This is a genomic window from Devosia sp. GW821-FHT12F11, assembly GCF_058806655.1.
The window spans coordinates 224,920-278,817 of the sequence record NZ_JBXAPX010000008.1; the positions used below are offsets into that span (position 1 = coordinate 224,920).

At 66.5% G+C, this 53,898-nt stretch carries 59 protein-coding genes and 1 pseudogene (1 of these 60 only partly in view); 24 read left to right on the top strand and 36 right to left on the bottom strand.

Features of this window, described 5'->3' with window-relative positions; genetic code table 11:
* Positions 1-117: 117 nt before the first annotated feature.
* The 3 genes from AC1ROK_RS22520 to AC1ROK_RS22530 all read right to left on the bottom strand — a co-directional run bounded on the left by AC1ROK_RS22520 (position 118) and on the right by AC1ROK_RS22530 (position 3,110).
* A complete protein-coding gene (locus tag AC1ROK_RS22520; protein WP_492851081.1) occupies positions 118-1,683 on the bottom strand; it encodes a Do family serine endopeptidase in 1,566 nt (521 codons plus the stop codon).
* 116 nt (positions 1,684-1,799) lie between these two features.
* Positions 1,800-2,585 carry a sulfite exporter TauE/SafE family protein gene (locus tag AC1ROK_RS22525; RefSeq protein WP_492851083.1) on the bottom strand — a complete coding sequence of 262 codons (786 nt, stop codon included), beginning with the start codon at positions 2,583-2,585 and terminating at the stop codon, positions 1,800-1,802.
* A 72-nt stretch (positions 2,586-2,657) separates the two neighbouring features.
* Positions 2,658-3,110, bottom strand: coding sequence for an Lrp/AsnC family transcriptional regulator (locus tag AC1ROK_RS22530; RefSeq protein ID WP_492851085.1), 453 nt, complete (start codon positions 3,108-3,110; stop codon positions 2,658-2,660).
* Between the two features lie 74 nt (positions 3,111-3,184).
* On the opposite strand from AC1ROK_RS22530, the gene AC1ROK_RS22535 reads away from it, so the two are divergent.
* A complete protein-coding gene (locus AC1ROK_RS22535; RefSeq protein WP_492851087.1) occupies positions 3,185-3,790 on the top strand; it encodes a LysE family translocator in 606 nt (201 codons plus the stop codon).
* 3 nt (positions 3,791-3,793) lie between these two features.
* On the opposite strand, the gene AC1ROK_RS22540 is transcribed toward AC1ROK_RS22535, so the two are convergent.
* From AC1ROK_RS22540 to ccmI, 4 genes are all read right to left on the bottom strand, one after another.
* Positions 3,794-4,240: a cytochrome c-type biogenesis protein gene (locus AC1ROK_RS22540; RefSeq protein ID WP_492851089.1), complete on the bottom strand. Its 447-nt coding sequence runs from the start codon at positions 4,238-4,240 to the stop codon at positions 3,794-3,796.
* The gene (locus AC1ROK_RS22545; protein WP_492851091.1) at positions 4,237-6,204 is read right to left on the bottom strand and encodes a heme lyase CcmF/NrfE family subunit; all 1,968 of its coding nucleotides are present in this window, start codon (positions 6,202-6,204) and stop codon (positions 4,237-4,239) included. Before AC1ROK_RS22545 ends, AC1ROK_RS22540 begins: the two co-directional genes overlap by 4 nt.
* A gap of 154 nt (positions 6,205-6,358) precedes the next feature.
* Complete coding sequence (gene ccmE, locus AC1ROK_RS22550; RefSeq protein WP_492851093.1) at positions 6,359-6,802, bottom strand: cytochrome c maturation protein CcmE; 444 nt, start codon at positions 6,800-6,802, stop codon at positions 6,359-6,361.
* Positions 6,799-7,866 (bottom strand): c-type cytochrome biogenesis protein CcmI, encoded by a 1,068-nt coding sequence (gene ccmI / locus AC1ROK_RS22555; RefSeq protein ID WP_492851095.1) that lies wholly within the window; start codon positions 7,864-7,866, stop codon positions 6,799-6,801. Before ccmI ends, ccmE begins: the two co-directional genes overlap by 4 nt.
* Positions 7,867-8,000: 134 nt before the next feature.
* On the opposite strand from ccmI, the gene AC1ROK_RS22560 reads away from it, so the two are divergent.
* Both AC1ROK_RS22560 and AC1ROK_RS22565 read left to right on the top strand, forming a co-directional pair.
* Complete coding sequence (locus tag AC1ROK_RS22560) at positions 8,001-9,095, top strand: hypothetical protein (protein ID WP_492851097.1); 1,095 nt, start codon at positions 8,001-8,003, stop codon at positions 9,093-9,095.
* Positions 9,092-11,098 carry an FAD-dependent oxidoreductase gene (locus tag AC1ROK_RS22565; RefSeq protein ID WP_492851099.1) on the top strand — a complete coding sequence of 669 codons (2,007 nt, stop codon included), beginning with the start codon at positions 9,092-9,094 and terminating at the stop codon, positions 11,096-11,098. The genes AC1ROK_RS22560 and AC1ROK_RS22565 overlap by 4 nt, the downstream gene beginning before the upstream one ends.
* A 34-nt stretch (positions 11,099-11,132) precedes the next feature.
* Here AC1ROK_RS22565 and AC1ROK_RS22570 read toward each other — a convergent pair whose 3' ends face one another.
* The 5 genes from AC1ROK_RS22570 to AC1ROK_RS22590 all read right to left on the bottom strand — a co-directional run bounded on the left by AC1ROK_RS22570 (position 11,133) and on the right by AC1ROK_RS22590 (position 15,671).
* Positions 11,133-12,269: a hypothetical protein gene (locus AC1ROK_RS22570; RefSeq protein ID WP_492851101.1), complete on the bottom strand. Its 1,137-nt coding sequence runs from the start codon at positions 12,267-12,269 to the stop codon at positions 11,133-11,135.
* A 192-nt stretch (positions 12,270-12,461) separates the two neighbouring features.
* On the bottom strand, positions 12,462-12,950 hold the full coding sequence (locus tag AC1ROK_RS22575) for an RT0821/Lpp0805 family surface protein (protein ID WP_492851103.1): 489 nt from the start codon (positions 12,948-12,950) through the stop codon (positions 12,462-12,464).
* A gap of 26 nt (positions 12,951-12,976) precedes the next feature.
* The gene (locus AC1ROK_RS22580; RefSeq protein ID WP_492851105.1) at positions 12,977-14,395 is read right to left on the bottom strand and encodes a sensor histidine kinase; all 1,419 of its coding nucleotides are present in this window, start codon (positions 14,393-14,395) and stop codon (positions 12,977-12,979) included.
* 230 nt (positions 14,396-14,625) lie between these two features.
* On the bottom strand, positions 14,626-15,285 hold the full coding sequence (locus AC1ROK_RS22585) for a response regulator transcription factor (RefSeq protein WP_055885382.1): 660 nt from the start codon (positions 15,283-15,285) through the stop codon (positions 14,626-14,628).
* A 95-nt stretch (positions 15,286-15,380) separates the two neighbouring features.
* On the bottom strand, positions 15,381-15,671 hold the full coding sequence (locus AC1ROK_RS22590; RefSeq protein WP_492851107.1) for a hypothetical protein: 291 nt from the start codon (positions 15,669-15,671) through the stop codon (positions 15,381-15,383).
* Between the two features lie 218 nt (positions 15,672-15,889).
* Here AC1ROK_RS22590 and AC1ROK_RS22595 point away from each other — a divergent pair, with 218 nt between their 5' ends.
* A complete protein-coding gene (locus AC1ROK_RS22595; RefSeq protein ID WP_055885373.1) occupies positions 15,890-16,120 on the top strand; it encodes a DUF2442 domain-containing protein in 231 nt (76 codons plus the stop codon).
* Between the two features lie 63 nt (positions 16,121-16,183).
* Entirely contained in the window at positions 16,184-16,432 is a 249-nt protein-coding gene (locus AC1ROK_RS22600; RefSeq protein ID WP_492851109.1) for a KTSC domain-containing protein, read from the top strand.
* Positions 16,433-16,453: 21 nt separating this feature from the next.
* Here AC1ROK_RS22600 and AC1ROK_RS22605 read toward each other — a convergent pair whose 3' ends face one another.
* From AC1ROK_RS22605 to AC1ROK_RS22615, 3 genes are read right to left on the bottom strand one after another with little or no spacing between them, the layout of a single operon-like run.
* On the bottom strand, positions 16,454-16,864 hold the full coding sequence (locus AC1ROK_RS22605; protein WP_492851111.1) for a GNAT family N-acetyltransferase: 411 nt from the start codon (positions 16,862-16,864) through the stop codon (positions 16,454-16,456).
* A gap of 3 nt (positions 16,865-16,867) precedes the next feature.
* A complete protein-coding gene (locus AC1ROK_RS22610) occupies positions 16,868-17,260 on the bottom strand; it encodes a VOC family protein (protein ID WP_492851113.1) in 393 nt (130 codons plus the stop codon).
* A gap of 26 nt (positions 17,261-17,286) precedes the next feature.
* Entirely contained in the window at positions 17,287-18,246 is a 960-nt protein-coding gene (locus tag AC1ROK_RS22615; RefSeq protein WP_492851115.1) for a LysR family transcriptional regulator, read from the bottom strand.
* A 127-nt stretch (positions 18,247-18,373) separates the two neighbouring features.
* Here AC1ROK_RS22615 and AC1ROK_RS22620 point away from each other — a divergent pair, with 127 nt between their 5' ends.
* Positions 18,374-19,777, top strand: coding sequence for an MFS transporter (locus tag AC1ROK_RS22620; RefSeq protein ID WP_492851117.1), 1,404 nt, complete (start codon positions 18,374-18,376; stop codon positions 19,775-19,777).
* Positions 19,778-20,014: 237 nt separating this feature from the next.
* Here the strand turns inward: AC1ROK_RS22620 and AC1ROK_RS22625 are convergent, their stop codons facing one another.
* Positions 20,015-21,517, bottom strand: a complete 1,503-nt coding sequence (locus AC1ROK_RS22625) for a methyl-accepting chemotaxis protein (protein WP_492851119.1) — start codon at positions 21,515-21,517, stop codon at positions 20,015-20,017.
* A gap of 210 nt (positions 21,518-21,727) precedes the next feature.
* On the opposite strand from AC1ROK_RS22625, the gene AC1ROK_RS22630 reads away from it, so the two are divergent.
* Positions 21,728-22,024, top strand: coding sequence for a PRC-barrel domain-containing protein (locus AC1ROK_RS22630; protein WP_492851121.1), 297 nt, complete (start codon positions 21,728-21,730; stop codon positions 22,022-22,024).
* A gap of 40 nt (positions 22,025-22,064) precedes the next feature.
* Here AC1ROK_RS22630 and AC1ROK_RS22635 read toward each other — a convergent pair whose 3' ends face one another.
* Positions 22,065-22,622: a GNAT family N-acetyltransferase gene (locus tag AC1ROK_RS22635; RefSeq protein ID WP_492851123.1), complete on the bottom strand. Its 558-nt coding sequence runs from the start codon at positions 22,620-22,622 to the stop codon at positions 22,065-22,067.
* A 326-nt stretch (positions 22,623-22,948) separates the two neighbouring features.
* Between AC1ROK_RS22635 and AC1ROK_RS22640 the strand changes: the two genes are divergently transcribed.
* Together AC1ROK_RS22640 and AC1ROK_RS22645 are read left to right on the top strand one after the other, a co-directional pair.
* Positions 22,949-25,783 carry an autotransporter family protein gene (locus AC1ROK_RS22640; protein ID WP_492851125.1) on the top strand — a complete coding sequence of 945 codons (2,835 nt, stop codon included), beginning with the start codon at positions 22,949-22,951 and terminating at the stop codon, positions 25,781-25,783.
* Between the two features lie 117 nt (positions 25,784-25,900).
* Positions 25,901-26,281 carry a RidA family protein gene (locus AC1ROK_RS22645; RefSeq protein WP_492851127.1) on the top strand — a complete coding sequence of 127 codons (381 nt, stop codon included), beginning with the start codon at positions 25,901-25,903 and terminating at the stop codon, positions 26,279-26,281.
* 75 nt (positions 26,282-26,356) lie between these two features.
* Here AC1ROK_RS22645 and AC1ROK_RS22650 read toward each other — a convergent pair whose 3' ends face one another.
* Both AC1ROK_RS22650 and AC1ROK_RS22655 read right to left on the bottom strand, forming a co-directional pair.
* Complete coding sequence (locus AC1ROK_RS22650) at positions 26,357-26,740, bottom strand: DUF2147 domain-containing protein (protein WP_492851129.1); 384 nt, start codon at positions 26,738-26,740, stop codon at positions 26,357-26,359.
* Between the two features lie 224 nt (positions 26,741-26,964).
* Positions 26,965-27,693: a PIG-L deacetylase family protein gene (locus tag AC1ROK_RS22655; protein ID WP_492851131.1), complete on the bottom strand. Its 729-nt coding sequence runs from the start codon at positions 27,691-27,693 to the stop codon at positions 26,965-26,967.
* 71 nt (positions 27,694-27,764) lie between these two features.
* Here AC1ROK_RS22655 and AC1ROK_RS22660 point away from each other — a divergent pair, with 71 nt between their 5' ends.
* The gene (locus AC1ROK_RS22660) at positions 27,765-28,589 is read left to right on the top strand and encodes a hypothetical protein (protein ID WP_492851133.1); all 825 of its coding nucleotides are present in this window, start codon (positions 27,765-27,767) and stop codon (positions 28,587-28,589) included.
* Here AC1ROK_RS22660 and AC1ROK_RS22665 read toward each other — a convergent pair.
* Positions 28,586-29,569: a YeiH family protein gene (locus AC1ROK_RS22665; RefSeq protein WP_492851135.1), complete on the bottom strand. Its 984-nt coding sequence runs from the start codon at positions 29,567-29,569 to the stop codon at positions 28,586-28,588. The genes AC1ROK_RS22660 and AC1ROK_RS22665 overlap by 4 nt on opposite strands.
* Positions 29,570-29,684: 115 nt before the next feature.
* Here AC1ROK_RS22665 and AC1ROK_RS22670 point away from each other — a divergent pair, with 115 nt between their 5' ends.
* Positions 29,685-30,539 (top strand): LysR family transcriptional regulator, encoded by an 855-nt coding sequence (locus AC1ROK_RS22670; protein ID WP_492851137.1) that lies wholly within the window; start codon positions 29,685-29,687, stop codon positions 30,537-30,539.
* A gap of 170 nt (positions 30,540-30,709) precedes the next feature.
* Here AC1ROK_RS22670 and AC1ROK_RS22675 read toward each other — a convergent pair whose 3' ends face one another.
* Positions 30,710-31,165, bottom strand: coding sequence for a YcgN family cysteine cluster protein (locus AC1ROK_RS22675; protein WP_492851139.1), 456 nt, complete (start codon positions 31,163-31,165; stop codon positions 30,710-30,712).
* Positions 31,166-31,356: 191 nt separating this feature from the next.
* On the opposite strand from AC1ROK_RS22675, the gene AC1ROK_RS22680 reads away from it, so the two are divergent.
* From AC1ROK_RS22680 to AC1ROK_RS22690, 3 genes are read left to right on the top strand one after another with little or no spacing between them, the layout of a single operon-like run.
* A complete protein-coding gene (locus AC1ROK_RS22680) occupies positions 31,357-33,519 on the top strand; it encodes a transglycosylase domain-containing protein (protein WP_492851141.1) in 2,163 nt (720 codons plus the stop codon).
* Positions 33,520-33,522: 3 nt separating this feature from the next.
* Positions 33,523-34,101 (top strand): DUF1214 domain-containing protein, encoded by a 579-nt coding sequence (locus AC1ROK_RS22685; RefSeq protein ID WP_492851143.1) that lies wholly within the window; start codon positions 33,523-33,525, stop codon positions 34,099-34,101.
* Positions 34,098-34,646 (top strand): DUF1254 domain-containing protein, encoded by a 549-nt coding sequence (locus tag AC1ROK_RS22690; RefSeq protein WP_492851145.1) that lies wholly within the window; start codon positions 34,098-34,100, stop codon positions 34,644-34,646. Before AC1ROK_RS22685 ends, AC1ROK_RS22690 begins: the two co-directional genes overlap by 4 nt.
* A gap of 1 nt (position 34,647) precedes the next feature.
* On the opposite strand, the gene AC1ROK_RS22695 is transcribed toward AC1ROK_RS22690, so the two are convergent.
* Complete coding sequence (locus AC1ROK_RS22695; RefSeq protein ID WP_492851147.1) at positions 34,648-35,445, bottom strand: hypothetical protein; 798 nt, start codon at positions 35,443-35,445, stop codon at positions 34,648-34,650.
* A gap of 491 nt (positions 35,446-35,936) precedes the next feature.
* Here AC1ROK_RS22695 and AC1ROK_RS22700 point away from each other — a divergent pair, with 491 nt between their 5' ends.
* Positions 35,937-36,950 carry a DUF2336 domain-containing protein gene (locus AC1ROK_RS22700; protein ID WP_492851149.1) on the top strand — a complete coding sequence of 338 codons (1,014 nt, stop codon included), beginning with the start codon at positions 35,937-35,939 and terminating at the stop codon, positions 36,948-36,950.
* Positions 36,951-37,097: 147 nt separating this feature from the next.
* Here AC1ROK_RS22700 and AC1ROK_RS22705 read toward each other — a convergent pair whose 3' ends face one another.
* From AC1ROK_RS22705 to AC1ROK_RS22720, 4 genes are all read right to left on the bottom strand, one after another.
* Positions 37,098-37,433 (bottom strand): DUF1491 family protein, encoded by a 336-nt coding sequence (locus tag AC1ROK_RS22705; RefSeq protein WP_492851151.1) that lies wholly within the window; start codon positions 37,431-37,433, stop codon positions 37,098-37,100.
* Between the two features lie 32 nt (positions 37,434-37,465).
* A complete protein-coding gene (locus AC1ROK_RS22710; RefSeq protein ID WP_492851153.1) occupies positions 37,466-37,984 on the bottom strand; it encodes a shikimate kinase in 519 nt (172 codons plus the stop codon).
* A 101-nt stretch (positions 37,985-38,085) separates the two neighbouring features.
* A complete protein-coding gene (locus AC1ROK_RS22715; protein ID WP_492851155.1) occupies positions 38,086-39,444 on the bottom strand; it encodes a peptidoglycan-binding domain-containing protein in 1,359 nt (452 codons plus the stop codon).
* Positions 39,441-41,237: a sensor histidine kinase gene (locus AC1ROK_RS22720; RefSeq protein WP_492851157.1), complete on the bottom strand. Its 1,797-nt coding sequence runs from the start codon at positions 41,235-41,237 to the stop codon at positions 39,441-39,443. Before AC1ROK_RS22720 ends, AC1ROK_RS22715 begins: the two co-directional genes overlap by 4 nt.
* Positions 41,238-41,637: 400 nt before the next feature.
* Between AC1ROK_RS22720 and AC1ROK_RS22725 the strand changes: the two genes are divergently transcribed.
* The 4 genes from AC1ROK_RS22725 (at position 41,638) to AC1ROK_RS22740 (ending at position 43,390) form a co-directional block, all read left to right on the top strand.
* Positions 41,638-41,934, top strand: a complete 297-nt coding sequence (locus AC1ROK_RS22725; RefSeq protein ID WP_492851159.1) for a hypothetical protein — start codon at positions 41,638-41,640, stop codon at positions 41,932-41,934.
* 285 nt (positions 41,935-42,219) lie between these two features.
* Positions 42,220-42,639 carry a SufE family protein gene (locus AC1ROK_RS22730; RefSeq protein ID WP_492851161.1) on the top strand — a complete coding sequence of 140 codons (420 nt, stop codon included), beginning with the start codon at positions 42,220-42,222 and terminating at the stop codon, positions 42,637-42,639.
* A gap of 11 nt (positions 42,640-42,650) precedes the next feature.
* A complete protein-coding gene (locus AC1ROK_RS22735) occupies positions 42,651-42,989 on the top strand; it encodes a glycerophosphodiester phosphodiesterase (protein WP_492851163.1) in 339 nt (112 codons plus the stop codon).
* A gap of 2 nt (positions 42,990-42,991) precedes the next feature.
* Positions 42,992-43,390 (top strand): hypothetical protein, encoded by a 399-nt coding sequence (locus AC1ROK_RS22740; RefSeq protein WP_492851165.1) that lies wholly within the window; start codon positions 42,992-42,994, stop codon positions 43,388-43,390.
* Positions 43,391-43,435: 45 nt separating this feature from the next.
* Here AC1ROK_RS22740 and AC1ROK_RS22745 read toward each other — a convergent pair whose 3' ends face one another.
* Positions 43,436-43,885: an Rrf2 family transcriptional regulator gene (locus AC1ROK_RS22745; RefSeq protein ID WP_492851167.1), complete on the bottom strand. Its 450-nt coding sequence runs from the start codon at positions 43,883-43,885 to the stop codon at positions 43,436-43,438.
* Between the two features lie 93 nt (positions 43,886-43,978).
* Between AC1ROK_RS22745 and AC1ROK_RS22750 the strand changes: the two genes are divergently transcribed.
* From AC1ROK_RS22750 to AC1ROK_RS22760, 3 genes are all read left to right on the top strand, one after another.
* On the top strand, positions 43,979-44,689 hold the full coding sequence (locus AC1ROK_RS22750; RefSeq protein ID WP_492851169.1) for a class I SAM-dependent methyltransferase: 711 nt from the start codon (positions 43,979-43,981) through the stop codon (positions 44,687-44,689).
* 135 nt (positions 44,690-44,824) lie between these two features.
* Positions 44,825-45,481 carry a glutathione S-transferase family protein gene (locus AC1ROK_RS22755; protein ID WP_492851171.1) on the top strand — a complete coding sequence of 219 codons (657 nt, stop codon included), beginning with the start codon at positions 44,825-44,827 and terminating at the stop codon, positions 45,479-45,481.
* A 97-nt stretch (positions 45,482-45,578) separates the two neighbouring features.
* Positions 45,579-46,073, top strand: a complete 495-nt coding sequence (locus tag AC1ROK_RS22760; RefSeq protein WP_492851173.1) for a hypothetical protein — start codon at positions 45,579-45,581, stop codon at positions 46,071-46,073.
* A gap of 22 nt (positions 46,074-46,095) precedes the next feature.
* Here AC1ROK_RS22760 and AC1ROK_RS22765 read toward each other — a convergent pair.
* The 9 genes and pseudogenes from AC1ROK_RS22765 to mbhE form a co-directional block, all read right to left on the bottom strand.
* Positions 46,096-46,215 (bottom strand): annotated as a pseudogene (locus AC1ROK_RS22765) (EamA family transporter); the annotation flags it as partial.
* Positions 46,216-46,358: 143 nt separating this feature from the next.
* Positions 46,359-46,781, bottom strand: a complete 423-nt coding sequence (locus tag AC1ROK_RS22770; protein ID WP_492851175.1) for a Ros/MucR family transcriptional regulator — start codon at positions 46,779-46,781, stop codon at positions 46,359-46,361.
* Positions 46,782-46,935: 154 nt separating this feature from the next.
* Complete coding sequence (gene mnhG, locus AC1ROK_RS22775) at positions 46,936-47,259, bottom strand: monovalent cation/H(+) antiporter subunit G (protein WP_492851177.1); 324 nt, start codon at positions 47,257-47,259, stop codon at positions 46,936-46,938.
* The gene (locus AC1ROK_RS22780) at positions 47,256-47,552 is read right to left on the bottom strand and encodes a monovalent cation/H+ antiporter complex subunit F (RefSeq protein ID WP_492851179.1); all 297 of its coding nucleotides are present in this window, start codon (positions 47,550-47,552) and stop codon (positions 47,256-47,258) included. Before AC1ROK_RS22780 ends, mnhG begins: the two co-directional genes overlap by 4 nt.
* Positions 47,549-48,028, bottom strand: coding sequence for a Na+/H+ antiporter subunit E (locus tag AC1ROK_RS22785; protein ID WP_492851181.1), 480 nt, complete (start codon positions 48,026-48,028; stop codon positions 47,549-47,551). The genes AC1ROK_RS22780 and AC1ROK_RS22785 overlap by 4 nt, the downstream gene beginning before the upstream one ends.
* Positions 48,025-49,602, bottom strand: a complete 1,578-nt coding sequence (locus AC1ROK_RS22790; RefSeq protein WP_492851183.1) for a proton-conducting transporter transmembrane domain-containing protein — start codon at positions 49,600-49,602, stop codon at positions 48,025-48,027. Before AC1ROK_RS22790 ends, AC1ROK_RS22785 begins: the two co-directional genes overlap by 4 nt.
* The gene (locus AC1ROK_RS22795) at positions 49,602-49,979 is read right to left on the bottom strand and encodes a Na+/H+ antiporter subunit C (RefSeq protein WP_492851185.1); all 378 of its coding nucleotides are present in this window, start codon (positions 49,977-49,979) and stop codon (positions 49,602-49,604) included. The genes AC1ROK_RS22790 and AC1ROK_RS22795 overlap by 1 nt, the downstream gene beginning before the upstream one ends.
* Positions 49,979-50,401, bottom strand: a complete 423-nt coding sequence (locus tag AC1ROK_RS22800) for a Na+/H+ antiporter subunit B (protein WP_492851187.1) — start codon at positions 50,399-50,401, stop codon at positions 49,979-49,981. Before AC1ROK_RS22800 ends, AC1ROK_RS22795 begins: the two co-directional genes overlap by 1 nt.
* Positions 50,398-52,776, bottom strand: coding sequence for a hydrogen gas-evolving membrane-bound hydrogenase subunit E (mbhE, locus tag AC1ROK_RS22805; protein WP_492851189.1), 2,379 nt, complete (start codon positions 52,774-52,776; stop codon positions 50,398-50,400). The genes AC1ROK_RS22800 and mbhE overlap by 4 nt, the downstream gene beginning before the upstream one ends.
* A 169-nt stretch (positions 52,777-52,945) precedes the next feature.
* On the opposite strand from mbhE, the gene msrB reads away from it, so the two are divergent.
* Positions 52,946-53,347, top strand: a complete 402-nt coding sequence (gene msrB, locus AC1ROK_RS22810; protein ID WP_492851191.1) for a peptide-methionine (R)-S-oxide reductase MsrB — start codon at positions 52,946-52,948, stop codon at positions 53,345-53,347.
* 94 nt (positions 53,348-53,441) lie between these two features.
* Positions 53,442-53,898, top strand: partial view of a S9 family peptidase gene (locus tag AC1ROK_RS22815; protein WP_492851193.1) — the start only. The gene runs 1,616 nt beyond the window's last position; the window shows 457 of its 2,073 coding nt (coding positions 1-457); the start codon lies at positions 53,442-53,444; its stop codon lies beyond the right edge, outside the window.

A 53,898-nucleotide genomic window follows, 5' to 3' on the forward strand; every position in this document is an offset into this window, starting at 1 on the left:
GCCCCACGCTATTCTGCGTCATTCCGGCAAAGACCGGAACCCTTGCGGATCCCGGTCTTGGCGAGGACGACGTAAGGGAACGGGCCCCGGAGCAGATGCCCCGGAGCCCAGCAGTGATTACGACTTGGCTTCGGTGATCGGCAGGCCGATGAAGCGCGTGTTGCCGTCACGCTGCGCCTTGACCAGCGCGGTGCTGCGGCCTGCGTCCTTGACGCCCTGCACGGCCTTCTCGAAGTCGGCGACCGACGACACGGCCTGGTTGTTGACCTCAAGGATGGTGTCACCCACGGCGAAGCCCTTCTCGGCGGCAGCCGAGTTCGGATCGACGTCCTGGATCAAGAGGCCTTCACCACCCGAGTTCGGCACGAGGGTCAGGCCGACGCTGGTCGGAGCCGGAGCGGCCGGTTCCTCGGCAGGAGCCTGCTGCTGCTCTTCGGACGGCTTGGCCGTCTCTTCGAGCTTGCCCAGGGTGACCGAGATCTTCTGCTCCTTGCCGTCGCGCCACACCGACAGTTCCACAGCGGTGCCGGGGTTCTTGCCGGCAATGGTGCGGCTCAGGTCGAGCGCGTTGCTGACGGCCTGGCCATCGACCGCGGTGATCACATCGCCCGACTTGACGCCGGCCTTATCGGCCGGGCTGTCCTTGGTGGGTTCGGTGACCAGTGCGCCAGCCGCATCCTTCAGGCCGACGCTGTCGGCGATGTCGCGGTTGACGTCCTGGATGCCGACGCCGAGGAAGCCGCGGGTCACGGTGCCGCTCTGGATCAGCTGGCCGGTCACCTGCTTGACGACGCTGGCCGGGATGGCGAAGGCGATACCGACATTGCCGCCATTGGGGGAGAAGATGGCGGTGTTCACGCCGACCACTTCACCCTGGAGGTTAAAGTCCGGACCACCGGAGTTGCCGGTGTTCACCGCCGCGTCGATCTGCAGGAAATCGCCATAAGCCGAACCGGCGATGTCGCGGCCGCGGGCCGAGACGATACCGGCGGTCACGGTGCCGCCAAGGCCGAACGGGTTGCCCACGGCCACCACCCACTCGCCGACGCGTACTTCGTTATCGGCCAGCTTGACGAATGGCAGGTCGGTGACGCCATCGACCTTGACCACCGCGAGATCGGTCTTCTCGTCGGTGCCGATCACCTTGGCGGTCATCTCCTTGCCGTCGTCGAACACCACGGTCACCTTGTCGGCGTTGTCGACGACGTGGTTGTTGGTGACGATGTAGCCGTCAGCCGAGATGGCGAAGCCCGAACCGGCCGCCATGAACTTGCGCGGCGCCTGCGGACGCGCCGGGCCATCGCCGGGGCCGCCACGGCCGCCCTGGCCGAATTGCTCACCAAACTGCTCGAAGAAGTCGCGGAACGGATGATCGTTCGGCAGATCCGGGAAATCGAACTTGAACTGCGGGCCACCGCGCTGCAGGTCGCGGGCATCTGCCTTCTCGCCACCCTCGACGATGATCGAGACCACGGCCGGCTTCACCGCCTCGACGAGGTCGGCAAAGTTCGGGGCGTTGGTCACGGCCGGCGCGGTGATCTGCGCGGCGGGAACCAGGGTAGCAGTCTGTGCGGTGGAGGGGGCGGTTGCCGCAACGAAGGCGGTACCACCACCGATGCCGGCGAGGATCGCCAGAGCCGAAGCCCCGAGCCAGCGGCGAGCGTTGAACTTAGTCGAGGGCATGATGATCTCCTTCAGTCAGGCACTCTTGATGGGCCAGAGATATGGAGCCCGTCGCCTTTCTGCACGGTGACCCGGGCGTTAATTATCGGTAATGTTCCCGAACGTTTGCCAAGCGTTCAAAACAGCGCCTCGCGCAGCAGATCGAGCGCCACCAGCGTCAGCACGAGCTTGAAGCCCCAGCGAAATGCCGCCTCGGGCACCTTCACCAACAGCCGGCTGCCGATCGCGGTGCCGACGAAGCCCGAAGCGACCATCGCGGCGATCAACGGCAGGTAGGCGGCGAAGGCAAAGCCGATAGCCACAAACATCGCCACCTTGAAGCTGTTCTGCAGCGTCATCAGCATGGCGTGGGTGGCAACCAGTTGCCGTCGGTCGGCCAGCCCCTTGATGAACACCGCGACCAGTGGCCCGGTGGCTCCGACCACCATCGACACCGCGGCTATCACCCCGCCGCCGATCACCTGCGCCAGTCGCGAGCGGCCGACGATCTTGGGTTGCGGCAGCCAAGTGGTGAGCAGCACGAAAGCGCCGATGGCAATCTGCAGCGCGGTCGCAGGCAAGAGACTGGCGAACTGCCCGCCGACAACGGTGCCGATCGCCCCACCAAGCGACAGCCACAGCACCAGCGGCCACTGGATATGCGCACGCTGCACCAATGCCCGCCCACTGTTCGAGCCGAGCTGGATAGCGCCATGCAGCGGCACCACGACCAGCGGCGGGAACACCAGCGCCAGCACCGCCACCATCAGCGTGCCGCCGCCCAGCGAGAACGTGGCGGTGATCAGCGAGGTGACGAAGCTCAGCAGGATGAGCGCCAGCGCCAGCGTGAGTTCGAGATCGGCGGGGAGCAGGTCGGGGAGGGACACGAGGAATGCGTAGCGCTGCGCGCCGAGTCGCGACAAGCGTCGGACCCATCGGTCTTCATCTCCCCCTTGGCGGGAGAGATGTCGGAGAGATCGAGCCTCAAGACTAGCCTAAGCCCGCTCATCCTTGGGCGAGCCCAGCACCACGAAAGTGGTGATCGCGCTGACCGTCGGGAGTGTCCCCAGCACGTCGGTATGAAACGCCTTGTAGGCTTCGATATCGGCGACTTCGATGCGCAGCAGGTATTCGATCGAACCGGTGACGTTGTGGCACTCGACCACCTCGGGCGACAGCGCAACCGCCTTTTCGAACGCCTCCTGGCTGGCCTTGGTGTGGCTGGAGAGGCCCACCGACACATAGGCGCGAAACCCGGCGCCCAGCCGCGAGCGGTCGAGCACGGCGCGGTAGCCTTTGATGATGCCGCTCCGCTCCAGTTCCTGCACCCGCCTGAGGCAGGCCGAAGGCGACAGCCCTACCCGCTCCGCCAGGCGCAGGTTCGGGATGCGCGCGTCACGCTGCAGCTCACGCAATATCTGTTGGTCAATGCGGTCAAGATTATTCATTTGTTGCGCAGTACTGCCGGATGGCGCTGCAGATTGCAACACCGCACCCTATCGGCCGCTGTACTCTCCGGGCCATGACCGATCCAGCTATCCTCATCCCCTTCCTGATCTTCTGCGTCGTGCTTACCGGCACCCCAGGGCCCAACAACATGATGGCGCTCGCTTCGGGCGTGCGGGTCGGCGTCCGCCGTTCGATGCCGCTGGTCGCGGGGATCGCCGTGGGCGTCGCGCTGCAGCTGATCGCGGTCGGGCTCGGCATCGGCGCGCTGCTGCAGTCGTTTCCGGCGCTGCACGATGCGATGCGCTGGGCGGGCGCCGCCTATCTGGTCTGGCTGGCGATCAAGATCGCGCGCAGCGGGCCGATCGATGTCGAGGCGGACGAGCGTCCGCCGCTCGGCTTTGCCGGAGCAGTCGCCTTCCAGTGGATCAACCCCAAGGCCTGGGCCATCACCACCGGCGCTGCCGCCACCTATCTGCCGGCCGACGGCTATGCGCTGAACCTGGGGCTCGCGGCGGCGGCGATGGCGCTGATCTCGATCCCCTGTGTTGCTGTGTGGTCCGCCGGCGGGGCCGCGCTGCGCCGCTTCCTCGTCCAGCCGGCCTATGCCACGGCCTTCAACATCGGCGCGGCGGTGCTGCTGGTTGCAGCGACCGTGCCGATCCTGTTTGGCGCGCACTAGCGCTCAGCGCTCCAGTTCCTCGAGCGCCTTGGCTTCGTCTTCGGTCAGCGCGGTCTGGCCGGCGGCGCGTTTGCGTCGTGCGCCGATGAACACCACGATGCCGCCGATCACCAGAACCGCCGGGGCGGCGATCCACAACAGCACCGTGTGCGGCGCCATGACCGGGTTAAGCAGCACATATTCGCCGTAGCGCGCGACGAGATAATCCCGGACCTGCTGGTCGCTATCTCCCGCGGTCAGGCGCTCGCGCACCAGCACGCGCAGGTCGTGCGCCAGGTCGGCGTCGGAATCGTCGATCGACTGGTTCTGGCAGACGAGGCAGCGCAAGCCTTCCGAGATGGCGCGGGCCCGGGTTTCGAGCACCGGATCGGCCAGCACCTCGTCGGGACGCACCGCCAGCGCCGGGGCGCTCAGCAGCACCAGCAGCATAAGGGCAATGAGCGCCCTCATTCTGCAGCAACTCGGGTGGCGGCCGGTCGCGGGGCGCCGATGCGCAGCCGGCGGTAGCTCAGCGACAGGAAACCGGCGCCGGCCATCAACAGGCAGCCGAGCCAGATCAGTGTGACGTAGGGCTTGTACCAGAGCCGCACCACCGACTTGCCGTCAGCCTGCGGCTCGCCCAGTTGCACGTAGAGCTGGCTGAAGCCATAGGTCTCGATCGCCGCTTCAGTGGTCGGCTGGCCGCTGGCATTGTAGACGCGCCGCTCAGCCAGCGCGGTGCGCACCCCACCCCCCGGAGCCCGGATGGCGAAGCGGCCGGTGTCGGAGACAAAGTTCGGCCCCTCGACATGCTCCATGCCCTCGAACGTCACCTGGTGCTCAGCGATCACGACGCCCTGTCCCGGCACCATGGTGGTCACCAATTCCTGCTGCCAGGCGGTGGCCGCAACGATACCGATCACCGTGACGCCAATGCCGAAATGCGCGATCGCCGTCGACCATGCCGTGCGCGGCAGGCCGAACAGGCGCTTGAACGAGGTGACGACATCGGTGCGGAAGAACTTCGCCCGATCGATCAGTTCGGCCAGCGCGCCGAACGCTACCCAGAAGCCGAGCAGCAGGCCCAGCGGCGCCAGCGACACCTCGCCGCCAGTGAGCGCAAAGCACAGCACCGCGGCGAACAGCGCCAGGCCTGCGGCCCCGGCGAGCCGCTGCGTCACCGCGATCACGTCGCCGCGCTTCCAGGCGAGGAACGGTCCGAACGGCAGAATGATCAGCAGCGGCGCCATGATCACGCCGAAGGTCAGGTTGAAGAACGGCTCGCCCACGGAAATGGTCTCGCCGACCAAAGCATCGAGCAGCAGCGGGTAGAGCGTTCCCACCAGCACCGCCACGGTGGCGGTGGCGAGGAACAGGTTGTTGAGGATCAGCGCCCCTTCGCGGCTGATCGGCGCAAACAGCCCGCCCACGCGCAGCGTCGAAGCGCGGAAAGCGAACAGCGAGAAGGCGCCGCCGATGAAGGCGGCGAGCAGCGCCAGGATTACCATGCCGCGCGTCGGGTCGGACGCAAAGGTATGCACCGAGGTGAGGATGCCCGAGCGCACCATGAAGGTGCCGAGCAGGCTCAGCGAGAAGGTGATGATGGCGAGAAAGATCGTCCAGATCTTCAGCGCGTTGCGCTTTTCCATCACCAGCGCCGAATGGAGCAGCGCGGTGCCGGCGAGCCACGGCATGAAACTGGCATTCTCCACCGGATCCCAGAACCACCAGCCGCCCCAGCCGAGTTCGTAATAGGCCCAGTAGGAGCCCATGGCGATGCCGAGCGTCAGGAAGCACCAGCTGAGCAGCGTCCATGGCCGCACCCAGCGGGCCCAGGCGGCATCGATGCGGCCCGAGATCAGCGCCGCCATGGCGAAGCTGAAGCAGACCGAAAAACCAACATAGCCGAGGTAGAGCAGCGGCGGATGGATAGCGAGGCCGATATCCTGGAGGATCGGGTTGAGGTCCTGCCCTTCGAACGGCGCCGGCGTCAGGCGGAGGAACGGGTTCGAGGTGAAGAGGGTAAAGCCGGTGAAGGCCGCGGCGATCAGGCTCTGCACCGCCAGCACCAGGGTCAGCAGGTCCTTGGGCAGGCTGCGCCCGAAGGCGGCAACCGCGGCGCCCATGATCACCAGGATCAGCACCCAGAGCAGCATCGAGCCTTCATGGTTGCCCCACACCGCGGTGATCTTGAAGATCAGCGGCTGCGCCGAATTGGCGTGCTCATAGGCGAGCTTCAGCGAAAAGTCGGAAACGACGAAGGCCTGGATCAGCGCCGCGAACGACGCTGCCACCAGCACGAACTGCAGCACCGCTCCCTGCTGCAGATAGCCGGCCAGCGCTTCGCGCTTCCAGAAGATCAGCCCGACGATGGCCGAGATGGTCGAGATGGCGAAGGCCAGAACAAGGGCGAAATGGCCGAGTTCGATGCTCATGTGCGGGCTCCCGCTGGCGCCCGTGTCGCCACCTGCACCGGGTCATTTCCGCGAAAGCGGGAACCTCCGTTTTCTGCGCTCGCCGCACCATCGCAAACAGAGGTTCCCGCTTTCGCGGGAATGACTCCGTGGTTGCGGAAACTGCAGGGCACCATCACAGCGGAGCCCCTTCGCGCTGCCACTCGCCGCGCTTCTTCAGTTCTTCGACCAGTTCCTTGGGCATGTAGTTCTCGTCGTGCTTGGCCAGCACGTTGGTGGCAGCGAACGTGCCGTCGGGAGTGACGCTGCCCTCGATCACCACCCCTTGGCCCTCGCGGAACAGGTCAGGCAGCAGCCCGACATAATGCGTTGCCATCTCGGTCTGACCATCGGTCACCACGAAGTCGGAGGTCTCGCCCACGCGCTTCCAGGACCCCTCCTTCACCAACCCGCCCAGGCGAACCGACGTGCCTGCGGCGATGGCTTTTTCGTGAATTTCGCTCGGCGAATAGAAGAACACGATCTGGTCGCGCATCGCCACGAAGATCAACGTCGCGGCAAAGGCAAGGACGGCGCCCAGACCGGCAATGATGGCGAGGCGTTTCTGCTTACGAGTCAATTGCTTGCTACCAATCCATTATCCGCTGCGAGAACATCGAGTTCCGCGCGTTCGGCCGCCGCCGGGTAGGCCTTGCGGGCCGCATCATAGGCCTGTTGCGCCAGGTCGGTTTGACCCAGCACAAGCCGCGAGCGCACCAGCCGGGTCCATTCCTCGATCGTACCGCCGCCCTGGTCGAGCCGGCTCGACAGCCCTTCAACCATGGCGGCGATGTCGGCATTGGCCGGCATGTCGCCGCCCAGCCCGGCTTCCGCCGCGGCCAGGCCCGCTTCGGCGTTGGCCACCCAGGCTTCGCCGCCTTTGCTGAGCTTCAGCAGCCCCTGCCACTCGGTTCTGGCGGTCTCGAAATCGCCCTCGCGGGCGGCTTCGCTGGCGAGATAGTAGCGCGAGCGGACATGGGTGACGTCGCGGTTCGAGGCGCTGCGGAACAGCGCCAGCGGTTCGCCGGCGGCGTTGCCGTTATTGGCCATCATCAGCGCTTCGCCGAGATCGGTCTCACGGTCGGCGGTGGGGCCATCGAGCTCGATCGCCTTGCGCAGCGCATTGGCGGCATCGGCGTAGCGGCCCATCTGCATGTAGGCCGGCGCGATCACCGTCCAGCCGCGCAGATCCTCGGGCTTGGCCTTCAACTGCGCCTCGATCCGGGCGATCGCATCGTCGAGCGTCATCTCGGGCGGCGGCACGTCCTGCCGTTCGGCCAACGGTTGCGCCGGCAGGTCGGGACGACCAAGCGCACCGTAGACGCCGAACGCCAGCACCGCCGTCACCACCGCCGCGGCGGCGACGATGCCGCGACGCGTGCCCGGGTCCGTAGCCGCCTTCGTCGTGGCGTTCAACCGCATCAACTCCCGCGCCAGTTCGCCCTTCGCCGCAGTCGCTTCGGGCGCACCGAGGCGTCCCAGGGCGAGGTCCGACTCGATCTCCTTCAGCTGCAGCTTCAGGTGTGCGATCTCAGGGCTGTCTACAACAGTGGCAGTCGCGTTGACCCTTCGCCCGGCCCCCGCATAATAGAGCGCGGCGCAGGCGACGGCAGTGACCACAAAAGCGAGCGACCAAAATATCATGTGCAGGGCTCTGCCTCATGCGAAGGTGCGGAAACGCGCCCGATCTATAAAGGCATTCGGGCAATTTATGCACCCGCACACATCGATGTGTGGGAGGCGCATTGCCGCAGCCCAGACGATGGTTCGCTGATCCCATGGCCGACGACAGTTACGACTATCTGGTGCTCGGCTCCACCCCGCTTGCCGGGCTACTGGCGGGCCTGCTCGCCATCGAGCACAAACGACGCGTCTGCCTCGTTGGCGAGCCATTCTCGCCGTTCCGGCTGCAGCGCAGCATCGACATCTCGATCGCGCCGGTCACCCGTCCGGAAACGCTGATCCTCATGAAGCGCGCGGCCGCCGAGACCAGCAAGCTGGTCACCAGCTGGGGCAAGGGTCTCGTCAGTCGCAGCGATCCACTGTTCATTGCCGAGGCGCCGCAAAGCATCGCCGCGCTCGGCCATTTCCGCCATCTCGCCATCGCACTCGGCTACGCGGTCGAGCCGGTTGTCGACCGGGCCATTGCCGAGGGCTTGATGCTCAGGGTGCGCGATGTCCACCTGCTCGGCCACGGCCGGCTGGAGCCTGTGCTCGAAAGCTGGCTGTCGAAACACGAGGTGCGCCACCTCGATCGCGCCGATACCGAGCTGACGCTGCGCAAGGACGGTACCGCGCGGATCGTCCACGCCGGCCACAGCGTCGAGGCAGCCCGGGTGATCCTCGCCGGCGACGATGCCGTGCTCGAGCACCTGCCCGCGGAGGCACGCGACCGCAGCCTCGAGGCCGTGACCGGCGCTGCCATGCTGCTCGATGCGGCCAAGCCCCTTCCCGCCGCCTATGTGTCGTTCCTCGATCGCGGTGTGTCGCTGGTACAGGACGGCAAGGTCAGCGTCTCGGCGCTGCTCGCCGGCGATCCCACCACGGCCCGCGCCCGGCTTGGCAGTGCCGTCTCCCGCGGCGATGCGCTGCGTCTCGCCGGAGAAACCGTGGCCGGCAGCCTGCGGACCAGTGATGGCGCGCCCTTTATCGGTCCGGCGCGTGGCCACAAGGCGCTGGTCATCGCTGCCCTCGGCCCCGCCGCCGCCTTTCTTGCACCGGCGCTGGCACGCTACATTGCCGGAACCGCCCCGGCGGATGAAACCGAGTGGTTCGCGGCCCGCGGCCCAAGCCGCGGCAACCAGCGCCTGCTTGCAGCCGATTACCTGGCCGCCGACTTTCTGGGTACCGACGAGCTGGCGGTGCCGGCGTGAGCGAGCATGGCGACCGTCTCCCCGGCGATGCGCCGCACGGCCTGGGCGGCGCCGAGCTCGATCGCAGGGCGCCGCTGCAGTTTCGCCTCAATGGCCGGACGATCCACGGCTTTGCCGGCGACACGGTACTCTCCGCCGCGCTGGCCAACGGCATCCAGATCGCCGGCCGCCATGGCGACGAAGCGCTGGCGCTCGACGAGAGCTTTGCGCCGCTGGTCAGCTCCGGCAAGGGCGGCGCGCTGCCGATGGAGCGCACCCCGGCGCTAAGCGGGCTCAACCTCGTGACCGTCGGCACGCGCCGCGACCCGATCGCCTCGGGCGGCCTGCTCGGGGCGCTGCGCCACAAGTTGCTGGGCCCGGCGCGCACGCTGAACCACCGCTTCGGCGACACGCCTGTGGCAAGTCCGCCCTGGCACAATGGCGCGGTCGACGAAACCATCGAGACCGATTTTGCCATCGTCGGTGGCGGCGTCGCGGGTCTCAGCGCTGCGGCTGCGGCCTCGGCCGCCGGCAAGCGCGCCGTGCTGATCGAGCGCACCCCGAGTCTGGGCGGCACCATCCGCTATTTCGGCGCTGTCGATGCCGAAGCCTCGCCCGACACCACGATCGAACGGCTGATCGCCAGCCTCGACAGCAAGGGCCAGGTCACGCCGCTGACCCGCGCCGAGGCCTTCGCCATCACCGGCACGCAGTTGAAAGTGCATCAGGTGGTGGTCGAGCAGGGCCGCCCGGTGTCACGCATCGTCGTCGTCGCCGCGAGGCACGTCATCCTCGCTACCGGCGCGCTGGAGCGGCTGCCGCTGTTTCCCGGCAACCGCACGCCGGGCATCGTCGGCGCCCTCACCGCCTTCCAGCGCGCCGAACGGTTCGGCGTCTGGACCGGCCGCCGCGCGTTGTTCACCACGCCCAACAGCTTCGCCTATCGGCTGGCGCTGCACGCGGCCGATGCCGGTGTCCAAGTGCTGCGCATCGTCGACAGCCGGCTCAGCACCACCTCCCGCTTCGTCGATTTCGCCAAGGCCACCGGCATCACGCTCGCCTCGGCGCTCGCCCCCAGCCATGCCGAACCGCTGGAGCGCAACAAGCCGGGGCTCAAGGTCGGGTTCGCTGTCGCCATCGACGAGATCGCCCAGGATTCGAGCGCCATCGAGACCGACCTACTGGTCGCTGCCGGGGCCTGGCAGCCTGAAATCCTGTTATGGCTGCGCGCCGGTGGGGCCGCCGCCTGGGATGCGGCAAATGGCTGGCTTGGCCCGCGTGGCACGCTACCCGCCGTCGCGCTGGCCGGCGCGGCGGCCGGCCTTCACACCACGGCTGCGGCGCTCAGCAGCGGCAAGGCGGCCGTCCTCGGCTTTCTCGGCAAGGCCGCGCCGCCGGTGGTCGACGACGTCATCGAGGAAGCCTTCGAGACCCCGGATGCCCGCAATCCGGTCGCGCCGTTCCGTCCCTCCGCTCGCGGCGCCACCTATCTCGATCGCGGCCAATCGCTGATCACCCGCCGCGCCGCTGCCGCCAGCAAGCATGGCGTTTCCGGCCTCGCCACCCGCGCTGTGCAGCTCGGGCTGGGTGACATCGCCGCCGCAGTCGATATCGGCGCCATGGCGGCGCGTGATGCCGGCTCGGTCGCCGCGGAACGCTGCGCGCTCTCGGGCGAGATCAGCGACACCGGCTGGCGCGTCCCCGCTCGGCCCGCGCCGGAGGAAGAGGTTCCGGCGCCGCCCGGCTATCTCACTGGCCGATTCGGCGACAAGCCACAGATCTGGGCGCTGACCGCCGCTGACGCCCGCTCGTTCGAACCGGGTTGCCTGATCTTTGAGAACTCCGAGCAAAGCGACCCGCTCAAGGCCATCGGCGTCACCTACGCCCCGCATCGCCCCGGCGCCAATGGCGGCATCGCGCTGATGGGCAGGGTGCCTGAGGCAGCAGGTGCGGAGCTCTATGTGCGGGATGCGGGGACGGCGGTTGCGGCACGGCTGGTAGAGCGGCTGAAGGCAGGGGCATGAAACGCTGGCGCCAGCGAATCGGTTGATAGTTACCTCAGCTCGCCCGCTTCTCGGCCGTCTCCCGCGCCCGGCGCAGCACGTCGGCATAATCAGGGTTGAACCGCAGCTCGGCCATCTTGATCGCCGCATCGAGCCGCGCGCCGATCACCCGGTCGCCGGGGTTCTGCCGGAACAGCTCGAGGTTGCGCTGCACGTGCATCTCCAGCGCCTGTCCCACCTGGGTCCAGGTCTGGTCGAACATGGCGTTGAGCGCCAGCGAGTCGCGGCAATCGCGGATCGTCGCCAGCACGTAGCAGCCGTTGAGCGCCGCCAGCACCTGGTCGCTGTCGAGCCGGTCCTGGCCGGAATGGCGGCGCAACGCCAGGTTCACGTTCGGCGACACGTCGCGCAGTTTTGGTTCGACCAGTTCCGACACGGTCTTGGTCAGCGCGGCAACCGCCGTCGACCAACGAGTCAGGCGACCGAGTTCGACATAGCCGGTCACTGCCCGCATCAGGCGATGGAAGCGGTCGATGGCGCGGCAGGTCAGATCGATATCGGCAAAGGCGCCGTGCTGGTCGAGCGCCGGGATCTGCGCCTGAGCATGCGATAGCATCGCCTCGATCAGCGGCGCGAAGCCGGCGCGCTGCATCGATGCTTCGGTGGCCGAGCCGGCAAGGCGAATCGCCGCCGCCATCATCCGGCCGGGGTGGCTCACCTGCCCCATCGCCGCCTGGAACAGCAGCGCCGAGACGGCATGGTCGTTGAGCGGCATCGACTGCAGCGCCACGCCCAGCGCCGTCTCGTCGGTCATGCCGTTGGCGGCGCGGCCGAAGGCCTGGGCCTTGTCGAGCAGGCTCCGGCACTTCAGCGCATTGAGCACCACCCCAACGCGGCGAAAGGCGTCGTCGCCGCCCATCTGCAGCTGGATCCGGCGCTCCGCGTCAGGGGTGCCGACGGCAGCGATGGCGGCGCGGGCGCGTTGCAGCAGCTCGGGCATGAGGAGATCGAGCGCCTGGCGCGCCGCGGGGTCTTCATCCCCCACATTGGGGTCGATCAGGTCGGGCGCCACATCGCGCACCATCCAGGTCCAGATCCCCTGCGCATGCGCTTCGGCGACGCCGCCGTCGAAATCGAAACCGGCCGTGCCGGGAACGACCACCGCATCGATCAAGCCGAAAAACGGCCGCACGGCGCGCTGCGACCGGGCCGTTTCAGACGATGAAAGACGAGTGGCAGTATTGGGCATGAAAACCGGCGGGCGTCAGGGTCCGAGGATAGTCCTCGAACCTAGCGTGCGACGGTAAACAAAAGACTATCCGAAAGGCCCAGGGACGATCACATCGCTGGCAGGCAGTGACCCATCCGGCGGCGGTGCCGAGCCTCAGCCGGCAACGCTCCAGGTACCATCGGCCTCGCGGCAGGCCGTGCCCTTGCGGGCGTGCGGCGTACCACCGATGGTCACGGTGTGGGTGAAATCGCGGCAGTCGATGTTGTTGACACGGACGTAGGGCCCGACGGTCACGTTGCCGGACGTGCCCTTGTCGCCGGTCCAGGCGCGCGGCGCGCCGGGGCGGCCGAAGGTCAGGGCGTTGAACTGGGCGCTCGCAGCTTCCGACTTGTCCTTGGCCGAGAGCTGGCCAAGCACCGAGGCATCGAGGAAAGCGCTCACGTCGTTCATCGTGGTGTTGGCGGACTGGATCGCGCCGGGAGCCGGCAGCGAAGCCGGCGTAATCGTCGGCTGTGTCCCCAGCGTCGAGTTCGGCTGCGGCAGCGTCGGCCCGAGGGCGACGTCAGAGGTCGAGGGGCCCATGCTGCAACCGGCAAGCAGGAGCATGGCGAAGAGGGGGACGGCGCGGACGATCTGCTGCATGTCGGTCTCGAGGGTGGCCGAGGCCCTTATTCCTTGCGTATTGAGGCGAAAGTGCGGAAACCCGCAACCTTTGCGGCCGGAAGCCGCAATTCTGCCAGGAGGCCCCCCAGCACTGAGCGTTTCAATTGCAGGGAGCCGCCATAGACGTCAACCAGTTCCTTGACGATATCCAGGCCCAGCCCCGAACCGGGGGTCTTCTCGTCCAGCCTGACACCGCGGCGCAACACTTTGGTCGCTTCCTCCTCGGTCAGCCCTGGTCCGTCATCGTCGATCTTGATCAGCAGGTTCGCTGCGCCGCCGCTGCGTTCGGCCACCACGGTGACGCCGATCGAGGACTTCGCCCATTTGCAGGCATTGTCGAGCAGATTGCCCGCCATCTCCTCGAGATCGCCCTCGTCGCCGCGGAACCACGGCAGCGAGGCGTCGGGCCGCACCATGGCGATCGTCACCTGCGGGTTGAGCTTCTGCATCACCCGGGTCAGTCGCAGCATCACATGCGTCGCGTCGGCTTTCTTGCCCACCACGGTCGAGCGCGCCGCCAGCCGGGCGCGATCGAGATAGGTGCTGACCAGTTGGCTCATCTTCTCGGTTTCGGTGGCCACGACTTTCGCAAGGCCGTTCTTCTTTTCGGCATTGGCCTCGTTGCGCAGCACAGCGATCGGCGTCTTCAGCCCGTGCGCCAGGTTGCCCACCTGGTTGCGAGCCCGCTCGACGATCTGCGCGTTGGAACGCAGCAGCTCGTTGATCTCTTCGGACAGCGGCGCCAACTCGGCCGGATAGGCGCCGGTCAACGAGGCGGCGTCGCCCTCGCGCACCTGCTCCACCTCGCGCCTCAGCCGCCCGATCGGCCGCAGCGCCAGCCGCGCCACGATGGTCGACATTACCGCCAGCATGATCGCCACCGCGCCGAGCACGATCAGCGTCTGGCCACGGAATTCGTCGACCAGCGACAGGATTTCGTCGAGCGAGCCGGTGACCATGATGTGGAGCGGCATGCCGTTCACCGTCACCGCCCGCTCGATCACCCGGATCTTGATGTTGAATGGGTCGGTCAGCACCGCCGACTTGGAGTTGGTCGCGTCGAACTCGCCCGGCAACGGCCCCAGCACCATGCCGACATAGGAGTTGGAGAAGTTGAGCAGTTCGCCCTTGTCGTCGCGGATCGCCCAGTACCAGCCCGAACCGGTGCGGTCGAAGCGCGGATCGGCGACCTTGATCTGGTCCGATTTCGGCGTATCGGAGAGCAGACTCAAATCGGTCAGCGTCTCGACATGGAACTCCAGCGTCTCCACGAGGCTGTTGTCCAGCGCCCGCGAATAGAGCTCGGTCAGCAGGAACGCCGTCGCTACCAGCGCCACGATCAGCCAGCCGGCCGACAAGAGGAACAGCGAGGCGGCAATCGACCCCTTGCGCTGCGATACGGGCTGCACCGGGGTGTCAGTCACGGGAACACGGCTCCCTCAGCAGAGGGCGCCCCAAAGCTCACGGTCACCGGCTCATCGCCCCCCTCCCCAACCCTGCCCGCGAGGGGGAGGGTGCCGATCGGGGGTGAGGCACGCTCATGCAAAAACCACCAGCCGGCACCCTCCCCTTGACGGGGAGGGCTGGGGAGGGGTGCACCACACGCTGGATCCATCCGTCTTCACCGCCCTACGGCACAGCAGCGAAAGCTGCCTCAGTCCTCGGCGATCTGGTAGCCCAGCCCGCGCACCGTCTGGATGCAATCGTCCGGCAATTTCTTCCGCAGCCGCCCGACGAACACCTCGATGGTGTTGGAATCGCGGTCGAAATCCTGGTCGTAAAGGTGCTCGGTCAACTCGGTGCGCGAGATCACCTTGCCTTTGTGGTGCATCAGGTAGCTCAGGAGCCGCAACTCGTGGCTGGTGAGCTTCACCGAGTGCCCATCCACCGTCACCTTGCCGGCTTTCACGTCGAGCCGCACCGAGCCTGCGCTGATTTCGTTCGAGGCCTGGCCGGCGGCCCGGCGCACCAGCGCCCGGACGCGGGCCAGCACTTCTTCCATATGGAAGGGCTTGGCGACGTAATCGTCGGCGCCGGCGTCGATGCCCTGCACCTTGTCGCTCCAGCGATCGCGGGCGGTCAGCAGCAGCACCGGCATCTTCTTGCCCGCACGGCGCCACTCCTCGAGCACCGAAAGGCCGTCCATCTGCGGCAGGCCGATATCGAGCACTACGGCGTCGTAGGGTTCGGTATCGCCGAGGAAATGGCCTTCCTCGCCGTCGAACGCCACGTCGACGACGTAGCCGCCTTCCGTCAGCGCATCCTTCAGCTGCCGGTTGAGATTGGTGTCGTCTTCCACGACGAGAATGCGCATCGAAAAGTCCCCTATTGCCGCCACGACAACTCCCGCGCCCGGCAACAGCCGGCCCTACGCGCGAGAGACGTCCGACGTTGATTTTATGTGAGGCTTCACTGAGCCGGCAAGCTCACAGGTTTGCTTTCGCCAGTTTCGTCCATGACGTTGACCTGCCACTCCCACTGGCCGCCAACCATGCAGACGCGCGCCTGCGAGCTGATGATCTTGCCGTCGACGCCCGACTGCGCAATCGCCTGCGACAGCTGTACCAGCTCGCCGTTGTCGATCATCTGCTGGATTTCGCGCTTCGACAGGCATTCCTGCGCCACCGCGGGAGCGGCAACACCGAACGCCAGCCCCAGCGTCAACACGCCGGCCGCCACCAATGTCAGTTTCTGTGTCATCGGAGGGTTATGCGGGAAAATGGCTGAATGTGGGATGAACGGGCCCAGATGGGTCACGGTCTCGCCGGGATGAGAGTTGCGATGCGTGACTCAGTCGCAGTTCCCACCTTCTCCGCTCGTCGGAACGCAGCTAGGCTTGCCGTGATCTGTTGCGCTTTCAAGGCGGGAGGCTCCAATCCTGCCGGACAGCGCCTTGGATGCTCTGAGGAGGAGGACCAATGAGCACGACGACCAAGACCGGCTCCCGGGCCATCGACGTCCGCTTCGGCACCGCCACGCTTGAAGTCAAACTCGAGGACGGGCGCGAGCTGATCGCCCCGCTCACCCGCTATCCCCGCCTCCGTGACGGTCCGCCCGCCGCCCGCCTCAACTGGCGCTTCACCGAGGGCGGCACGGGCCTGCGCTGGCCCGACCTCGACGTCGATATTTCGGTGGCTGAGCTGGAATAGCTCCCGCCAACTCGGCAACGGACGGTCGTGCGGCGCGTTGTGAGGGGCATGGAGGGATTCCACATGCCATCCACGGTGATCGCCGACATGGCTTACGACCCGGAGACCCAGACGCTCTCGGTCTGGTTCCGCCCCTCGGGTCGCCGTTACGACTATTTCGAAGTCCCCGCGGTCGAGTACGACGCACTCCGGCACTCGCCATCGAAGGGGCGGTATTTCAACGCCCATATCCGCGACAGCTACCCGTTCACCCAATCGGACCGCACGGAGCCGCGTCTCCGACTCCAGCCACGTTTTTCGGGCCACGGCTGAGCTACCGAGACCGCAACGGAGTTACTTCACCCGCATGTACATGCCGACCGACTCCGGTGCGGTTTCGGCGAAACCGTACTGGGCATAGAGCGCCTTGGCCGGGCCGTCGGCGATGAGGCTGACATAGGCGGTCGGCGGCGCGTTGGTCTTGAGCCAATCGACCAGCGCTGCAACGATCTGCTTGCCCAGCCCCTTGCCGCGATGCCCTTCGAGCACGGCGATGTCGGTTACCTGGAAGGCCGTGCCGCCGTCGCCGATCACCCGGCCCATGCCGATGGTCTCGCCGGCGTGCTCGATCACCACCGCATGGATGGTGTTGGGCAGGCCACGCGCCGCCGCCGCCTCGGATTTGCCGCTCAGCCCCGACAGCCGGCGCAGCTCGCGATATTCCTCGATGGTCGGGATCCGCTCAATCAGTTGGTAGTCGCTCACGCTTCACTCCGCATCGAACAAAGTCAGTTGCACGCCATCGGGCGCCTCGAGCCGCGAATTGGTGGAGCGGAACGGTGTCGGCCGGGGCGTCCCCAATACCTTGGCTCCCGCCGCCTCCAGCCGGTCGGTCGCCGCCGGCACGTCATCGAAGCGCAACGCCACGCGGAACTGCCCGCCCACAACGCGGCCGACCTCGATCTTGTCGATGAACTCGGCATGCTTCTCGTCGCTGATCTCGAGCGTCGCGATCCCGGCGCCGAGGATCGCCACATGCCCGTCATCGTCACCGACCGAGAGCTGTTCCTTCAGCCCCATGCTGTCGCGCCAGAACGCCAGCGCCTCTTCAAAATCATCGACGGTGATCACCAGGCGCAATTCGCGGACCGTGCTGGTCATGTTGTCCTTTCCGGCCGAGACGACCCTCATGCCGCCGCCGCGACATCGCAGGTGCAGCCGCTAGTCTTCAGTGCTTGCCGCGCCACCTCGACGAACACCCGGCGGAACCACTGGGCTCGTCCATCGACCCGGTCGACCCGGCGATAGAGCAGCGACACCGGCGACGCCTCGAGCTCCACCGGCGGCTCCGAGATCGCCAGGCCGTGCAGCGAGGCCATGCAGCGCGCGATCGACTCGGGGATCGTGGCGATCGCCGGCATGGCGCTCAGCGCCGTCGGCAGTGCCGAAAATCGCGGCACCGTCGCCACCACCGATCGGGTCCGCCCGAGTTTCTTCAGCGCCGCATCGACATCGCCGGCCATGTCGCCCTCGAACGATACCGCGATATGCGCCTCGCGGGTGAAGTCCTCGAGGCTCAGCGGCGCCGTCAGCTTCAGCTGGTAGGGGTCGTAGATGGAAACCGAGCTCTGGTGGAACAGCGGCTGGCGCACATGCCACGAGGCCGGCTCGGGATGCACCGACACCGAGAGGTCGAAGTCGCCGTCATCGAGCTGCTGGCCGGGGTGATGGGTGTGCGAAGCCACCGAAACCAGCTTCGCCCTGGGCGCCTCGCGGCGGATCCGGGCCGCCAGGGGCCCGAAGAACGCGGTTTCGAGGTTGTCGCACATGCCGATGCGAAAAGTGCCCTCGAAGCTCTGTGGGTCGAACGCATCGGGCATGCGGATTGCCCGTTCGATCGAGCCCAGCGCATCCTCGATTGCCGGAGCGATATCGAGGGCTCGTGGGGTCGGCTGCAACCCACGCCCCACCCGCACGAACAGCTCGTCGTCGAGCGCCTCGCGCAGCCGCTTCAGTGCGGCCGAAAGGCCGGGCTGGCCGAGCAGCAGCCGTTCTGCGGCGCGGCTCACGTTACGCTCCTGCATCAGCACCGAAAAGGCCAGCAGCAGGTTCAGGTCGATCTTGCGAAGGGCACTGTCATTCATCATTGCCAGTGATACCTCGCATGCCGACTATCGATTTGCAATATGGATTGGAGGTCGTCAGTTTCCGCTCCCTCTGCTGGCCGGCGCTCCTCCCTCACGCGACGGCGGCATTGCGAAAGGGATAATTTCGATGACCTCTACCAAGATCGGAGGTGTCGCCGGGCTGGCCCTGTTCCTGCTCTGCGCCGCCAACTTCCTCGACGCCATGGACGTTTCCACCATCGGCGTCGCCCTGCCCGCTATCCAGGCCGAACTCGGGCTCGAGCCCAATGTGCTGCAGTGGGCGGTGAGCGCCTATGTGCTCGGCTATGGCGGCTTCCTGCTGCTGGGCGGTCGGGTTGCCGATATCTTCGGCCACCGCCGCGTCTTCCTCTGGGCGCTCGGCATCTTCGCCGCCGCCTCGATAGCCGGCGCCTTCGTCGACTCGGGTCCGACACTGATCGCTGCCCGGCTGATCAAGGGCATCGCTGCCGCCTTTACCGCGCCGGCCGCCCTGGCGCTGCTGCTCAGCGTGTTCGGCGAGGGCCAGGCCCGAGCCAAGGCGCTCGGGCTGTTCGCCTCCACCGGCGCCGCCGGGTTCGTGCTGGGCATGGTGCTGGGCGGGGCGGTCACCGTCTTCACCTGGCGCGCCACGCTGGTGATGGCGGCGCCGGTCGCCATCCTCGTCCTGCTCATCGCGCCGTTCGTGCTGCCGCCCGACAAGGACAGCGGCAAGTCGCGCGCTTCGTTCGACTGGGCCGGCGCCATCACCATCACGCCGGGTCTGCTGCTGTTCGTGTTCGGCGTGACCAATGCCTCGGGCGCCGGCTTTGCTGCGCCACTCACCTGGGGGCCGCTCGTCGCGTCCATCGCACTGATCGTCATCTTCCTCGTCGTCGAGGCCCGCCATCACGATCCGATGGTGCCGCTGTCGATCTTCAAGCGGCGTAAGCTCAGCCACGCCAACGTCGTCGCCGCGCTGTTCCAGGGCGTCTATGTCGGCTTCCAGTTCCTCGCGACACTCTATTACCAGCATGTCTATGGCTGGTCGGCCTTCGCCACGGGCTTCAGCTTCGCACTCGGCGGCGCCTGCGTGATGTTCCTCGCTCCGCGCCTTGCCGGCGTGGCGCAGCGCAACGGCACGACGAAGGTGATGGCCATCGGCGTGGCGCTGCAGGCCGCCGGCTACGTGTTCTGGGTGCTGGCCCTCGGCCGGTTCGATCCGATCGCCCTGGTCATCATCACCCAGCTCTTCCTCGGCCTCGGCTACGCCGCCACCTATCCCTCGGTGCAGGTCGCGGCCCTTGCCGACGTCGAAGACGACAAGTCCGGGCTCGCGTCGGGGCTGCTGTTCGCATCGTTCCAGATCGGCGGCGGCATTGTCCTCGCGGCGGTCTCCGCCATCTTCACGGCGGCGCCGGGCTTCAACTGGGAGCCCTACATCGCCGGCGGCGCGTTCGTTGCGGCGCTGGCCGTGGTGACGACACTGATCGCCGCAGCAGGGCCACGGTCGGGTGTGCGGGTCCCGAACGCGATGCCGCAGGCAGCGGAGTAGACTCGTGCGTGCTGGACCAGGAACGCCAGCAGCATCGTGCGCGCTGCACACCCCACCCCATCCCTGCCCCTTCAAGGGGAGGGTGCCGGCCGGTGTGTGTAGCTAGATCCGGCCATAAACTGGATGCCCACCTCCCCCTTGATGGGGGAGGCAAGCGAAGCTTGGGAGCGTAAGCGACCTAGCGGAGCTCGGAGGGGGTGTGCCGGGAGCTCGATGCTCGTGGCCACCCCGCGGCCCCTAAGCCACCCGGCGCAGCACCTCGTCCGCATCTGACACGATGAACTGATCCACGACCATGTCGAGTTCGGCCGCCTGTTGTTCGGTCTGCTCGATGGCGCCGTTGATCTGCTCGACCAGCGCGGCGTTGTGCTGGGTCATTTCGTCCATCTGGCGCACGGCGACGGTGATCTCGCCGATGCCCTCGGCCTGCGCCGCGCTGGCGGACGCGATGCCTTCCATCAGCGTCTGGTTCTCTCGCACCGAGGCGTGGATCGCCGCGAGCTTTGCCGTTGCCGCGGCCACCAGCGCGGTACCGTCGCGCACGTCGGCGCCGCTCCGTTCGATCAGGGCCTTGATGTCGGCCGAAGCTGCGGCGGCGCTCTGCGCCAGCCGGCGCACTTCCACCGCCACGACGGCAAAGCCCTTGCCGGCCTCCCCTGCCCGCGCCGCCTCGACCGAGGCGTTGAGCGCGAGCAGGTTGGTCTGGAAGGCGATGTCGTCGATCAGACCGATGATCTTGGCGATCTTTTCCGACGAACCGGTGATCCGCTCCATCGCATCGTTGGCCTCGGCCATTACCGTGGTGCCGGCGTCGGCTGCGTCGGACACGGCGCGGGCGCTGTCGGTCGCCGCCTTGGCGCTTGCAACATTGGCCGCCACGGTGCCCATCAGTTGCTCCATTGCCGCCGAGGTCTCCTCGATGGTCGCCGCCTGCTTGGTGGTGCGGTCGGACAGGTCGTTGGCCCCGGCGAGGATCTCGCCGGTCGCGGTCTTCAGCGAACCGGACGTGCTGCGCAGCTGGCGCACGATCGCCTCCAGCCGGTCAGCGACCGCGTTGGTATCGTGCTTGATGTCCTCGAATTCGGCGTCGAACTCCGCCACGATCCGCGCCGTCAGGTCGCCGTCGGCGAGGCTCTTCAGCGTTTTGCCGGTCAGCGTCACGGCTCGCCGGATCCGCTCGGACGCCAGCCGGTCGCGCTCCGCTGCCGCCTCGGTCAGCCGATCGAAATACACCGTCACCGCGAGGTCCATGTCGATCAGCACCGCCTTCACCAGCGCCGACAGTTTTCGCGCCAGGCCTTCGGCGTCGACTGGTGCAGCTGCCCTGCCGAACAGCCGGCGTGGCGGCTCCGGCACGGCCAGGGTTTCGGTAATCACCGCGGTCAGCAACTGCTCGAGGATCAGCGCATAGCCACCGAGGTACCAGCGCGGCTCGAGTCCGATCCTGGCGTGCCGTTCGCCGATCCGCTTGCTCGACTCCAGGTAGTCGCCGTCGAAGCGGCCGCTGGCGATCGACTGCCAGTGGATGACCTGCTTCCCCATGGCGCGGTCCATCTGCGACTTGCCTGAGAAGAAGCTCGCCATCTCGGGCACGCTGTCCAGCCGCTCGTAAAACACCGCCAGCGCCGCCGGCAGTTGCCTGTCCAGCATCGGCTGCAGCGCCGCCAGCTCGTTCAACGCGGCCCTATCGAGGCGCACGAAATCAAGCCGCTCGCGCAGCGGGATGGTGTCATTATCCATAGTCACGTCGAGGTCCCTTTTGGTCGGCACCCCCTTGGCTTTCCGTCGCAAGCAAGGCGCGCGCCCGGTCTAGCGAGATCGTGCTTAACGAAACCTCACCCCGCGCCTGCGGCAGCAGCGCGCAGGATGTCGGAGACTCCCAAGAAAGAGGGGAACGGTCCGCCCCCGCGAGGGTTACCCAAGTACACCCCAACCAAGAGGAGACCCCAAATGGATCACTCCACGCACATTCGCCTCGGTAGCGCCGAACTCACTCCGGCCGTACTCGAAGGCGCCGTCGTCTATGGCGCCGATGACGAGAAGGTCGGCACGGTTTCGCATGTCCATGGCGCAGGGCTCAGCAGCGAGATCATCGTCGATGTCGGCGGTTTCCTCGGCATCGGCGCGAAGCCCGTGGCAGTGCCCGCCAGCGCGCTCGAGTTCATGCGTGACGAGAGCGGCGACGTCCATGCCGTGACCTCGTGGACCAAGGACTCGCTGAAGGCGATGCCCGAGCATCATCACTGAAGCCTCAGGCGGCCGGCAAACCGGCCGCCCCCTCCCCCGGTCACAACCGTTTGCTCAGCCAGATATCCGGTTTCCCCGCCCCGTTGGCGTCCGGGATGAAGCCGATGACGCGGAAGCCGCACTTTCGGTAGAACTCGAGCGGATGCTTGCTGTCGGGTATCGCGGCGAGATCGCGCAGCATTGCCGGCATACCGGCGTAAAGGTCCGCACCGAACGCAGTGGTGCCGCCAAAATCGTCGTCGCTGCCAAGAAACAGCGTCAGCACCCCCGCGGCGCGGAGCTTGTCCTCGATGGCGCTGACCAGTTGTTTGCCGATTCCCCGACCCTGCCTGTCGGGCGCGACGACCAGTGGGTGCAGTTCAGAGGCATGGGAATAGCTCGCGATCGCGCCGGCCCAGCCACAGACGATTTCGTCGGCCACCGCGGCGAGGCCGGTCCATTCCGGATCGGCCATGAGCTTTTCGATCTCCTCGCGCGCCTCGTCCAGCGTCTGCCAGGCGGCCGGCACATGCGCCAGCGCCGCGACCAGGATCTCGGCGGCGGTCTCCCGCTGCGTCGAGCTGAGATCGGTAAACGGGACGATGTTGATCGCTGCCATGTTGGGCCCCTGTCCTGCCTTACCAAGCTTAGTCGAAAGTCGACTAAATTGTGATCAATGATGTCATTCTCAAGACGGATCGGCTGAGCTAACGTCAGCGCCGTTGCGAATAAGTCATTGTCTAGATTGAGCGATTGAGACGCATCTGATCTTGCCGATGCATAGGGCGGACCATCGGCGAGGCCACTCGCCAACTAGAGAGATTCGAGATGACAGTGCGGGGTTTGAATGCCGGTGTCGTGGACACCGTAGGTATCGTTGCGCGCCTTTCGGGGGCGCGGCGCGACTCCAGTCCCATTCTCCTGTTGGGCATCTCATTGTTGGCAATGGTCGCTTCGGCCCCGATGACGTCGGCCAAGGCGGAGATCTTCGATAACGTTGCGAACCAGACTCAGTTCGATAAGGCCATCGCCGAGGCGCAGGGGAGCCCGGACCCGTCCTCTACCATCAAGCTTACCGGCAGCTTCGCGATCACTACCGCATTACCTGCAATCACCGGCAAGTCGATCACGGTCGTGACCGGCGCCAACACCCTAACCCTCAACTCCGGCACCGCGTTCAACGTGGACGGCGGCGCATCGCTGACCATCACGGGCAACGTACTTGGCGTCGGCACTGCCAATCAGAAGGTCCTCAACAAGCTGGGAACCGGCGACCTGGTGATCAACGGCGTCACTGCGTCGGGCATCAGCAGAATTGGGCTCGATGGTGGACACACCCTGGTCAATGGCGGCAGCGAGGTCACCTTTGGCACCTCCACAGGTGGTACCTTAGCTCAACTGAGCCTCGCGACCGACACAGATCAGGTAGCAAGCCTGACGATTTCCGGCGCAGGCACGAAACTGACCGCCACAGGCAGTGACCCCATTGCACTCAGCAACGGCAGCCATAGCCAATCGGCGCTGACTATCGAAGCTGGGGCCGTGCTCAGCTCGACGGCAGGTGTAGCCGTGCACAAGCTGGGTTCGGCGGGCACCGCGACCATTAACGTGATGGGCGATGGCTCACGGCTGGAAACGGCGACGTTCTTCTCCGCCGGCGGTACCAGCTACTTCAACGTCACCAAAGGGGGCGCGATCGACATCACCGGGAACACCACTCTGGGCGGCGCTACAACTAGCATCCCAAGCGTTGGCGCGAACGTCACTGCCGTGGTGTCCGGCGCGGGGTCAAGGTGGGACACCAGCGGAACGCTCGCCATGTTCTTTGGCTCGCTCTCCATCCTCAATGGAGGCGTTGTCACAGCGACGACGGCAAACATTTCCACCAACACCAACTCCACTGCTACCAACTTCGACCTCGTCGTGTCCGGCGCCGGGTCGGAATTGCGCGCAAACGCAGTCAATGTGGCGACGCGGCAGACCGGGACCCTGACCATCGCCAATGACGGCAAGGTGGTAGTAAATGGGGGCGCCTCTGCCCTCACCGTCGGCGGCGCGTTCGTCACCAGCCACGCGACGCTGAACATCGGCGGCGCCATCGGCGAAACCGCCACCGGGGCCGGCACCCTCGAGGCTTCGGCGATCACCCTCGCCGCCAGCGCGCAGGTCAACTTCAACCACACCGAAACCGGCTATGTCTTTAACGTGCCGATCAACGGCAGCGGCGCGATCAACCAGGTTGCCGGTCGCACCATCTTTGACGCCAACCAACCTGGTTTCACCGGTCTCACGACAATCAGCGGCGGCATGCTCGAGGTTAATGGCGAACTCGGCGACACCGACCTCGGCTTCGGAATGGTCAACGTAACGGGTGGCACGCTCGCCGGCACCGGCATTGTGGGCGACACCAGCCTCGCTGCCGGCGGCAGCATCGCGCCGGGCAGCAACGGCATCGGCCGCCTCACCGTCAACGGCGATTACACCGGCAGCGGCGGGCTGCTGCAGATCCAGACCGTGCTGGGCGACAACAACTCCGACACCGACCTGCTCAAGATCACCGGCAACAGCCTTGGCAGCACGAACCTCAAGGTGACCAATCTCGGCGGCGGCGGCGGCGCCACCGCTGACAATGGCATCAAGATCATCGAGGTCGACGGCACCTCGGGCGGCACCTTCAACCTGCTCGGCGACACGGTGTATGAGGGCCGGCAGGCGGTGATTGGTGGTGCTTACCTCTACGGGCTGCACCAGAACAGTCTGCTCGCTGCCGATGGCGACTGGTACCTGCGCAGTATCCTCAACCCGGACGACGACACGCCGGTGTTCCAACCTGCCGCGCCTGTCATCGAGACCTACGCCGCAGCGGCTCTCCAAGCCTTTAACACGTCCGAAAGCCTGCAGCAGCGCATCGGCAACCGCTCCTGGTCGGCTGGCAGCACGGAGAGCAATGGCCTGTGGGGGCGCATCGACGCCCGCCACACCTCACTCGCCCAGGACAATTCGACCACCGGTGCCAGCTACGAGGTCGATACCTGGCGGCTGCAAGCCGGCGCCGACGGTATCCTCCAGCAGAGCGAAGCCGGTAGCCTGGTTGCCGGGCTCAACACACAGCTCGGCACCATCTCCGCCGATATCAGTTCGGCCGCCGGCGACGGCGGCATCGAAGGCACCGCCTTCGGGCTCGGCGGGACGCTCACCTGGTACGACAGTCAGGGCTTCTACCTCGATGCGCAGGGCAAGCTGAACTGGTTCGACAGCACCCTGAGCGCCAACCTGCTCGACCGGCCGCTGGTCTCGGGCAATGCCGGCTTCGGCTACGCCCTCAGCCTCGAAGCCGGCCAGCAACTGGCACTCGGCGGCGGCTGGTCGGTCACGCCGCAAGCGCAACTGGCCTATTCGTCGGTCGATTTCGAGACCTTCGACTCTTATGGTTCAACCGTCGCGCTCAAGAGCGGCGACAGCCTCGTCGGCCGGCTCGGCATTTCGGCCGACTACGAGACCGAATGGCAGGAAACGGCCGGCCAGACCGGACGCACCCATTTTTACGGCATCGCCAACCTCACCTACGAGTTCCTCGATGGGACGGCGACGAGCGTGGGAGCCGACACGCTGGTCAACGAGGTTGACCCGCTGTGGGGCAGCATCGGGCTCGGCGGCTCGGTCAACTGGGCCGGCGACGCGCTGTCGCTCTATGGCGAGGCCAATCTCGGCACCAGCCTCAACCACCTCGGCGACAGCTACAGCCTCGGCGTCACCGCCGGGATCCGGGGCAAGCTCTAGCCAGAAGCACGGGAGCCCGCCGACACGGTTCGGCGGGCTGCTCCTCCAGCCGTTCAGCCACAGTTCACGGCTCGCTCGCTATCCGCGTCCGAGAGAGCACGGCTGGAGGTCAAGCGGATGCCGCACACCATCGTTTCTTCGGAACACCTGCCCAAGCCATCCCCCTATTTCAGCCATGCCGTAAAGAGCGGCGGGCTGGTGTTCGTTTCCGGCACTGCCCCCTATTCGCCTGAGACCGGCAAGATCGTGGGTGAAACCATCGGAGAACAAACCGCCCAGGCTCTGCGCAACATCAGCGCCATCCTGGCGGCAGCCGGCACGAGCCTCGACCGGGCAGTGAGCGCCACCGTGATCCTCGCCGAGGAGGACGACTTCGCCGGGATGAACGAGGAATGGCTCAAGTGGTTTCCCGTCGATCCGCCGGCGCGGCAGGGCGCCAAGCTGCCGGTCCGGGTGCCCGGGCTCAAGATCTCGATCGCGATGATCGCCGAGGGCTAACAAAAAACCCGCGCCGGCGGAGGCGCGGGTTTCAAGTCCGGCAGTTCTTGGAGGCTGCCTATTTCAAGCAGCGCCTCAAACGCGGCTAAGTTTGACCGTCTGGCAGAACACGCCCTGGCAGCCGTTGACCTTCAGGCTGTCCTCGCCGGTCATGATCATCGTACCGGAATAGACGTCGCCGGCGTTCTTGACCGTGCCGGTCCACTTGTTCTGGGAAGCCTGCGTGCCCTGAACGATGACCTGGTTCAGGTATTGCCGGTTCACGTCATCCTTGTCGCGCAGCCAGATCAGGCGCGCGCACAGGGCGCCGCTGCCGCATTCGGTGATTTTGTAACGGCTCTTGCCGTCATCGGCTTGCCAGGTACCGGTCGGGTCGGCAGCGAGGGCGTAGAGGGGGGCCGCGGCGCAGATGGTGGCGAGCACGGCGGCGGCGAGTTTGGTCGCGAGGTGCATGGTCATGCGTCTCCGGAAACGTTCGGGTCGGTGGTTGGTTGGCCCGATAAAGGTGAACTTTGGCTGAATCTTGAATAAAGGCTCCGTTCATCTGCCGTTCATCTTTGCGGCAAGGCACAGGCCCTGAAATGGCAGCGATGCTGACTTGCTTTGTGCGTCAGGAGTCTAGGGCCAACCGCGCTGCCACAATCTCGCCCTGGCGCAACGGCAACGCCGGGGTAAAGTTCCGATCACGAAGTCGTGAACGCCTGCCACACCGCCTCATGCGGCCCGATCGGCCAGAACGTGCGCGGCGAGAACCGTCGCAGTGAGGTGACCTCGCCGTCATGCTGGCTGGAGTAGAAGTTCACTGCCACGAGCTTTGCCGCCCCCGCTGCTGAGGGCCGGCGCCGCAGCCGTCGTCCCCCCAGAGCTGTACGCAGATCCGGCAACCAGCGCCGCCGCGCCCTGCTCGAGCTGGCATAAGGCAGGTCCTCGTAGAACAACACCTCCCCCCGCCGCTCCAGCTCGGGCAGCAGCTCGATTACCACCGCCCGCACCGCCAGATGGTTCACATGCCCACCAATCCCGGCCGGGCAGAACACCCGCGCGCGCCCGGCCTTCCGCAGCAGCGCCGAAAGCGGCGCCCGAAGCTGCGCAATGTCGTCCGCCAGTCCTTGCAGGTCCCATGGCGAGCGCCCTCGCACCGGTGGCTCGTCCAGCCCCAGGTCGATCCGCTCCAGGCCGTAGCGCCCGGCGAACGCCTCATCCTCGGCGAGACGCAACGCGCTGATCCGCGCGATCGTCGCCGCGTCCGGGGCCTGGTCGAGCGCCGTTCCGGCGACGTAACCGCTACGGGTGAAGAGGTTTACCAGCCGGCCGCCGGGCTCCGCCGCAATGCGCGCACCGAGCGAGAAGGCAATATCGTCGTGGTGGGGCGAAAGGTAGATATTGTTGTTTGCGGGCCAAGGCTTTACCACTCGATTGTCCTTCCCCAGGCGGGCTATGATCTTCGTCTGGAGCGTCCGCAGCTCTGCTTCTCAGCCCGTACATGAACCCGATTCTTGCTGCAACGAAGCTGCACCTTGCAGCCGCCCTCGGCTCCGGCCGCCGCGAGCGCTTGTGGCTCGCCAGCCTGCCCCGCATCGGCGGCCTCGCCAGCATCCCCAGCCGCTCCGGCGACCTCGAACAGGTGCTGGGCCGCATCGTGCCGCAGGTCGAGCGGCTCTACCTGTTCCTGCATGGCTACGCCGAGGTGCCGGCCGTGGCCCGCCAGGCGCGCATCGTCCCTTTCCTTGCTCCTGCCGACACGCCGTACCGGGCCTCAGGCAAGTTCCGCGGCCTGCTGCAGCAGTCCCAGCCCTGTCTCTACTTCTGCTTCGACGACGATATCCTCTATCCCGCCGATCACGTGGCGCGGTTGACCACGGCCATCCTCCGCTACGGCGGCAAAGCCCTGGTCGGCCTCCATGGCACCGACTATCCAGGCCCCGGCACGCGCTACACTCGTGATCGCCGGGTGCATCATTTCGGCCGCCGCCTGCGCTTCGAGCGCCTGGTCGACGAACTCGGCTGCGGCACCCTGGCGTTTGCGTCGCCGCTGATCGACTTCGATCCTCGCCGCTGGCCGCACGGCGACATGGAGGACTTGATGCTCGCCATCGAAGCGCAACGCCGGGGCATTCCACGCATCGCCATCCACCGCCGCAAGCACAGCCTGCTTCCGATCCGCGAGGCACAGCCCGACAGCTTGTGGGCGCGCGCGCTGGCCGACGACAGCCGCCACAGCGCCCAGTTGGCGGAGTTCCACCTGCTGACCGGGCGCGTCCAGCCGGAGACTGCGTCGATGGCCCCGGTCCAGTCTCGGGCCGGCTAGGCGGCCTGCAGCAGCAGCGCAGTGGCGACCGCGAGGCCCATCAGCACCAGGATCGAGATGAAGCCGGCAGCCAGCACCCGGCCGCCCGACGACAGCACCGTACGCAGGTCGACCGACAGCCCGAGCGCCGCCATGGAGATCAGCGTCAGACAGGACGAGGCCTGCTGCAACGGCTGCAGCGTCGGTTCCGGCAGCAACCCGAACGAGCGAGCCGCCATCGCCAGCAGGAAGCCGACGATGAACCACGGCACCAGCAGCGAGAACCGCACCACTCCCTGCCGCCCGTGGCGCAGCCCGACGAACAACACCACCGGCCCCAGCATCAGCACCCGCATGAGCTTCACCAGCGTGCCGACCTGCGTGCTCATCACCCCCACCGGCCCGGTCGCCGCGAGCACCTGCGGCACCGCGTAGACGCTGAGGCCGGCAACCACGCCATATTGCCACTGCGTCAGCCCGAGCGCGCCGAATGCCAGCGGCAACAGCAGCACCACGACGATCCCCAGCGCCGCGGTGAAGGCGATCGAGGCGGCAACATCCTCGGCCGGCGCCTCGATCACCGGCGCCGTCGCCATGATCGCCGAGTTGCCGCAGATCGAGTTGCCGCACGCCACCAGCGTCGCCAACCGGTCGTCGAGACCCAGCCAACGGCCAACGAGGTAGCTGGCGGTCAGCGCCAGCACCACCACCACCGCCACCGCGGCGATCAGCTCGATGCCCGACTGCGCCAGGGCCGCCGCGCTGATCGTGCCTCCCAGCAATACGACGGCGACCTCGAGCACGGTCTTCGACGCGAACTGTACGCCTGCAGCGAAACGCATGTTGAGGCCGAACAGCGTGTGGATCAGCGTGCCGGCGAGGATGGCGAGGACGAGGCCATCAACGTAGCGCACGCCCAGCAGCCCCTCCTGCAGCGTCTCCGCGCCCATGGCCAGTGTCGTCACGCCAAGGGCCAGTCCCAGCCCAGGCAGGACAGCCACGATACTCCGCCTCGCTAGCACAGCATGCTCCAAACCAAGTCGCGGACAGCATAGGCATTGCGATCATTCGAAAGAATGGTATAGAAGCGCACGTTTCATTCTGCTGGATCGCACGATGACGGTGGAGCAGCTGTCGATATTCATCGCTGTCGCCGAACGTGAGCACCTGACGCAGGGCGCCAATGCCGTCGGCCTCTCTCCGTCGGCGGCAAGCGCGGCGATCAAGGCGCTCGAGGCCTATTACGACGTGCGCCTGTTCGATCGCGTGGGGCGGCGGATCGAGCTCACCCGTGAGGGGCGCGTGCTGCTGGGTGAGGCGCGGCTGACCCTGGCGCAGGTCCGCAACACCGAATCCGTGCTCAGCGAACTGGGCAGCCTCAGGACCGGTATCCTCGACGTGCAGGCCAGCCAGACCGTCGCCAACTACTGGCTGCCGTCGCGCCTGCTGGCCTTCCAGCGGCAATACCCCGGCATCACGATCAATTTCGAGGTCGGCAATACCAGCGCCGTCGCTGCGGCCGTGGTTGACGGCCGAGCCGAACTCGGCCTCGTCGAAGGCAGTATCGACGAGCCGGTGCTCGCCAGCACGCCGGTGGTGCGCGACCGGCTGGTGGTGGTCGCGACAGCAGGCGCTCGCACCGAACTCAGCGACCTCAGCTGGGTCATGCGCGAGCGCGGCTCAGGCACGCGGGCGGTGTTCGAAGCCGGGCTGCGGGCCGCCGGCTACGATCCGGCCGAGCTGCAGGTCGCCCTGGTGCTGCCCACCAACGAAGCCGTGCTCAGCGCTGTCCGCTCCGGCAGTTGCGCCGCCGCCCTCTCCGAGATGGTGGTCGCCCCGTTTGTCAGAAGCGGCGAGCTGCAGGTGCTCGATATCGAGCTTCCACCCCGGCAGTTCTCGATCCTCCGCCACCGCGAACGCCGCCTCTCAGCTGCCGCAGCGCGGTTCGAAGCGCTGTGCCGGGAGGGATAGGCGCACGTCGCGAAAACGTAAGCGGCACCATTGGCTCCCTACTACCTGCCGCGCGGCGAAGTGCGGCGGGCGAGAGAGGCGCTTTCCAGCGACACCCTCATCCGAGAGCTTTGACTCACCGCCCGCCGCGGTCGAGGCCTCCTCGGGCCACTCCTGACCTTCTCCCGCAGCTAGATCTCCTCCGGCGGCTCCCAGTTCGGCCAGTCGGCGACATGGTCTTCCCACTCGCCGGGCTTCACCGATTTCTCAGGCACCGTGCGACCACGGACCGAGACCCCGACGGTCATGACCGTCTCCGGGTCGCCCGAAACCAGCGGGTGCCACCAGGCGAGGCCCTTGCCTTCGGCGATGCGGCGATAGGCACAGGTCCTGGGGATCCACTCGATGGTACGGACATTCTCGGGCGTCAGCTTGATGCAGTCGGGCACCAGCTTCAGCCGGTTAGGATAGTCCGAGCATTTGCAGCTCTCACCGTCGAGCAGCTGGCAGCGCACGTCGGAGACGTAGATGTCGCCGGTGTCCTCGTCCTCGAGCTTCATCAGGCAGCATCGCCCGCAGCCGTCGCAGAGCGATTCCCACTCCACCTCAGTCATTTCCTCGAGCGTCTTTTCTTCCCAGAAGGCCATTCAGGTTCCTGTGACGGCTGAGCGGGACCCGGAAAAGCCTTGGACTCTTCCGCCTCGGTCCCGCTGCGCGAAGCAACTGCGCTTGCACAAACTGTCCGCTGATCATATTCGAGCGACTGCCTTGCCAATGCGCCCCAAATTGGGGAGATTCAAGACCATAGGGGCGCTGTTGGCACGCCGCGGAGTTTTCGGTGCAGGATCCGTTCTACCACAAAGAGAAACGGCGCAAGAAAACGCGCATGCTGGCGGCCGACGCCTGGCTCGACTCGGCGCTCTACGAGTTCGGCCAATCGCTGGGGCGCGGCTACACCCGGGTCGAGGATTTCTTCTCGCGCTTCCGCGTCTCCGGTATCAAGCGCTTCTTCGTCGAGATCGTCTCGGACGGCTTCAGCTTCCTCGCCATCGGCATGGTGCTGGTCACTGCGCTGGCGCTGCCGGCGTTCGACGCCACCGTTACCGGCCGCTTCAACAAGGCCGAGGATTTCGCCGTCACCTTCCTCGATCGCTACGGCAACGAGATCGGCCGGCGCGGCATCCGGTCGGATGATTCCTATCCGCTCGACAAACTGCCCGATTATTTCGTCAAGGCGGCGCTGGCCACCGAGGATCGGCGCTTCTACGACCACTGGGGCATCGACATCGTCGGCACGATGCGCGCTCTGGTATCGAACGCGCAGGGCGAGAACTCGACGCAGGGCGGCTCGTCGATTACCCAGCAGCTCGCCAAGAACCTGTTCCTCAGCTCCGAACGCACCATCGAGCGCAAGATCAAGGAAGCGTTCCTCTCGGTCTGGCTCGAGTGGCACTACACCAAGGACGAGATCCTCAAGCTGTATTTCGACCGCGCCTATATGGGCGGCGGCAATTTCGGCGCCGCGGCGGCATCGGAGTTCTATTTCGGCAAGAAGATCACCGATGTGAACCTCGCAGAGGCGGCGATGCTGGCCGGGCTGTTCAAGGCGCCGACCAAATACGCGCCGCATGTCGACCTCGCGGCGGCGCGTGGCCGCGCCAACCTGGTGCTGTCGAACCTCGTCGACGCGGGCTTTCTCACCGAAGGGCAGGTCACGGCGGCGCGCCGCAACCCGGCCGTGCCGATCGACCGCTCGGCCGAGGCCAACTCGCCGAACTATTTCCTCGACTACGCCTTCGAGGAAGCCAAGAAGATCATCGAGACCTCGGGCAGCACGTCGAACACCTTCGTCGTGCGCTCGACCATCGATCCGGTGCTGCAGTCCTATGCCGAAGACGCCGTCACCTCGGTGGTGCGCGAGCAGGGCGAAGCGTACAATGTCAGCCAGGCCGCCATGGTGGTGCTGGAGCCCACCGGGCCGATCCGCGCCATGGTCGGCGGCATGGATTACGGCAAGAGCCAGTTCAACCGCTCGATCGTTCCCAACCGGCAACCCGGCTCGGCGTTCAAGCTGTTCGACTACGCCACCGCCTTCGAGATGATCCCCGAATATGATCCGGACACCGTGGTCTCGGGCGCCACCCAGTGCATCGGCAACTGGTGCCCGCGCAACTATTCGGGCAACTCGGTGGGCCGCATCAGCCTGATCTCGGCATTCCAGCAGTCGATCAACACCGTGCCGGTGAACCTCTCGATCAAGACCGGCCGCCAGCCGATCGCCGACCTGGCCCACAAGATCGGGCTGCAGAACGATTTCCCGGTCACCCGCTCGCTGGCGCTGGGCGCCGCCTCGGTCAGCGTCATCGACATGGCCTCATCCTACGCGGTGTTCGCCAACCACGGCTACAAGACACCGGCCTATGGCATCACCCGCATCACGACGCTCTCGGGCGAGCCGATCTATGACGCGGATTCCGAGCCGCAGCAGGAGCGCGTGGTCAGCGACCAGACGGTCAAATACATGAACCGCATGATGCGCGCCGTGGTCGAGCACGGCACCGGCCGCCGCGCCCTGATCGAGGGTGTGCCCTCGGTCGGCAAGACCGGCACCACGTCTTCGTATCGCGACGCCTGGTTCTGCGGCTTTACCGGCAACTATGTCGCCGCGGTCTGGTTCGGCAATGACGACTACCGGCCGACCAAGAAGCTGACCGGCGGAACGCTGCCGACCACGGCGTGGCAGAAGTTCATGGCCTATGCCCATACCAATATCGAGATCAAACCCGTGGAGGGCGTGGACTTCGCACCGGCGCCGTTCGTCATCGCCAACGCCGAGGAAGGCCAGCCGGTCGCCCCGACCGTCGAGCGTCCTCCCGGGCTGAAGCCCGGCGCCGCGGACAAGCTGCTCGAGGTCGCCGAGCGCCTGCGCAACGCGCTGGGCGGCGCCGGCAACCAGGCGGCGCTCACCGTCACCTCCCCCGCTCCGGCCAAGGCGCTGTAACCCTTGCGCTTTCTCGTTCACCTCGGCAGCATGCTGCTGGTCGCACTGCTGGTCGGCTTCGGCCTCAGCTGGTACGCGCTCAGCGATGGCCGGCTGTTCGGCGCCATCGAGATCGGTCCATGGTCGGCCTGGCGCGATGTCGGCGTGCCGACGCCCGACCCTTACACCCGCGCCTTCATCGCCCGTTCGGGTGCGCTCGAGCTCGGCGCCAGCGAGGGTATCCAGTTCATCGCCACCACCGACAGTGACAATCGCCGCCTCGATCGCGCCTGCCGCTATCGCATCGACGGCACGACACCCGCCGCCCGCTTCTGGACCCTGGTGCCGGTGGCCCCCAACGATGGCGCCCCGATCACCCGCGCGGATGGCCCGACCGATTTCCACAGCGCGCGGCTCAGTCGGGCCGGTGACGGCTCGGTAGAACTCTATGTGTCGAAAGCCCTGGCGCCGCAGAACTGGCTCGAGATCAGCGGCGACGGCGCCTTCGACTTGGTGCTGACGCTCTACGACACCTCGAGCCTGTCGGGCGTGGGCGCCGATGTCGCCGCCCTGCCCTCGATCATCCGCGAGGCCTGCGCATGATCCGCACCCTGCTCTGGCTGCTCGGCGGCGTCGTGCTGGGCGGCATTATCCACATCGCGGTGATCCTCAGCCTGCCGGCCCTTTCGGCCACGTCTGCCTGGGACCACGTCGCTGCCGCCGGCGCCGGCCCGGGGCCCACCGTGCTGTCGGCCGCCACGTCGGGCCAGCCCAACCCGCTGCGGCTCGACCCCGAGCTCGCCTATGCGGTGTGCCGCATCGATCTGCGTAACGGCCCGGCCTCGGTTACCGGCACGCTGCCGCAATCGTTCTGGTCGGTCGCCGTCTACAGCCGCGCCGGCACCGTGGTCTATTCGACCACCAACCGCGATGGCATCGGCACCGCCCTCGATCTCGGCATCTTCAATCCCGGCCAGACGCGGCTGCTCGCCGAGCAAAAGCTCGACATCGCGGAGGGCCTGCTGATTGTCGAGGCCAAGGAAGACGACCTGTTCGTTGTCGTCCGCCTCGCCCCGCCGCATCCCGAGATGCGTGCCCGCTACGAGAAGGCGCTCGCCGCCCTCAAGTGCAGCACCATCGCCACTTGACCTACTTCCGGTATTCGCCCTCGCTGGGCGCATCCATCAGCACCCGGCCGGGGATGGCGCTGCCGCCATTGTCGTCGTCGCCCCAGCCGTCAGCGCAGAAATCCAGCGCTTCGGCGCGGTCGACCCAGATGGCGAGGCGGCTCAGCCGCTCATCGACTTCGACCGCCTCGCCGTGCGGCGTCTCCACCAGGAAGTGGTCGAGCGCGTAGCTGTAGGAACCGTAGCGGTAGCCGAGCGCGGCGACGAAGCGACCGACATAGAGATCGTTCTCGGCCTTGCGCAGCCGCATCTGCTTGACCATGGCGGGCTCGATATCATCGAGCTCCATGGCGGCGACGGCGCGCTGCCGGTCGATCTCGATGACCGCGCAGATCGACTTGAAGGTCGTGGGCAGCGTCAGAAGATCTGCCCCGACATCGTCGGCAATGGTGTTGAAGCGCACGCGCGACGAGGCGTAGGGCTCCTGGGTGAGCCAGCGGTAGTAGAGATCGAACTTGTCGGGCCGCGCGCTGAACACGCCGGCGACGAAGATCACCTGCTCATAGTCGAAAGCCCAATCCCTGGCATGCCGCGCGATGAGAAACCGGTACACCCGGTCATGCATTTCGCGCTCTTGGTCAGTGATGTTGAAATTCGACACCGGCTGGTTGCCCAGCCGCCGCATCAGCCGGTCGGTCTCGGGGATGAGCTTGTCGTTCAGCACACCCGGCTTCACCCGGCCGAAATCGCCAAGCTCGTGCGCGCCCGCAGGCGTGGCGCAAAGCAGGAGCGCCAGCCCCAGCGCGCGAACCATACACATGTCAGCCACGGCGGCGCTTGCCGCCCGAGGCTGTTCCCACCGGCTTGTCCGGCATCGGAGAGGAGCCCCCGCCCCGCTCGTAACGGACCCCGGTGAACAACAGGACTTCGCCCGTGCCCGCCGATTGGGCGCGCGTTCTCGTGCGTCCACGCTTTGGTAGTTGAACCAGCTTTCCCAACCTTGCCTCCGGGCGGGCGGGCGATGTTTGCCGGGGACCCATTTCCATCGGCAAATCGGGAGCGACGCAGGGACCCGATGAAAGCCATTAAGAGTTCGTCAAGGTTAACAGTTCGCTAACGATTTCCCTGAAATAGTCGGAGCTGTGGTTAAGGCCCGACTCCTGGGGCCTTTCAGGGCAAAATATGATCGGTTTCCAGCCTTACGAGACGTTCCAGCTCCTTATCGAGACGGGCGGCGTCGATCGAACGAACACACTGCTCTGCGCAGCATGCGATGCATTTGCGCGTCGCGGACGGCCGACCAGTGCCGAAATGGAACAGTTTGCGGCGCTCGCCCAGCGCCTGTTTCCCGCCGCCGCGCCTGCCGCTCGCGCCAAGGCGGCCGCGACGCTCGGCCGCTCCGAAGACCTGTCGCCCGAGCTCGAGCAATTGGTGGTGCGCCACCTCGGCGACGACCTGCCGGATTTCCTGGTTTCGGCGCCCAAGCTCTCCGAGGGCACCATGCTCAAGGTGATCTCGTCGAACGACGTGACGTTGGGTGCTGCCCTCGCCCGCCGCGCCGACCTCTCCAACAACGTGCTCGGCCGCCTGTTCCAGATGAACAGCCGCAAGGTCTATCGCGCCATCGCCACCAATACGGCGATCGTACCGCGGGGCCCCTATCTCAGCGCCCTCGCCCGCTCGGCGCAGATGGATCACCAAGTCGCCTGGTCGCTCGCGGCGCGCGAGGATTTCGACGCGGCGCTGCTGGCTCCCGCCTTCTTCGATCTGGGCGAGAACGACCGGGTGAAGGTGATCAATGCCTTTTCCCAGCGCCAGACGCCGACTGCGCCGATCAAGCGCACGCTCGAGCAGTTGTCGGTCGCCACCGGCGAGCTGACACGGGCGCTGATGAAGCTCTTTTCCGAGAACCGGCGGCCGGAAGTCACCAAGCTCTTGCATCAGATCACCGGGCTCGACGAGGTCCGCTGCGGGCAGATCGCCCACGACACGTCCGGGGCGGCGCTGTTCGTCGTGCTGCGCGCCTTCGGCTGCGATGCGCAGGACGGGCTCAAGGTGCTGATCCACGCCACCTCGCACGACGAGGATCGCTCCAAGGCGCTGGCACAGTTCTCTAAACTGTTTGAAACGGTCAGCGTCGACGCTACGGCGTTCCTGATGAGCGCCTGGCGCGGCGAGGTGAACCTGCTCGACATGACCAAGCCGGAATACAAGCCGTTCGAAATCGAGCGCCGCCGCATTCCGCCGCCGCAGACCCGCGAGCGCAATCCGGTGGTCGACCAGGCGATCGAGGCGCTGGCGCGGATCGGGGCGCGCGCGAGCTAAGTCCGGCACGCCTAGTCACAACCACAGACGTCATCCCCGCGAAGGCGGGGACCCAGTGGGGTGCTTTAGTCTCCACCAGCGTCGCGACATCGCACTAGGTTCCCGCCTTCGCGGGAATGACGCCGGTGGACTGGGATGCAACGCCCACTAGGTGCGCGCCACCTCCAGCCCCAGCTCGCCGCTCCGCAGCTCCAGTGACACCACCCACAGGTCGGGGTCGAAATCGTGCTCCCTGGCGATCCGCTCGCTGACCTTGGCCGGTTCGACATGGTCGAAGCGCAGCTGGAACACCCGGTCCTCGGTGTTGTCGCCAAGGCTGGTCGCCGGCGCGGGCGTATAGAGCGACACCTCGCCGTTGAGGTGGTCGACCTCGACGAAGATCTGCCCGGCGATCGGATCGCCGCGGCGCGACACCACGCACATGTGGCCAATATCGTTATGCCGGCGCACGAACGCCGAAACCCAGAGGTCGGTACGAAACATCCGCCACCTGTGCCGGAAAACCGGGCGCCTGGCTAGACTGTGAGGCCCAAGCCATTGACGGCCGCTGCGGCGATCCGTGCCGGCGAGGCCGTTGAAGCAATCAACATGTCTCCGGTCTCCCGGTAGATGACGAAGCGCTCGCGCAACTTCCTGCCCTCGCTTCGCCGCTCGAAGCCAAACCCGCGCATCAGCTGCCGCTCCACCACGACCGAGGTCGCGAGGTCGACCTGCAGCGAAGGCAGGAGCGTGATCCCATACCCCCCAGCCACCAGCCGGTCGGCACGGCGGCGATCCTCCGTGCCCGGCTCAGCCACGAGGAAACCCGACGAGGTGACGAAGATGGTCGACGGCGCCGCCTCGCTCACCAGATGCTCGGCCAAGGCGAGATTCTCGGCGCGGTAGCGCTCATAGCCATGCGCGGCGATGAAGGAGCCGATCACCTCGATCCGTTCGCAGAACTCGAGATCGAGATCGATCAGCGGCCAACCCAACGCCGCAGCCAGCGCCCGACCCAGCGTCGACTTGCCGACGCCCCCAGGCCCGAGCAGCATGAGCCGCTCACCCGATTGCCAGCGTCGCCTGATCTCGGTGTGAATCGCCCCTGCATCCATACGCCATCCGACCGCGAGCGGCCGGCTGGCGCAATGGGGTGCTAGATCGCAGCGCCGTTGTCGACCAGCAGGTCGAGCAGTTCGGGGGAGATCCGGCCGGTCACCTTGTAGTTGAAGTAGACCTCGAAGTTGCGGATCGCCTTGGCGGTCGCCTCGCCGGCGACGCCGTCAGCGGGACCATGCAGGAACCCCAGGCTCCCCAACCCACGCTGCACCTTGGCGACGATCACCGGGTCGGTGACCGAGAACGGCGCCATCAGCTGTTCCGGCGTCGCTTCAGTATCGAGCACGGCGATCGCCTCGCCCGGCGCCGGCGGCGCGGGCTCTTCGATCTTCAGCGGCACGCCTACCTGCGGCTTGTCCGGGAGCGCGGCGAGTTCGGTGCGAGCCGCAGCCGTCTTGGGTACCAGCGCCACGACGGGAGCCGCCTCGGCGGTGCTCAGAGCGTTGGACTCCGCCGCGAACTGCTGCTGGACCACCGGCTTTCTAGGCAGCGCCTTGGGTGCCGTCGTCATGGTCATCGACTGGACGCCATCGACGATGGTGCCGATCGCGTCGCCGGCGGTTTCGGCGGCCATCTCGAGCGCAGCCTCCGGCGACTTCGGCACGGGCCGACCCAGGAGGGTGTTGCCGGTCGCCTGCTTTGCCGGCGCGATCGAGCCGGTCTCAATGTCGGCGACGAGCGGCTTGGGCTGCTCCATTGCCGCCAAGGACTGCGGCTTCACCGCCTTGGCGGCCGGCAGCTCTGCCTCGACCGGTGCGGCCTCGACCTTGGGCAGGGTCACGGCTGCCGCGGGCTTCTGCTCGACGGCCGGCGCAGGCACTGGAGCGGCGGGTTGCGGCGCGGGCGTCGACAGCGGCGCGGCCAGCACCAGCTCGATGATCTCACGCGTCAACTCGCCGGTCGGCTTCAGCCCGCGCTGTTCCTCGAACTTCTTCAGCGCCCGGGCGGTCTGCGGGCCATAATAGCCGTCGACCGTACCGGTGAAGAGCTGCAGCCGCTCGAGCTTGCGCTGCACTTCGAACACTTCCTTGTTGCCGATCGGCCCACCCTGCGTGTCGAGAGGGGCGGCAGCCGCCACCACCTGGCGCTGCACCTTGGCGGGCGCGCTCATCACGAAGCTCTTGGGACGGGTTTTCGGAATCACCGGCTCGATGTCGGCGAGTTGCGCTGCTGATTCGATTCCCGCGTCGAACAGCGGCGACGGGTGCTCATGGCGCTGGCCATAGAGCGCGTTCGAGCCGGCCATGGCCGACGTCACCACCAGGGCGGCGATCGCGGAATTGGTTAGGGGCGAGCGCATGTAGCGCGCGATGACCCAGAGCGCCGCGCGACCCGCGTGGGCCATAGCGACGCTGCCGACCTGCAAAGGCAGGTGCGCAAGAGTTGCTGCCGTCATAGGGCTCTTTTTCTTTCGTCGTCGTGCCATGTGGTGGGCATTTGCTGCTGAACCGGGTCCCGGTGAAGCGGGGTAACGGCAGCAGTTTCCTCCACCTTGGTTTCCGGACCGTTTATCGGCAGCAGAACAGTCATCACTGTCCCCTCTCCCGGAGACGAGCTGGCATGCAGGGTTCCGTCATGCAGCTCGACCAGTCCCTTGACGATCGAAAGACCCAGGCCCGTGCCCTCGTAGCGGCGTGCGAGGCCATCCTGCGCCTGGAAGAAGGGCTCGCCGATTCGGCTCACCGATTCCTCGCCCATGCCGATGCCGTGGTCGGCCACCGAGATGGCGAGGTGGCGGCCCTGCCGCTTCATGGTGAGCGTCACCACCGAGTGCTCGTTGGAGAATTTCACCGCGTTGGACAACAGGTTGATCAGAATCTGGCGGCAGGCGCGCTCATCGGCGATCAGCATCGGCAGGCTGCGCGGAATATCGGTCATCAGCCGCACCGATTTGTCGCGCGCCATGGCGTCGACCATCTTCAGGCAGGGCTCGACCAGCGATTCGGGCGCAATAGCCTCCGTGGTCAGCTCGAATTTGCCCGCTTCCAGCCGGCTCATGTCGAGCAGCATCTTCACCACGTCGATCAGGTGATGACCGCTCTGCTGGATCAGCGTGGCGTATTCCTTGTGCTGCGGGCTGAGCTCGCCGACGACGCCCGAGGTCATCATCTCGGAGAAGCCGACAATAGCGTTGAGCGGCGTGCGCAGCTCGTGCCCGATGGTGGCGAGGAAGCGCGACTTGGCGCTCGAGGCCTCCTCGGCAAGCTTACGGGCACGCTGCAGCTCGTTCATGTAGTCATGCCGCTCAGTGACGTCGCGCAGCAGCACGACGACTTCGCTGCGGGCCCCGGGCATGTCGGCATCGACAACCGGGGAAAGCGAAGCCTCGACCCAGACATAGCGCGGCGCGGCAGCCGACGGACCCGGTTCGTCGCGGCGCATGCGAATCTCGACGCGGCGGGTGCGGCCGTCCTGGTTGGCCTCGGCGAAGGCGGTGAGGTAGGTCGGCCGATCCATCACATGGATACGCTCGACCAGCCCGTTGCCGCTGAGTTCGAACCGGCGACAGCCGAACAGTTTTTCCGCCGAGCGCGAGGTGAACAGCACCGTGCCGTCGCTGGCGAAGCGCATCACCGCGTCCTGCACGTGTTCGATCAGATGCCGGTAGGCGTTGATCTGCGCCTTCTCGTAGACCTCGAACACGCTGTTCAGCCGGTTGGCCGAGTAGGCGACGATCACCGCGGTGATGGTGAACACCAGGCCGCCGAGCAGCGTCGTCGACATGTGGAAGGGTTGCGGCCAGGCGAGGATGTTGAAACTCGCCAGCACTCCCAGCGCCACCACGGCGACGAGGATGGCCCAGGCGCGCTTCTTCACCGGCGTGCGGGTGAGGAGCGAGGCATGCACCGGGCCGAGCACTGCCACGGCGAGGCCGAAATCAGCGATGGCCGGATCGGCAACGGTCAGCAGCGCGCCACCAAGCAGGGTGGCATAAACCTGCCCGGCCGCAGCGCGCTCGTGCTGGCCGCGCTGGCACAGCGCCATGGTCAGGACGCCCACCGCGACCCCGATGGTCGCCAGCACGAAAGGCAGCAGCATGGACTGGGTCAGCGCATAGAGCGCCGCCGGCATGCCGATCAGACTGAGGATCAGGACGAGCCTGGCATTGGTGGCAATGGCCTGTCGGCGCATGGCTTCAGGACGCCCGCCCGCGCCCCGCACCGGCTCGGTGCGCCAAGCGCGACGCATCGCATCGCTCAACCATGTCCAGAGGCTACGCATAACTCTAACCAACCGCCCCGCCGCCCATTTTCTTGTTGCTCGGAGCTTCCACCCGAACGCCTAATGCGGGTTTAAGGGGAAGGGGCCGCCGGGCGGTTGCGCACCCGATCCATAGCGTTGCGCAGGGGCTTTCTGGGGTTAGCGTAAACAGTTCGTTGCGCCGACCGCGGGCTTCCGACGGGCCGGCGGTTCCAGCTTGACTGCCCTCTCGCCGATGGATTCGGGCACGCCGTCCGGGCCACGCCCCGAAGCGATCCGCGGCATTTGCCTACAATTTTATCGAAATCTCGAAACCGGACTTAAGCCGCCCCGCCTAGCTTTCTCGTAACGCAAGGCAGGTGGACTGCCGGTACGGGAAGAGGCGGCTATGTTCGTGTTGAGGTCTGCATTCTGGCTGACGGTGATGTTCCTCATCATCGCGCCGAAGGACTTCGACCTGGGCAAGACCGCCAGCGATGCTTCGGCACAGGCCCTCAGGGCCGGCCAGCAGGCGATCGTCTCTCAGGTTCTCGCCAGCGACTGCAGCACCCTCCAATGCGCCGGCGGCAAGGCCGCGCTCACGGTGCTCGCCGGCAGCAAGCTCCCGTCCGTCGACACACCCATGCAAATGACGTCGAACATCCCGGTCCCGCTCCCCCGACCGCGACCGGATCGGATGGGTTAAGCCAGGGGTTGCGTCACTTCCCCGACGCTACTCCAGCAGCGATCCCTGGCCGAGCCGCAGTGCGCTGCCCCGCACTGCGGCTCTCTCTTTTCGCTGACTGAAGCAGACGGCCCCCTCCCATCCTCCCCCACAAGGGGGGAGGTGCCGCATCCAGTGTTTGGCACCATCGCGCCACAGCCTCGACTCTTCACCTCCCCCCTTGTGGGGGAGGCCGGGAGGGGGCCGTCTCTCTCAGAGTGCACAACACTGCTTCAATCCACCCGGCCAATCGCCTATCTATCCACTATGACCCATACTGCCGCCTTCACCGAGATCGCCGAAAACCTCAGCTTCCTTGACGACTGGGAAGACCGCTACCGCTATATCATCGAGCTCGGGCAGGCCCTGCCGCCGCTCGCCGAGAGCGAGAGGAACGCCGAGAACAAGGTGCATGGCTGCACCTCTCAGGTCTGGCTGGTCTCCAATCACAACGGCGCCCACCTCGAATACCGCGGCGAATCCGATGCGATGATCGTGCGCGGCCTCGTCGCCGTACTGATCGCGCTCTATTCAGGCCGCCCGGCCCGCGAGATCGCTGAAACCGACGCCATCGCCATCTTCGACGAACTCGGGCTGCGCGAGCACCTCACCACGCAGCGCTCCAACGGCCTCGTCGCCATGGTCAACCGGATGCGCAGCGAAGCGCGCTCGCTGGCGGCGGCGTAGGTAGCCGCACGTTGCGCGCGGTAGACTGGACATCCTTTGCGCAAGCCGAGCATGGCATTTGGATTGTGGCCCACCGGGGCGCTTCGGCAAACCATCGCGAGAATTCTCCGGAAGCATTTGAGTACGCCATCGCCAACGGGGCGATGGCGGTGGAAACGGATGTGCGGCGTTCGGCCGACGGCGTCTTCATCTGCCACCATGACGAAACGCTGAAGCGCACTGCCGGCCTCAACATCGCGCTGTCGGCGACGTCGTTTGGTGAGCTTCGGCGAATGGCGCCGGACTACGCGGTGCGGCTCGAAGACGTGCTTGAGCGGATGCGGGACGCTGCAATGTCCTTCTCGACCTAAAGTTGAGCTACGAAGAAGACATCGGATCCCTGCTCGACCTGCTGTCGTCACTCAAAGCAGACGACAGCATCGCAGTCGGTGTGAGATCGCTGCAAGCGCAAGCCCAGATACGGCAGCGCCACCCGGAATTGGTGCAGCTTGGCCTGCTCGAGAGTCCCGATCAGACACCGCAGTTCGTTGCATCGGGCGGCCGGTGGGTGCGGCTGTGGGAACAGGATGCATCCAGCGCACGCATAGAGGCGCTACATGCGACCGGCGTGCCGGTCCTGGTAATGGTTGGTGGCCCCGGGACAGACCGCGCGGTCGGCGATATCGATGCGAAGCAGGCAAAGTCGCTTGTTGAGCGAGGCGCAGACGGATTGATGCTCAACGACCCGCGTGTCGCACGACCACTGCCATGAGACCGACTGATGGTCAGTTGCGCGTCTTGTCCCATTCGGCCGTTCTCACGCCCTAGCATGTGCGTGGTGATGCACCGCCAGCGTTGATTCCTGTGCCGGCAGCAGCTGGTCGAGGGTGATGGCGCCGAAGCGCTCGACGAACAGCGCCTCGGCCTCGGCCATGGTGTCGCCCAGCGCATCGTTCACCGCCCGCTCGACCTTGCACTCGGGGTTGGCGCTGCGGTTGCCGAAGGCGAACAGCGTGGGACGGCCGAGCGCCAGGTAGACATCGAGCAGGGTGATCTCCCCGAGCGGCCGGGCCAGCATCCAGCCGCCGCCATGCCCCTTACCTGAATGCACGTGACCCGCCTTGCGCAGCCCGGCCATGGTGCGCCGGAACACCGCGGGGTTGGTCCCCATGGACGTCGCCAGCACCTCGGAGGTCAGTGGAGCACTCACCTGCCCCAGATGCAGCAGCACGTGCAGAACGCCGGAAAGTCGCGTGTCCCTGTTCATCCACCTGTCCTGAAACCTGCGCCCGTCAACCCGATCGGTTGACCGTCGCTCGAATCCTTCGTATCAACAAAAGATACGGGAACTGGAGCAGTGATGTCCACCCTGAACGAGCGTGCCGGGAGCGCAGAAATGAGCGGCGCCTTCTCACCCCTCCGCAATCGGGGCTATCTCGAGGGCCCGCCGCGTCAGGTGCCCGGTTTTGCCAACCTCCACCGCATGGTGGAGATGCTGCTGGCCGAACGCGTTCCAGCCAATGGCAGAGTCCTGGTGCACGGCGCGGGTGGTGGCCTCGAGCTCAGGGCGCTGGCCGAAGCCCAGCCCGGCTGGCTGTTTGACGGCGTCGACCCATCGCCTGACATGCTGGCGCTTGCCGAGGAGACAGTCGGCCCCTACGGGGCGCGGGTATTGCTGCACCAGGGCCGCATTGACGCGGCACCATCGGGCCCGTTCGACGCGGCGACGAGCCTGCTCACCTTCCACTTCATCCCGGTCGACGAACGGCGCGAGACGCTCAGGCAGCTGCATCGGCGGCTGAAGCCCGGCGCGCCGCTGGCGCTGGCACACATCAGCTTCCCGCAGGGAGAGCCGGAGCGCTCGCAGTGGATCGCCCGGCATGTCGCCTATGGCGCGCCGCGCGGCACCGACCCCACGCATCTCGAAGCCGCCCGGGAGGCCATCGGCACCCGGCTGACCATCCTCTCGCCCGAGGAAGACGAGCAGATGTTGCGCGAAGCCGGCTTCGACGGCATCAGCCTGTTCTTCGCCGGGCTCAGTTTTCGGGGCTGGATCGCCTACGCCACCTAGTCTCTTCACTCGATTCCGCTGGCTCGGCGTCGCCGGGAGCAAAAAAACTCAGTGGCCCATGTCGAATCTCGCTCCGGAGCTTCGACTAGAAATGAAGGCTGGATTGGCCGGCCGAAACGACACCGGAGCTGACTGATGATCCCGATAATCACGGCCTTTGCGAACTCCCCCGATGGCGGCCAGGGCCAGGCGCGAGACATGCGCGTGCGCTGGGCGCTCGAAGAGGTCGGCCAGCCCTATGACGTGCGCCTCGTTTCATTCGCCGAGATGAAGGAGCCGGCGCATCGGGCGCTGCAGCCCTTCGGGCAGATCCCGACCTATGAGGACGGCGAGTTCACCCTGTTCGAGTCGGGCGCCATCGTCTTTCACATCGCCGAGCGGCATCACGGCCTGCTGCCGGACGATCCTGCCGCACGGGCCCGCGCCATCACCTGGATGTTCGCCGCGCTCGCCACCATCGAGCCGCCGATCGTCGATCGCGAAGCCGCCGAGTATCTCGAGGGCGATAAGGCCTGGTACGACGAGCACGTGGCGACCGTCGATGCCCGTATCCGCAACCGGCTTGGCGACCTGTCGCGCCGGCTCGGCGATGCCGACTGGCTTGATGGCGAGTTCAGTGCGGGCGACCTGGTGCTGGTCGGCGTACTGCGCCGGCTTGAAGGCTCGGACCTGCTCGCCGAGAACCCGAATCTCGTCGCCTACGTCGCCCGCGGCAAAGCGCGCCCTGCCTTTCAGCGGGCCTACGCGGCGCAGTATGCAGTATTCACCGACAGTCGGATGGCCGCGGCGTAGAGCCAGGTTGGCACCGCTCTCCACACCTTGATCGCGGCGTCGCTTGCGAGCGGCACCGCTCTGCGACTACGGTCCGCCGTCTTTGACGGGGATCTGCATGCTCAGGGTGATTTCGGCTTTTCTCGTGCTCTCGCTGGTTCCTGCGGCCGCGGCCGCGGAATGGACGTACGAGGATGGAAGCGTACCGATCGCCTATCTCGACAATGGCGATGCGCAGTTTCAGTTCGCCTGTCGCGGCGGAGACCTGGCGATGGGCTTCTGGGTGCGCGCGCCGCACCGGCAAGTGGCTGGCGCGACGGTGATGAACCTCGCGATCACGCCGGATCCGCCCGATGGCAGCAAGGTCTCCGCCGCCGGCGGGACCAGCTTTGCGCAGGAAATCCCGCTCATCCACAGCGACGGCAGCTCGATGATCGTGCGCGGTCCGGTTGCGAGACAATGGGCACGGATCGCCCAGCAGGCCAAAGCCACCGTGCGGGTCGCCTATGTGCGCCCGAAATCGTCGGGCGGGCTCGAGGTTTTCGACAGCAACTCCTTTGGCACCAAGGGCTCCTCGGCTGCCATCAAGAAAGTACTCGATCGCTGCGGCTGAGCTACAGCACGCGCCCAGCGCATCAGGCGTGGCCGTGGCGGTGGTGAAGATCCGGGTAGTGCGGGTGCCTGTGGCGCGTCGGGGCGTGGCGATGCCAGTGTGAATGGGGTGCGGTCACCGGCCCGTCATGCTCGTGGGCGTGCTCATGCGGACGATTTCGCCTGCCTGCGGTGTCCCTTGCCGGGGCAATGACGGCGACAAGCCAGGCGCAAGCAGGCCCGGAAAGCAACGTGGCCGCCCCTGTCGGAGCGACCACGGCATAGTCGGCAATCGAACCAGGGTCGATCAGGCCGCCTTGCGGCCCAGGCCATTGTCTTTGGCCAGGCGCGAGCGGGTCGCCGAGTAGTTCGGAGCAACCATCGGGTAGTCGGCCGGCAGGCCCCACTTCTCGCGGTACTCTTCCGGCGAGAGATTGTAGTGGGTGCGCAGGTGCCGCTTCAGCGACTTGAACTTCTTGCCGTCCTCGAGGCAGATGATGAAGTCCGGAGCGACGGACTTGCGAACCGGGACGGCCGGCTTCAGTTCCTCGGCCGGCTCGGCCGCGACGGGAGACTGGAGATTCCGGAGGGCAGCATGCACGTCAGCAATCAGCCTGGGCAGGTCGGTAACGCTGAGAGCATTGTGGCTAACATAAGCGGAGACGATGTCAGCGCTCAGATCGATGAGATCGTTGTCAGCCGCGGCGTTGCCGCTGATGATATCGGTCATTTCGGGTCCTTTTCTGCGGTATGTCAGGGCGAAGAGGTGGCAGCCTTGCCCTGGACTGGTTCAATAGAACCGCTGCACTGCGAATGCAATAGCAACTGTCGTCTATGTGTATAACCTTTGATTTGCGGCAATAATGTGCAGTTGCCAAAGTGTTTCACTTCAAATCGTCCACAGTCGTCGCGGCCGTCGGGGCCTCGCCGCAGCGATATGCCGCACGCGCCAGCAAGTGTGCGGAGAGCGGTGTGGACAACAGTAGAAACACGATGCCCAGCAAGCAGCGCAGGATTATCGCGCCATCGAGCGAAACCACTGCCAGTGCTAGGAAAATCAGCCCGGCGCCGATCGCTCCGGCTTTCGATGCTGCATGCAGCCGCGTGTAGAGATCGGGCAAACGCAGCACGCCGATCGCCGCGATCAAGCTGAACACCGCGCCGGCCAGGATCAGGACAGCGGCGAGATATTGCGCCAGTTCAATCATCGGTCGGCCCCCTGGTCGCGCGCCCGGCTCATCAGGTAGCGCGCCAGCGCCACCGTCGCGAGAAACCCTACCAACGCCAGTGCGATGGCAATGTCGACGTAGAGCGAGAAGCCCGTCAGCACCGCCACCCCGGTGATGAAACCGGTGGCGAGCACGGTGATCATGTCGAGCGCCAGGATGCGGTCGCCGAGATTAGGGCCGCGGACCAGTCGAATCACCGCCAGCAGCATGCCGACCAGCAACAGCCCGAGTGCGACCTGGCTCGCCCACTGCAGTGCCAACGCGCCGGTCATCGGAACGCCCCCGCAACCTTCGCCTCGAACCCGGCGGCGATCTCTTTGATGAACGCCGCGCGGTCGGTGACATGGATGGCATGGATGTAAAGGAAGCGCCGATCCGCCGAGACATCGACGCTGAGTGTTCCCGGCGTCAGCGTGATCAGGTTGGCGAGCAGCGTGATCTCGGCGTCACTGGTGACGCTCAGTGGAAACGCGATGATCGCCGGCCGGATATGCGCATTGAGGTCCGGCCGCAGCACCAGCCGCGCCACGCGCAGCGCGCTCGCCACCAATTCGGTGATGAACAGCCACCCCAGCGCCACGATGCGCAGCGCCCGTGGCAGCAGATTCGGGCGCGACACGTATCGGCGCACGACGAACAGGCAGGCAGAACTGACCAGCGCCCCGAGCAGCAGGTTGGGTAATGTGAAACTGCCGGTTGCCGCCGCCCAGCCAAGCGCCAGGACGATGGTCAGCAGGACCAGACTCATGGCGCAGCTCCCTCGAGGCCGGTCGCGACAACATAGTTGGCCGGCCGCAGCAGCCCGGCCGCAGCCTCCTTGCCGAAGCCCAGCAACGGCTCCGGCCACAACCCAAGCAGCAGCACGACGAGCGTCAACACACCGGCCGAGCCAAGTCCCAGCCAACGCACCTGCGACGTGAGCGGTTTCAGGTCGGGGTTCGGCGCCTCGGTTGCTGCCCCCTCATGCCCGGCGCGCCAGAAGATATGGGCCCAGAGCCGGCTCACCGCGATCAGCGTCAGGAGCGCATTGCCGAGCACGGCGAGCCACAGCGCCAGCCCCCAGCCGTCGCGGCCAAAGCCCCACCCCTCGATGCCGCCCTGCACCAGCAGCAGTTTCGGCCAGAAGCCGAGGAATGGCGGCACGCCCGCCACCGCCAGCATCAAGACGAAGAACAGCAGCGAGGGCAGCGAGGCCGCCGCGTAGACGCCGCCCATCCGGCGCGTATCGGTCTCACCGGTCATCGTCTCGAGCAGCCCGGCCACGAGGTAGAGTCCGGTGATCGTCAGCATGGCATGCAGCACGTAGGTTGCCGAGCCCGCCAGCCCCGCAGCATTGCCAAGCGCCACACCGGTAATGGTGGCGCCGATGCCGCCGATCACCAGGAAGCCCAGTGCCCGCCGGAGGTTGGTCTCGGCGATTGCCCCGAGCGGCCCGAGGATCAGCGTACTGACCGCTACCAACGCCAGCACCGGCTCGAGCACCTCGCGGCTTGCCGGCAGCAGCATCACCAGCGCGCGCAGCAGGGCATAGACGCCAACCTTGGTGAGCAGTCCCGCCAGCAGCGCCGAGATCGCCGGCGGCGGCGCGTGGTAGCTGGCGGGTAGCCAGGTATTGACCGGAAACGCCGCCGCCTTCATGCCGAAGGCAAGCAGCAGCAGCGCCGCGATCGAGGCCATCACCGCCGGGTTGGCCTGCGCCGCCCGGCCGACGATGTCGGCCATATTGAGCGTCCCCAGCGCGCCGTAGAGCAGCCCGAGCGCGGCGAGGAAGAAGGTGGTCGCCAGGAAATTGAGGAAGCCGTATTTTACCGTGCCATCGAGCTGGATGTTGCGCCCGCCCAAGACCAGCAGCCCGAAGCTCGAGATCAGCATCACCTCGAACCAGACATAGAGGTTGAACAGGTCGCCGGTGAGGAACGAGCCGCTCACTCCAGCAAGCAGCAGAAGGATCAGCGGGTAGACCCCATCCCGCCGCGCCCGGTCGGGCATGTCCGTCCGGAGGTAGACCAGCAACAACAGCGTCACTCCGGCCGCCGCCAGAGCGAATACCGCACTGGTGAGGTCAGCGACGAAGCTGATGCCGAAGGGCGGCAGCCAGCGCCCCATGGTCATTGCCATCGGCCCCATCTCGCTCACCCTGAGCGCCAGCGCGATGTCGGAGACGAAGATCACCGCGACGATACCGAGCGCCAGCCAGAACTGCCCCTCCCGCGCCTCGCGCAGCATCAGCAGCACTGCGGCGCCAAGCAACGCCAGCGCCACCGGCAGGATCACCAGCCAGTCGGCCGGATGCGTGGCGAAATCCTGCATCGCTCCAGCCATCAGTAGCTCATCGGCGGTTTCGGGCCACCACGCGGCTCGGCGACGCGCATGCGGTCGGTGTCGTCCGCCTCGAGCGACTGATAGGCGCGGTAAGCCAGCACCAGGAGGAACGCGAACATTGCAAAGCCGATGACGATAGCGGTGAGAATGAGCGCCTGCGGCAGCGGGTTCGCCGCGCCCGTCAACGGCGCCTTCGCCCCTTCAAGCGCAATCGGCGGCACGATCCGCCCCAGCCGCCCGGCGACGAGGATCAGGAGGTTCACTGCGTTGCCCAGCAGCACCAGCCCGAGCAGCATGCGGATCAGCGCCCGCGACAGCAGCAGGTAGATCGCGGCGGTGAGGAAGACGCCGGAGAGCGCGGCGATGACGTGATCCATCAGGCGCCGCCCTCCTCGTCTTCGAGCGCCAGCGCCACCGCCGCGATGGTGCCGAAGACGACGAAGTAGACGCCGATATCGAACACCATCGGGGTGGAGATCGCGACCTCTACCCCGTCGAACTCGAAGATGGTCCACAGCCCGGTGAGGAACGGCACGTCGAACAGGAGCGACAGCACCCCGGCGAGCGCCGCCAGCGCCACGCCAAACCCGGCATAGGCCAGGGGATGTACCTTCAGCGCCGTACGCGCCGCATCGACGCCCGCCGCCATGCCGTAGATCGCCAGCGCCGACGCCGCGATCAGGCCACCGATGAAGCCGCCGCCCGGCTCGTTGTGACCGCGCAGCAGCACGAACACCGAGAACACCAGCATCACGGCAACCAGCAGCGGCGCGATGGTGCGGAAGATCAGCGAATTCATGCTGCCGCCTTCCGCGCCGCGCGGCGCTTCGGTTGAGGCGCGGCTTCCACCGGTGCGGGCTCGACAGGCTTGTTCCGCCTGGCGCCGCGGATCAGCGCCAGGATGGCGATGCCCGCCGTCATCACCACGGAGATCTCGCCCAGCGTGTCCAGCCCGCGGAAGTCGACGAGGATGACATTGACGACGTTGTGCCCATGCGCGATCGGCACGCTGTGCGCGTTGAAGAAGGTCGAGAGCCTCAAATCGAACGGCCCCTCGATCACCGCCCAGAGCAGCAGGGTCACTGCGACGCCGCCGAGCAGCGCCACGCCGCCGTCACGGGCCCAATCCTCGAGGGGGCGCGGATCGGCAGTGTCGAGGTCGAGTCGGGTCATCACCAGCGCCAGGATCACCACGCTGAGGATTTCCACCATGAACTGGGTGAAGCTGAGGTCCGGCGCGCCGAACACCAGGTAGAGCAGCGCCACCGCGAGGCCCTGCACCCCGAGCGCGAGGATGGCGAACAGGCGGCTCCGCGCATATACCACCGTCATCACGCCAAGCACCGCGAGCCCGACCAGCCCCCATTCGTAGAACCGGAGATCGAGCGTCTGCGGCCCGCGCGGCAGCCCGTCCATCAGCCAGAGCGGCCCGATCGTGGCGGCCACCAGCAGGACGAATACCACGAAAAGGTAGAGCTCGAGCCGCCCATGGTGCAGCAGCCGCGTCACTGCCCCAGCGAAACGGACGATGCCGAAATACACCCAGTCGAAGCCGATATCGAAGGTCCAGCCGATCGCCGCTCCGGCCCGCCGTAGCAGCGATCGCGCCGGATCGAGCCTGAGGAACAGCCCGATCGCCAGCACCCAGGTGGCGACCGACAGCCAGAATGCCGGTCCCAGCAGGTCCAGCCCGAAGGCGAGGTGCGTCTCGACGGGCACGCCGAGGATTGCCGAGGTCGCCGGCGCAACCGCCAGTTGCCCCGCCAGCGTCGGCACGAAGCCGAGAAAGATTCCCAGGACACCCATGGCGAGCGGCCCCGCCAGCATCGCCACCGGCGCCTCGTGCGGCTCGATCGGCGTCGGCAGCAACTGGCCCATGAACGGCTTGATCAGCAGCGCCAGCCCGATGGCGCCGAGCAGCGCGTTGCCGAGCACCAGCGCGGCGAGTGCCAGCAGTGACTCCAGTTGCCCAAGCGCCAGCGCTGCATACATCTCTTCCTTGGCGAAGAAACCGATCAGCGGCGGCAGGCCGAACATCGCGGCGCTTGCCATGATGGTGCCGATGAAGCTCAGCGTCATCGGATCGCGCAAGCCGCCGAGCATGGTGATGTCGCGCGTGCCGGTGCCGTGGTCGATCGCCCCGGCGACGAGGAACAGCCCGGCCTTGTAGAGGGCGTGGGCGATGAAGTAGAGCACCGCCGCGGTCACTGCGAGTTCGGTCCCGGCCCCCAGCAACAGCATCAGCAAGCCGAGCGAGGCCAGCGTCGTCTGCGCCAGCATCTGCTTGAGATCGGTCTGCCGCAGCGCCGCCACCGCTCCCCAGAGCAGCGTCGCGCCGCCGAACGCCATCAGCGTCAGGTTCCAGATCGCCTCGCCGCCCAGATGCGGCGTCATCCGCGCCACCAGGTACACGCCACCCTGCACCATGGTCGCCGAGTGCAGGTAGGCCGAGACCGGCGTCGGCGCCTCCATGGCGTTGGGTAGCCAGAAGTGGAACGGCAGTTGCGCCGATTTGGTGAAAGCGGCGAGCAGCACCAGCCCGACCAGCAGCGGGTAGGCCGCATTATCCTTGAGATGGCCGGCGGCGCTCAGCTCCCAGCCACCGGTGATGGCATAGATCGCCACTCCCGCCGCCAGCAGCGCCAGCCCGCCGAGGCCGGTGACCACCAGCGCCTGGATCGCGGCACGCCGCGCCGCCTGGCGGGTGTGATCGAAGCCGATCAGGAGGAACGAGGCGACCGAGGTCAGCTCCCAGAACAGGTAGAGCGCGACGAGGTTGTCAGCCAGCACCAGCCCCTGCATCGCCCCCATGAAGGCCAGGAGGAAGCCGAGGAACCGCCCCTGCTTGTGCCCCTTCAGATAGGCGCCTGAATAGAGCAGGATGAACGCCCCGATGCCGGCAATGGTCAGCGCAAAGGTGAGGCTCAGCCCGTCGACGAGAAAGCTGAGTTCGAGGCCCCAGGACGGCGCCCATGGCCAGGCGACGGTGATGCTCTCGCCGCCGGACACCCGCCCGAGCAACGCCCATAGCGCCATGAACCCCGCCACCGGCACCAGCGCCACCACCCAGCCGGCAAAGTCGCCGACCAGCCGATGGACGAACGGCGCCAGCGCCGCCGCCACGAAGGGCAGCAGCACGACGAGTGCAATCGCTATTGCCGGTGTGGCCTCCACCCGGGTCCGCCCCCTCGTGGGATTCGCTCGAGCCAGCTTAGCCCCTCCCCCCGCCCCGGCAAGGCAAACCGGTCTGCCTGCACGACTGCACCACAGCTTTGTGAGGACTGGGGGATTTGCGATCAGGCGCCGCAATCGCCATATCTGGCGCCGTAACGGAGATTCCCCGATGAGCGAGACCTTCAAGGTTCAGAAGTCCGACGAAGAGTGGCGTGCCACGCTCAGCCCTGAGCTCTATCGCATCGCGCGCGAGCACGGCACCGAGCGGCCCTGGTCCCACATCTACAACACCGAAAAGCGCGACGGCATCTATCACTGCGCCTCATGCGGCGCTGAGCTGTTCACCGCCGACACCAAATACGAATCCGGCTCCGGCTGGCCGAGCTTCTTCAAGGCGATCGAGGGCTCGGTGGCCCAGACCGTCGACCGCTCGCATGGCATGGTTCGCGTCGAAGCGCATTGCGCCAATTGCGGCGCCCATCTCGGCCACATCTTCCCCGACGGCCCCAACCCGACGGGTGAGCGCTTCTGCATGAACGGCACGAGCCTTCAGTTCGAGCCGAAGGCCTGATCTTCCGCAGGGGCGCTCCGGCGCCCCGCACCTTCGCTTCGCGCGGCGCCATGCGTGCGCTATGAAGCACCTCCCCTCCCGATAGAGCGTCCCCATGCCCACCCCACCCGTCGCCGAACGCCGCCAGCATGCCACGACCCATCACGGCATCACCCGGCAGGATCCCTATCACTGGCTGCGGGCCGACAACTGGCAGGAGGTGATGCAGGATCCGTCGACCCTCCCGGCCGACATCCGCAGCTATGTCGAGGCGGAGAACGCTTATTTCGCCGAGGCCTTCGAGACGGCGCACGAAGCGCTTACCGACAAGATCTACCGGGAGATCCGCGGCCGCATCAAAGAGGACGAGAGCGGCATCCCGTCGGCTGACGGCCCCTGGGCCTACAACTCGCGCATGGAAGAGGGAAAGCAGTACCCGATCCTGGTTCGCACGCCGCGCGACGGTGGCGACGAAGAGGTGCTGCTCGATTGCAATGTCGAGGCCGGCGACGGCTATTTCGGCTTCGGCGGTGGCGACCACGATCCGTCGCACCGGCTGCTCGCCTGGAGCG

Bases quoted from the DNA above. Each gene is read 5' to 3' on its own strand.
- AC1ROK_RS22770 (WP_492851175.1), bottom strand. From the start codon at position 46,781: ATGACCGATATCATCAGCGGCAACGCCGCGGCTGACAACGATCTCATC.
- AC1ROK_RS22800 (WP_492851187.1), bottom strand. From the start codon at position 50,401: ATGAATTCGCTGATCTTCCGCACCATCGCGCCGCTGCTGGTTGCCGTG.
- AC1ROK_RS22745 (WP_492851167.1), bottom strand. From the start codon at position 43,885: ATGAACAGGGACACGCGACTTTCCGGCGTTCTGCACGTGCTGCTGCAT.
- AC1ROK_RS22575 (WP_492851103.1), bottom strand. From the start codon at position 12,950: ATGCAGCAGATCGTCCGCGCCGTCCCCCTCTTCGCCATGCTCCTGCTT.
- AC1ROK_RS22670 (WP_492851137.1), top strand. From the start codon at position 29,685: ATGACGGTGGAGCAGCTGTCGATATTCATCGCTGTCGCCGAACGTGAG.
- AC1ROK_RS22690 (WP_492851145.1), top strand. From the start codon at position 34,098: ATGATCCGCACCCTGCTCTGGCTGCTCGGCGGCGTCGTGCTGGGCGGC.
- AC1ROK_RS22585 (WP_055885382.1), bottom strand. From the start codon at position 15,285: ATGCGCATTCTCGTCGTGGAAGACGACACCAATCTCAACCGGCAGCTG.
- AC1ROK_RS22790 (WP_492851183.1), bottom strand. From the start codon at position 49,602: ATGGCTGGAGCGATGCAGGATTTCGCCACGCATCCGGCCGACTGGCTG.
- AC1ROK_RS22630 (WP_492851121.1), top strand. From the start codon at position 21,728: ATGGATCACTCCACGCACATTCGCCTCGGTAGCGCCGAACTCACTCCG.
- AC1ROK_RS22530 (WP_492851085.1), bottom strand. From the start codon at position 3,110: ATGAATAATCTTGACCGCATTGACCAACAGATATTGCGTGAGCTGCAG.
- AC1ROK_RS22660 (WP_492851133.1), top strand. From the start codon at position 27,765: ATGAACCCGATTCTTGCTGCAACGAAGCTGCACCTTGCAGCCGCCCTC.
- AC1ROK_RS22780 (WP_492851179.1), bottom strand. From the start codon at position 47,552: ATGACCGGCGCGTTGGCACTGCAGTGGGCGAGCCAGGTCGCACTCGGG.
- AC1ROK_RS22730 (WP_492851161.1), top strand. From the start codon at position 42,220: ATGACCCATACTGCCGCCTTCACCGAGATCGCCGAAAACCTCAGCTTC.
- AC1ROK_RS22725 (WP_492851159.1), top strand. From the start codon at position 41,638: ATGTTCGTGTTGAGGTCTGCATTCTGGCTGACGGTGATGTTCCTCATC.
- AC1ROK_RS22750 (WP_492851169.1), top strand. From the start codon at position 43,979: ATGTCCACCCTGAACGAGCGTGCCGGGAGCGCAGAAATGAGCGGCGCC.
- AC1ROK_RS22540 (WP_492851089.1), bottom strand. From the start codon at position 4,240: ATGAGGGCGCTCATTGCCCTTATGCTGCTGGTGCTGCTGAGCGCCCCG.
- AC1ROK_RS22715 (WP_492851155.1), bottom strand. From the start codon at position 39,444: ATGACGGCAGCAACTCTTGCGCACCTGCCTTTGCAGGTCGGCAGCGTC.
- AC1ROK_RS22795 (WP_492851185.1), bottom strand. From the start codon at position 49,979: ATGGATCACGTCATCGCCGCGCTCTCCGGCGTCTTCCTCACCGCCGCG.
- AC1ROK_RS22615 (WP_492851115.1), bottom strand. From the start codon at position 18,246: ATGATGAATGACAGTGCCCTTCGCAAGATCGACCTGAACCTGCTGCTG.
- AC1ROK_RS22785 (WP_492851181.1), bottom strand. From the start codon at position 48,028: ATGAGTCTGGTCCTGCTGACCATCGTCCTGGCGCTTGGCTGGGCGGCG.
- AC1ROK_RS22610 (WP_492851113.1), bottom strand. From the start codon at position 17,260: ATGACCAGCACGGTCCGCGAATTGCGCCTGGTGATCACCGTCGATGAT.
- AC1ROK_RS22760 (WP_492851173.1), top strand. From the start codon at position 45,579: ATGCTCAGGGTGATTTCGGCTTTTCTCGTGCTCTCGCTGGTTCCTGCG.
- AC1ROK_RS22720 (WP_492851157.1), bottom strand. From the start codon at position 41,237: ATGCGTCGCGCTTGGCGCACCGAGCCGGTGCGGGGCGCGGGCGGGCGT.
- AC1ROK_RS22640 (WP_492851125.1), top strand. From the start codon at position 22,949: ATGGTCGCTTCGGCCCCGATGACGTCGGCCAAGGCGGAGATCTTCGAT.
- AC1ROK_RS22635 (WP_492851123.1), bottom strand. From the start codon at position 22,622: ATGGCAGCGATCAACATCGTCCCGTTTACCGATCTCAGCTCGACGCAG.
- AC1ROK_RS22755 (WP_492851171.1), top strand. From the start codon at position 44,825: ATGATCCCGATAATCACGGCCTTTGCGAACTCCCCCGATGGCGGCCAG.
- AC1ROK_RS22700 (WP_492851149.1), top strand. From the start codon at position 35,937: ATGGAACAGTTTGCGGCGCTCGCCCAGCGCCTGTTTCCCGCCGCCGCG.
- AC1ROK_RS22590 (WP_492851107.1), bottom strand. From the start codon at position 15,671: ATGACACAGAAACTGACATTGGTGGCGGCCGGCGTGTTGACGCTGGGG.
- AC1ROK_RS22645 (WP_492851127.1), top strand. From the start codon at position 25,901: ATGCCGCACACCATCGTTTCTTCGGAACACCTGCCCAAGCCATCCCCC.
- AC1ROK_RS22545 (WP_492851091.1), bottom strand. From the start codon at position 6,204: ATGAGCATCGAACTCGGCCATTTCGCCCTTGTTCTGGCCTTCGCCATC.
- AC1ROK_RS22695 (WP_492851147.1), bottom strand. From the start codon at position 35,445: ATGTGTATGGTTCGCGCGCTGGGGCTGGCGCTCCTGCTTTGCGCCACG.
- AC1ROK_RS22675 (WP_492851139.1), bottom strand. From the start codon at position 31,165: ATGGCCTTCTGGGAAGAAAAGACGCTCGAGGAAATGACTGAGGTGGAG.
- ccmI (WP_492851095.1), bottom strand. From the start codon at position 7,866: ATGATATTTTGGTCGCTCGCTTTTGTGGTCACTGCCGTCGCCTGCGCC.
- AC1ROK_RS22650 (WP_492851129.1), bottom strand. From the start codon at position 26,740: ATGACCATGCACCTCGCGACCAAACTCGCCGCCGCCGTGCTCGCCACC.
- AC1ROK_RS22710 (WP_492851153.1), bottom strand. From the start codon at position 37,984: ATGCTGCTCGGGCCTGGGGGCGTCGGCAAGTCGACGCTGGGTCGGGCG.
- msrB (WP_492851191.1), top strand. From the start codon at position 52,946: ATGAGCGAGACCTTCAAGGTTCAGAAGTCCGACGAAGAGTGGCGTGCC.
- mnhG (WP_492851177.1), bottom strand. From the start codon at position 47,259: ATGATTGAACTGGCGCAATATCTCGCCGCTGTCCTGATCCTGGCCGGC.
- AC1ROK_RS22625 (WP_492851119.1), bottom strand. From the start codon at position 21,517: ATGGATAATGACACCATCCCGCTGCGCGAGCGGCTTGATTTCGTGCGC.
- AC1ROK_RS22600 (WP_492851109.1), top strand. From the start codon at position 16,184: ATGCCATCCACGGTGATCGCCGACATGGCTTACGACCCGGAGACCCAG.
- AC1ROK_RS22705 (WP_492851151.1), bottom strand. From the start codon at position 37,433: ATGTTTCGTACCGACCTCTGGGTTTCGGCGTTCGTGCGCCGGCATAAC.
- AC1ROK_RS22520 (WP_492851081.1), bottom strand. From the start codon at position 1,683: ATGCCCTCGACTAAGTTCAACGCTCGCCGCTGGCTCGGGGCTTCGGCT.
- AC1ROK_RS22560 (WP_492851097.1), top strand. From the start codon at position 8,001: ATGGCCGACGACAGTTACGACTATCTGGTGCTCGGCTCCACCCCGCTT.
- AC1ROK_RS22535 (WP_492851087.1), top strand. From the start codon at position 3,185: ATGACCGATCCAGCTATCCTCATCCCCTTCCTGATCTTCTGCGTCGTG.
- AC1ROK_RS22620 (WP_492851117.1), top strand. From the start codon at position 18,374: ATGACCTCTACCAAGATCGGAGGTGTCGCCGGGCTGGCCCTGTTCCTG.
- AC1ROK_RS22595 (WP_055885373.1), top strand. From the start codon at position 15,890: ATGAGCACGACGACCAAGACCGGCTCCCGGGCCATCGACGTCCGCTTC.